The 57,671-nt window shown below is 38.2% G+C and carries 58 protein-coding genes, 2 tRNA genes and 2 pseudogenes (2 of these 62 only partly in view); 26 read left to right on the top strand and 36 right to left on the bottom strand.

All coding sequences use genetic code 11. From position 1 onward, the window contains the following. Window positions 1-422: the 3' portion of a ribonuclease H-like domain-containing protein gene (locus tag HVN35_07070; GenBank protein ID NYB52298.1), read on the top strand. Its footprint begins 532 nt before the window's first position; 422 of the gene's 954 nt are visible here — the last part of the coding sequence; the start codon falls outside the window, past its left edge; its stop codon occupies window positions 420-422. A 114-nt stretch (window positions 423-536) separates the two neighbouring features. On the opposite strand, the gene polX is transcribed toward HVN35_07070, so the two are convergent. Both polX and HVN35_07060 read right to left on the bottom strand, forming a co-directional pair. Then, window positions 537-2,237 (bottom strand): DNA polymerase/3'-5' exonuclease PolX, encoded by a 1,701-nt coding sequence (polX, locus tag HVN35_07065; protein ID NYB52297.1) that lies wholly within the window; start codon window positions 2,235-2,237, stop codon window positions 537-539. 46 nt (window positions 2,238-2,283) lie between these two features. After that, a complete protein-coding gene (locus tag HVN35_07060; protein NYB52296.1) occupies window positions 2,284-3,654 on the bottom strand; it encodes an MFS transporter in 1,371 nt (456 codons plus the stop codon). 244 nt (window positions 3,655-3,898) lie between these two features. Between HVN35_07060 and msrA the strand changes: the two genes are divergently transcribed. After that, on the top strand, window positions 3,899-4,384 hold the full coding sequence (gene msrA, locus HVN35_07055; GenBank protein NYB52295.1) for a peptide-methionine (S)-S-oxide reductase MsrA: 486 nt from the start codon (window positions 3,899-3,901) through the stop codon (window positions 4,382-4,384). A gap of 87 nt (window positions 4,385-4,471) precedes the next feature. Here msrA and HVN35_07050 read toward each other — a convergent pair whose 3' ends face one another. Beyond that, window positions 4,472-5,227 (bottom strand): hypothetical protein, encoded by a 756-nt coding sequence (locus HVN35_07050; GenBank protein NYB52294.1) that lies wholly within the window; start codon window positions 5,225-5,227, stop codon window positions 4,472-4,474. A 378-nt stretch (window positions 5,228-5,605) separates the two neighbouring features. On the opposite strand from HVN35_07050, the gene HVN35_07045 reads away from it, so the two are divergent. The 4 genes from HVN35_07045 to HVN35_07030 all read left to right on the top strand — a co-directional run bounded on the left by HVN35_07045 (window position 5,606) and on the right by HVN35_07030 (window position 11,296). Further along, window positions 5,606-9,259, top strand: a complete 3,654-nt coding sequence (locus HVN35_07045) for a DUF11 domain-containing protein (GenBank protein ID NYB52293.1) — start codon at window positions 5,606-5,608, stop codon at window positions 9,257-9,259. A 311-nt stretch (window positions 9,260-9,570) separates the two neighbouring features. Beyond that, window positions 9,571-9,996, top strand: coding sequence for a PaaI family thioesterase (locus HVN35_07040; protein NYB52292.1), 426 nt, complete (start codon window positions 9,571-9,573; stop codon window positions 9,994-9,996). Between the two features lie 130 nt (window positions 9,997-10,126). Continuing rightward, complete coding sequence (locus HVN35_07035; protein ID NYB52291.1) at window positions 10,127-10,540, top strand: ferritin-like domain-containing protein; 414 nt, start codon at window positions 10,127-10,129, stop codon at window positions 10,538-10,540. A 393-nt stretch (window positions 10,541-10,933) separates the two neighbouring features. Then, window positions 10,934-11,296, top strand: a complete 363-nt coding sequence (locus HVN35_07030) for a hypothetical protein (GenBank protein ID NYB52290.1) — start codon at window positions 10,934-10,936, stop codon at window positions 11,294-11,296. A gap of 38 nt (window positions 11,297-11,334) precedes the next feature. Here the strand turns inward: HVN35_07030 and HVN35_07025 are convergent, their stop codons facing one another. Then, window positions 11,335-11,973 (bottom strand): 5-formyltetrahydrofolate cyclo-ligase, encoded by a 639-nt coding sequence (locus tag HVN35_07025; protein NYB52289.1) that lies wholly within the window; start codon window positions 11,971-11,973, stop codon window positions 11,335-11,337. 292 nt (window positions 11,974-12,265) lie between these two features. On the opposite strand from HVN35_07025, the gene HVN35_07020 reads away from it, so the two are divergent. Beyond that, window positions 12,266-13,321, top strand: coding sequence for a hydroxymethylglutaryl-CoA synthase (locus HVN35_07020; GenBank protein NYB52288.1), 1,056 nt, complete (start codon window positions 12,266-12,268; stop codon window positions 13,319-13,321). Window positions 13,322-13,357: 36 nt separating this feature from the next. Continuing rightward, entirely contained in the window at window positions 13,358-14,509 is a 1,152-nt protein-coding gene (locus HVN35_07015; GenBank protein ID NYB52287.1) for a thiolase domain-containing protein, read from the top strand. Window positions 14,510-14,571: 62 nt separating this feature from the next. Here HVN35_07015 and HVN35_07010 read toward each other — a convergent pair whose 3' ends face one another. The 3 genes from HVN35_07010 to HVN35_07000 form a co-directional block, all read right to left on the bottom strand. Continuing rightward, on the bottom strand, window positions 14,572-14,925 hold the full coding sequence (locus tag HVN35_07010) for a rhodanese-like domain-containing protein (GenBank protein ID NYB52286.1): 354 nt from the start codon (window positions 14,923-14,925) through the stop codon (window positions 14,572-14,574). Window positions 14,926-15,138: 213 nt separating this feature from the next. Next, the gene (locus tag HVN35_07005; GenBank protein ID NYB52285.1) at window positions 15,139-16,767 is read right to left on the bottom strand and encodes a TCP-1/cpn60 chaperonin family protein; all 1,629 of its coding nucleotides are present in this window, start codon (window positions 16,765-16,767) and stop codon (window positions 15,139-15,141) included. A gap of 214 nt (window positions 16,768-16,981) precedes the next feature. Then, window positions 16,982-17,491 carry a hypothetical protein gene (locus HVN35_07000; protein ID NYB52284.1) on the bottom strand — a complete coding sequence of 170 codons (510 nt, stop codon included), beginning with the start codon at window positions 17,489-17,491 and terminating at the stop codon, window positions 16,982-16,984. 501 nt (window positions 17,492-17,992) lie between these two features. Here HVN35_07000 and HVN35_06995 point away from each other — a divergent pair. After that, window positions 17,993-18,331, top strand: coding sequence for a hypothetical protein (locus tag HVN35_06995; protein NYB52283.1), 339 nt, complete (start codon window positions 17,993-17,995; stop codon window positions 18,329-18,331). Window positions 18,332-18,545: 214 nt separating this feature from the next. Here HVN35_06995 and asd read toward each other — a convergent pair whose 3' ends face one another. The 7 genes from asd to HVN35_06960 form a co-directional block, all read right to left on the bottom strand. Continuing rightward, on the bottom strand, window positions 18,546-19,592 hold the full coding sequence (gene asd, locus HVN35_06990; GenBank protein ID NYB52282.1) for an aspartate-semialdehyde dehydrogenase: 1,047 nt from the start codon (window positions 19,590-19,592) through the stop codon (window positions 18,546-18,548). A 275-nt stretch (window positions 19,593-19,867) separates the two neighbouring features. After that, window positions 19,868-20,686: a 4-hydroxy-tetrahydrodipicolinate reductase gene (gene dapB / locus HVN35_06985; protein ID NYB52281.1), complete on the bottom strand. Its 819-nt coding sequence runs from the start codon at window positions 20,684-20,686 to the stop codon at window positions 19,868-19,870. A 197-nt stretch (window positions 20,687-20,883) separates the two neighbouring features. Continuing rightward, complete coding sequence (locus tag HVN35_06980) at window positions 20,884-21,774, bottom strand: 4-hydroxy-tetrahydrodipicolinate synthase (GenBank protein ID NYB52280.1); 891 nt, start codon at window positions 21,772-21,774, stop codon at window positions 20,884-20,886. Next, window positions 21,771-22,991: an aspartate kinase gene (locus HVN35_06975; protein ID NYB52279.1), complete on the bottom strand. Its 1,221-nt coding sequence runs from the start codon at window positions 22,989-22,991 to the stop codon at window positions 21,771-21,773. Before HVN35_06975 ends, HVN35_06980 begins: the two co-directional genes overlap by 4 nt. Window positions 22,992-23,002: 11 nt before the next feature. Next, window positions 23,003-23,194 (bottom strand): 30S ribosomal protein S17e, encoded by a 192-nt coding sequence (locus HVN35_06970; protein ID NYB52278.1) that lies wholly within the window; start codon window positions 23,192-23,194, stop codon window positions 23,003-23,005. Window positions 23,195-23,198: 4 nt separating this feature from the next. After that, window positions 23,199-23,492, bottom strand: a complete 294-nt coding sequence (locus HVN35_06965) for a chorismate mutase (GenBank protein NYB52277.1) — start codon at window positions 23,490-23,492, stop codon at window positions 23,199-23,201. Next, complete coding sequence (locus HVN35_06960; GenBank protein ID NYB52276.1) at window positions 23,485-24,357, bottom strand: shikimate kinase; 873 nt, start codon at window positions 24,355-24,357, stop codon at window positions 23,485-23,487. The genes HVN35_06965 and HVN35_06960 overlap by 8 nt, the downstream gene beginning before the upstream one ends. Window positions 24,358-24,810: 453 nt before the next feature. Between HVN35_06960 and HVN35_06955 the strand changes: the two genes are divergently transcribed. The 7 genes from HVN35_06955 (at window position 24,811) to HVN35_06925 (ending at window position 33,091) form a co-directional block, all read left to right on the top strand. Further along, window positions 24,811-25,068, top strand: a complete 258-nt coding sequence (locus tag HVN35_06955) for an MJ0307 family thioredoxin (GenBank protein NYB52275.1) — start codon at window positions 24,811-24,813, stop codon at window positions 25,066-25,068. 37 nt (window positions 25,069-25,105) lie between these two features. Continuing rightward, window positions 25,106-26,278 carry a cobalamin biosynthesis protein CbiD gene (cbiD, locus tag HVN35_06950; protein NYB52274.1) on the top strand — a complete coding sequence of 391 codons (1,173 nt, stop codon included), beginning with the start codon at window positions 25,106-25,108 and terminating at the stop codon, window positions 26,276-26,278. 268 nt (window positions 26,279-26,546) lie between these two features. Then, window positions 26,547-27,026, top strand: a complete 480-nt coding sequence (gene moaC / locus HVN35_06945; protein ID NYB52273.1) for a cyclic pyranopterin monophosphate synthase MoaC — start codon at window positions 26,547-26,549, stop codon at window positions 27,024-27,026. Between the two features lie 68 nt (window positions 27,027-27,094). Beyond that, window positions 27,095-29,179: a DEAD/DEAH box helicase gene (locus HVN35_06940; protein ID NYB52272.1), complete on the top strand. Its 2,085-nt coding sequence runs from the start codon at window positions 27,095-27,097 to the stop codon at window positions 29,177-29,179. A gap of 202 nt (window positions 29,180-29,381) precedes the next feature. Next, a complete protein-coding gene (locus HVN35_06935) occupies window positions 29,382-29,912 on the top strand; it encodes a DUF2115 domain-containing protein (protein NYB52271.1) in 531 nt (176 codons plus the stop codon). A 210-nt stretch (window positions 29,913-30,122) separates the two neighbouring features. Then, window positions 30,123-30,653, top strand: a complete 531-nt coding sequence (locus HVN35_06930) for a DUF2115 domain-containing protein (protein NYB52270.1) — start codon at window positions 30,123-30,125, stop codon at window positions 30,651-30,653. Between the two features lie 278 nt (window positions 30,654-30,931). After that, window positions 30,932-33,091: a glycosyltransferase gene (locus HVN35_06925; GenBank protein ID NYB52269.1), complete on the top strand. Its 2,160-nt coding sequence runs from the start codon at window positions 30,932-30,934 to the stop codon at window positions 33,089-33,091. A 66-nt stretch (window positions 33,092-33,157) separates the two neighbouring features. On the opposite strand, the gene HVN35_06920 is transcribed toward HVN35_06925, so the two are convergent. The 6 genes and pseudogenes from HVN35_06920 to HVN35_06895 all read right to left on the bottom strand — a co-directional run bounded on the left by HVN35_06920 (window position 33,158) and on the right by HVN35_06895 (window position 37,587). Further along, a complete protein-coding gene (locus HVN35_06920) occupies window positions 33,158-34,030 on the bottom strand; it encodes a 4Fe-4S binding protein (GenBank protein NYB52268.1) in 873 nt (290 codons plus the stop codon). A gap of 569 nt (window positions 34,031-34,599) precedes the next feature. Continuing rightward, window positions 34,600-34,887 carry a hypothetical protein gene (locus tag HVN35_06915; protein NYB52267.1) on the bottom strand — a complete coding sequence of 96 codons (288 nt, stop codon included), beginning with the start codon at window positions 34,885-34,887 and terminating at the stop codon, window positions 34,600-34,602. A gap of 359 nt (window positions 34,888-35,246) precedes the next feature. Beyond that, window positions 35,247-35,629: pseudogene (locus tag HVN35_06910) on the bottom strand (cupin domain-containing protein). A 54-nt stretch (window positions 35,630-35,683) separates the two neighbouring features. Further along, window positions 35,684-36,475, bottom strand: coding sequence for a 4Fe-4S ferredoxin (locus tag HVN35_06905; protein NYB52266.1), 792 nt, complete (start codon window positions 36,473-36,475; stop codon window positions 35,684-35,686). A gap of 118 nt (window positions 36,476-36,593) precedes the next feature. Further along, window positions 36,594-37,181 (bottom strand): TetR/AcrR family transcriptional regulator, encoded by a 588-nt coding sequence (locus HVN35_06900; protein NYB52265.1) that lies wholly within the window; start codon window positions 37,179-37,181, stop codon window positions 36,594-36,596. Window positions 37,182-37,344: 163 nt separating this feature from the next. Further along, on the bottom strand, window positions 37,345-37,587 hold the full coding sequence (locus HVN35_06895; protein ID NYB52264.1) for a hypothetical protein: 243 nt from the start codon (window positions 37,585-37,587) through the stop codon (window positions 37,345-37,347). A 154-nt stretch (window positions 37,588-37,741) separates the two neighbouring features. On the opposite strand from HVN35_06895, the gene HVN35_06890 reads away from it, so the two are divergent. Continuing rightward, window positions 37,742-39,400: a cobalamin B12-binding domain-containing protein gene (locus tag HVN35_06890; protein NYB52263.1), complete on the top strand. Its 1,659-nt coding sequence runs from the start codon at window positions 37,742-37,744 to the stop codon at window positions 39,398-39,400. 435 nt (window positions 39,401-39,835) lie between these two features. Further along, entirely contained in the window at window positions 39,836-40,018 is a 183-nt protein-coding gene (locus tag HVN35_06885) for a hypothetical protein (protein NYB52262.1), read from the top strand. A 149-nt stretch (window positions 40,019-40,167) separates the two neighbouring features. Here the strand turns inward: HVN35_06885 and HVN35_06880 are convergent, their stop codons facing one another. Beyond that, a complete protein-coding gene (locus tag HVN35_06880) occupies window positions 40,168-40,521 on the bottom strand; it encodes a DUF2098 domain-containing protein (protein ID NYB52261.1) in 354 nt (117 codons plus the stop codon). Between the two features lie 19 nt (window positions 40,522-40,540). Further along, window positions 40,541-40,822, bottom strand: a complete 282-nt coding sequence (locus tag HVN35_06875; protein ID NYB52260.1) for a PRC-barrel domain-containing protein — start codon at window positions 40,820-40,822, stop codon at window positions 40,541-40,543. A gap of 483 nt (window positions 40,823-41,305) precedes the next feature. Here HVN35_06875 and HVN35_06870 point away from each other — a divergent pair, with 483 nt between their 5' ends. The 4 genes from HVN35_06870 (at window position 41,306) to HVN35_06855 (ending at window position 44,834) form a co-directional block, all read left to right on the top strand. After that, window positions 41,306-43,090 (top strand): tRNA uridine(34) 5-carboxymethylaminomethyl modification radical SAM/GNAT enzyme Elp3, encoded by a 1,785-nt coding sequence (locus tag HVN35_06870; protein NYB52259.1) that lies wholly within the window; start codon window positions 41,306-41,308, stop codon window positions 43,088-43,090. Window positions 43,091-43,219: 129 nt separating this feature from the next. Next, window positions 43,220-43,891 (top strand): deoxyribose-phosphate aldolase, encoded by a 672-nt coding sequence (gene deoC, locus HVN35_06865; protein NYB52258.1) that lies wholly within the window; start codon window positions 43,220-43,222, stop codon window positions 43,889-43,891. 45 nt (window positions 43,892-43,936) lie between these two features. After that, window positions 43,937-44,293 (top strand): hypothetical protein, encoded by a 357-nt coding sequence (locus tag HVN35_06860; protein ID NYB52257.1) that lies wholly within the window; start codon window positions 43,937-43,939, stop codon window positions 44,291-44,293. A 271-nt stretch (window positions 44,294-44,564) separates the two neighbouring features. Then, window positions 44,565-44,834: a hypothetical protein gene (locus HVN35_06855; protein ID NYB52256.1), complete on the top strand. Its 270-nt coding sequence runs from the start codon at window positions 44,565-44,567 to the stop codon at window positions 44,832-44,834. 225 nt (window positions 44,835-45,059) lie between these two features. On the opposite strand, the gene HVN35_06850 is transcribed toward HVN35_06855, so the two are convergent. The 4 genes and pseudogenes from HVN35_06850 to cofH all read right to left on the bottom strand — a co-directional run bounded on the left by HVN35_06850 (window position 45,060) and on the right by cofH (window position 47,157). Beyond that, window positions 45,060-45,335, bottom strand: a complete 276-nt coding sequence (locus HVN35_06850; GenBank protein NYB52255.1) for a nucleotidyltransferase domain-containing protein — start codon at window positions 45,333-45,335, stop codon at window positions 45,060-45,062. A 67-nt stretch (window positions 45,336-45,402) separates the two neighbouring features. Then, window positions 45,403-45,627 carry a HEPN domain-containing protein gene (locus HVN35_06845; protein NYB52254.1) on the bottom strand — a complete coding sequence of 75 codons (225 nt, stop codon included), beginning with the start codon at window positions 45,625-45,627 and terminating at the stop codon, window positions 45,403-45,405. Next, window positions 45,612-45,740 carry a HEPN domain-containing protein gene (locus HVN35_06840; protein ID NYB52253.1) on the bottom strand — a complete coding sequence of 43 codons (129 nt, stop codon included), beginning with the start codon at window positions 45,738-45,740 and terminating at the stop codon, window positions 45,612-45,614. The genes HVN35_06845 and HVN35_06840 overlap by 16 nt, the downstream gene beginning before the upstream one ends. 303 nt (window positions 45,741-46,043) lie before the next feature. Next, a pseudogene (gene cofH, locus HVN35_06835) lies at window positions 46,044-47,157 on the bottom strand (5-amino-6-(D-ribitylamino)uracil--L-tyrosine 4-hydroxyphenyl transferase CofH). A 153-nt stretch (window positions 47,158-47,310) separates the two neighbouring features. On the opposite strand from cofH, the gene HVN35_06830 reads away from it, so the two are divergent. Together HVN35_06830 and HVN35_06825 are read left to right on the top strand one after the other, a co-directional pair. Next, window positions 47,311-47,517 (top strand): histone family protein, encoded by a 207-nt coding sequence (locus tag HVN35_06830; protein ID NYB52252.1) that lies wholly within the window; start codon window positions 47,311-47,313, stop codon window positions 47,515-47,517. A 404-nt stretch (window positions 47,518-47,921) separates the two neighbouring features. Further along, entirely contained in the window at window positions 47,922-48,413 is a 492-nt protein-coding gene (locus HVN35_06825; protein ID NYB52251.1) for a rubrerythrin family protein, read from the top strand. 63 nt (window positions 48,414-48,476) lie between these two features. Here the strand turns inward: HVN35_06825 and HVN35_06820 are convergent, their stop codons facing one another. The 4 genes from HVN35_06820 to HVN35_06805 form a co-directional block, all read right to left on the bottom strand. After that, on the bottom strand, window positions 48,477-50,954 hold the full coding sequence (locus HVN35_06820) for a PAS domain S-box protein (protein ID NYB52250.1): 2,478 nt from the start codon (window positions 50,952-50,954) through the stop codon (window positions 48,477-48,479). Window positions 50,955-51,078: 124 nt separating this feature from the next. Next, on the bottom strand, window positions 51,079-51,288 hold the full coding sequence (locus HVN35_06815) for a hypothetical protein (GenBank protein NYB52249.1): 210 nt from the start codon (window positions 51,286-51,288) through the stop codon (window positions 51,079-51,081). A gap of 16 nt (window positions 51,289-51,304) precedes the next feature. Further along, window positions 51,305-51,913: a DUF2953 domain-containing protein gene (locus HVN35_06810; protein NYB52248.1), complete on the bottom strand. Its 609-nt coding sequence runs from the start codon at window positions 51,911-51,913 to the stop codon at window positions 51,305-51,307. Between the two features lie 62 nt (window positions 51,914-51,975). Further along, window positions 51,976-52,410 carry a sporulation protein gene (locus HVN35_06805; protein NYB52247.1) on the bottom strand — a complete coding sequence of 145 codons (435 nt, stop codon included), beginning with the start codon at window positions 52,408-52,410 and terminating at the stop codon, window positions 51,976-51,978. A 151-nt stretch (window positions 52,411-52,561) separates the two neighbouring features. On the opposite strand from HVN35_06805, the gene HVN35_06800 reads away from it, so the two are divergent. Both HVN35_06800 and HVN35_06795 read left to right on the top strand, forming a co-directional pair. Next, window positions 52,562-52,633: transfer RNA gene (locus HVN35_06800), tRNA-Val, on the top strand. 4 nt (window positions 52,634-52,637) lie between these two features. Then, window positions 52,638-52,710: transfer RNA gene (locus tag HVN35_06795), tRNA-Phe, on the top strand. 232 nt (window positions 52,711-52,942) lie between these two features. Here HVN35_06795 and HVN35_06790 read toward each other — a convergent pair. The 6 genes from HVN35_06790 to HVN35_06765 form a co-directional block, all read right to left on the bottom strand. After that, on the bottom strand, window positions 52,943-53,353 hold the full coding sequence (locus HVN35_06790) for a hypothetical protein (GenBank protein NYB52246.1): 411 nt from the start codon (window positions 53,351-53,353) through the stop codon (window positions 52,943-52,945). 261 nt (window positions 53,354-53,614) lie between these two features. Continuing rightward, entirely contained in the window at window positions 53,615-54,892 is a 1,278-nt protein-coding gene (locus HVN35_06785) for a tRNA (N(6)-L-threonylcarbamoyladenosine(37)-C(2))-methylthiotransferase (GenBank protein NYB52245.1), read from the bottom strand. 153 nt (window positions 54,893-55,045) lie between these two features. Further along, window positions 55,046-55,702, bottom strand: a complete 657-nt coding sequence (locus HVN35_06780; protein ID NYB52244.1) for a protein-L-isoaspartate O-methyltransferase — start codon at window positions 55,700-55,702, stop codon at window positions 55,046-55,048. Window positions 55,703-55,792: 90 nt separating this feature from the next. After that, window positions 55,793-56,410, bottom strand: a complete 618-nt coding sequence (locus HVN35_06775; protein NYB52243.1) for a hypothetical protein — start codon at window positions 56,408-56,410, stop codon at window positions 55,793-55,795. Between the two features lie 268 nt (window positions 56,411-56,678). Then, on the bottom strand, window positions 56,679-57,182 hold the full coding sequence (locus HVN35_06770; protein NYB52242.1) for a 3-isopropylmalate dehydratase small subunit: 504 nt from the start codon (window positions 57,180-57,182) through the stop codon (window positions 56,679-56,681). A gap of 30 nt (window positions 57,183-57,212) precedes the next feature. Next, window positions 57,213-57,671, bottom strand: the 3' end of a protein-coding gene (locus HVN35_06765) for a hypothetical protein (protein NYB52241.1). 528 nt of this gene lie beyond the right edge of the window; the window shows 459 of its 987 coding nt (coding positions 529-987); its start codon lies off the right edge, out of view; the stop codon is at window positions 57,213-57,215.

Here is a 57,671-nt window from a genome sequence, read left to right as displayed (position 1 = left end):
ATCTTTTAAGGGATTTAAAAGAGGAAAAAGCAGTTTTGGATGGCTTCCTATCCCATCAGGATGATAGAAAAATTTATGTTACCTTTAACGGTCGAAGCTTTGATGTGCCCTTTATAAGAAGTAGAATACGTTATCATGGACTTAATAATACAATAAACAGTCAGCACCTGGATCTTCTTCACTATTCCCGTCGCCAGTGGAGAAACCAGCTTCCCAATTGCAGATTACAAACACTTGAAAAACACCTTTTTGGCGTGGAAAGATGTGATGATGTTCCCAGTAGTCAGGTTCCTGAATTTTATCTCACCTATCGAGAAACCGGAAATATTGGACCCTTAATACCAATTATAGAACACAACAGAGAAGATGTTATCACCCTGGCACGGATACTCTCCTTACTCCACCAAAGTTCAGATTTTTAAACCCCTAATTTGGATTATACTCCCACTTTTGATATAAATTTGATTTTAATGAGATTTACATCCTTTAATGTTACTATAACACTGTATAAATACCATTTAACGTGACACTTAACTTTATTTTAGTGCTTTTAACATTTTTTTCAGAGGCATAGTGTTTATGATGTCCTTTTTCTCAGCCCATCCGCGTCTTGCCGTGGCCACACCCAGTTCCATGTAACTTAAATCACCAGCACTGTGGGCATCAGTATTCACTGCAAGATAAACTCCATGTTCAACTGCCATTTTAATATGAATATCCTTTAAATCCAGTCTTTTTGGTTGCGAATTGACTTCAAGTACTGTTCCGGTTTCTGCAGCTTTCTGGAATAATTGTTCCAAGTCTAATTCATAGGCTTGCCTCTCTTTGAGTTTCCGTCCTGTGGGATGGGCCAGGATATCGATATGTTCATTTTCTAGGGCTTTTATGATCCTCATATTCATTTTTTCTGCTTCCTGACGGAGATCGTAGTGCACTGAAGCTATAACAATGTCGAGTTCTTCCAGAAGATCTTGAGGTATGTCTGGATTACCATATGAATCCAGATTGACCTCAGCACCCTTTAAGATGGTTATGTTAGTTATTTCATCATTGATTGCATCGATTTTCTTCATTTGGTTTTTTAATCTTTTCTCATCCATTCCTCGAGCCACTGGAAGGTGGGTGTGGTCAGTTATGGCCATGTATTCGTATCCCTTAATTGCTGCTTCCCATGCCATTTCCATAATAGTTGCCTTCCCGTCACTCCAGTCAGTGTGCAGGTGAAGATCACCCTTTATATCCCTATCATCAACTATTTGCGGTAGTTTTCCTTCCCGGGCTGCTTCTATCTCGCCAGTGTTCTCCCTGAGTTCTGGTGGAATGTAATCTAATCCTAATACTTGGAATACCTCTTTTTCTGTTCTTCCAGCTAATCGTTCATCACCCCTAAACACCCCATACTCATTGAGTTTCATTTTACGAGATATGGCTATTTTGCGCAGTTGGATATTGACTTCACGTGAACCTGTGAAATAGACTAGGGCAGAACCAAAATCTTCCTCTTTGAAAACACGTATATCTGCATCCATACCATTAAATAATCTTACTGTTGATTTGGAATGTCCTTTTGCTATTATTTCATCAACAAGGTCCATGTGAGTGAAAAAGTCCATCACTTCATCTGGATGTTCAGTTACCGTTAAAATATCAATATCCCCTACAGTTTCTTTACGGCGTCTGATGGAACCAGCAATTTCTGCTTTTTTCACCACCTCAAGTGATCTGATTCTTTTTCTGATTTCAGTTGCTAGTGGTAGAACTTCTCCCAGTAACTGTCTCCCAGTGCTTTTACGGGCAAATTCAAGGTTATGAAGTATTTTTGCCTCAGTCTTTGCTCCCATACCCTTTAATCTGCGGATGTGATGTCTTCTTCCCTCTCTTTCCAAGTCATCTAAATTTTTTATACCCAGTTCCTGGTAGAGAATTTTAATTTTCTTGGGACCCAAACCTTCCACTGACATTAATGCATCAAGATCCAGAGGAAACTCCTCTTTAAGATTTTCCAGGTACTCTAGTTTTCCTGTGTCTAAGATTTCCTCAATTTTCTCCCCAATATGTTTGCCAACTCCTGGAAGGTCTTCTAACTTCCCCTGATCCCTTATCTGTTTGATATCAACACTGAGGGTTTCTATAGTGTGAGCTGCCCTACGGTAGGCCTTGGTTCGAAAATCAACACCATCCATTTCCAGATAATCCGCGACCCTGTGAAGTATGGATGCAACCTTCTTATTGTACATATATCTGTTTCTGTGGATGCTTCCTAAAATTTTTATTTATTGTTATTTATTCCTTTTTTAAATCTTTACCACCAGCCAAAGAGGCTAGAACTCCCAGGAAACTTAATACAGCAAATAATGTAAAGGATATTCTGGTGCTGGTTATAAATTCTGAGTAGTTTTCAGGGTTGATGGTAGAGCTTCCCATTATTAAAACCAGCACCACCAGGACAACACCCATACCTGACATCTGCCCTAAAACTCGCATGGTGGTTACAGTGGTAGAAGCCACACCATAAAGTCGGGATTCCACACTGCTCATTATGGCATTGGTGTTGGGGGAAGAAAAATTTGCAAATCCCAGTCCCAGTAATCCCAGTCCTAAAATTATGATTATTATGCTGGTATTCTCCCCCAGGAATGCGAATAAACCACATCCTATGGTATTCAGAACCATTCCAAATGCTGCCACCTTTCGAGGTTGGGTATTGTCAGATAACTTCCCTGCCAGAGGTGAGAAAATAGTCATCATAACCGGTTGCACTGATAGGATTATCCCCGCCCACTGAGGGTCCAATCCCTTAATATACTGCAAGTAAAGACTTAAAATGAATATTATGGGTGCTGCAGAACAGTAACTGATAAAGGCTGCCAAATTGTATAAAGTGAAACTCAAATTATCAAAGACTTTAACATCAATAACCGGACTTTGGATTCTACTTTCAACTATATAAAAGAGAATTAAACCCAATAAACCACTAAATACAAAATAAAAACCCCATGTTTCGGGTAACATAGATAAACCATACATTAAAGTCACCAGAGAGAACCCTAACATTATAGATCCAATTATATCAAATTTTTCTCCCGCAGCTTCCGTCCATTCACCTTTTAATTTACTTACGGCTACTGTTGCCAGAAATCCCAGAGGTACATTGAAGAAAAATATACTCCTCCATCCAAAGTATTCAGTTAAAAAACCTCCTAAAACAGGGCCTAGAAACAGTCCCAGGAATGCTCCGGTGATGGTTATTCCCAGTGCTTGGCCACGGTCACTGGCAGGGAATATGGAGGCTATGATGGCAAATAAGTTTCCGAAGATCATGGCACTGCCCGCACCCTGCAAGACCCGGAATACAAGGAGCATTTCCACAGAGAAGGATAATGTGGCTAATAAAGAGGATATGGTGAAGATTATTATGCCATAAGTGAAAATACGTTTCCTACCATAAATATCTGCTATTCTACCAAATGGGACGAGGCAAACAGCCAGTGAAAGCAAATATGCTGTGGGTATCCACCCTATTACTATGGCTGAGGCTGCAAACTCGTTGGCAATAGAGGGCAATGCTATGTTAATAGATGATCCTACAAACGGAGTTAAAAATGAAGTTAAAATTGCCACAACCAATGCATAGTTTTTAGATGAAAAGGACATGAAAAAGATACCTCATAAAAATTATTTCTCCATAAAAACATAATAATATTTGCAGAAATTTATTTGCCTCAAGTGATATAACTTATAAAACATACAAAAAATGGTTTAAAAAAATTATAAAAAAATGGATTAAAGATTTATAAAATGTAAAGAAGAATTTTAAAGAAACTATCTACTTAAAGACCATTCATTTTGAACCCTTAAAACCTAAAAATTTTTAACCATGAAAACAAGAGGTCTTTAGATGAGTGAAAAAAAATTAAAAAAAGCTACTTTTGGTGCTGGATGTTTCTGGGGAGTTGAAGATGCCTTCAGGAAACTGGAAGGAGTCACTCATACTCAAGTAGGGTATTCTGGAGGCAATTTTGACCATCCTTCCTATCAGGATGTTTGTTCCGGAGTTACCGGTCATGCGGAAGTGGTGGAAGTGACATATGACCCTGAAATCATTTCTTACTCTGAGCTATTGGATCTTTTCTGGAATATTCATGACCCCACTACCTTAAACAGGCAGGGACCTGATATTGGAGCCCAGTACAGGTCTGTTATTTTTTTCCACGACTCTGAGCAGGAAAAATTAGCTCGGGAAAGTAAAAAAAGACTTGAAGAATCCAAACGTTACCCTCGAAAGATTGTAACAGAAATCCTCCCATCCACTAAATTTTGGAGAGCTGAAGAGTACCATCAACAGTACCTGGAAAAAACTGGACAGAAAAGTTGCCGTTTTTAAACAAGCCCTCAAATATATCTTAAAAACCCCAAAAACTTTAAAAACACCTACTTAAGGTTCTTAAATCGTTTATATCATAAAATCAATTTATAAATTCAATAATTTTCTAAGATTTTCAAGTTTCTTCTCATCAAAAATATAACGAGGCGGGATACTGCGCTGAATAGAACCTTTAATTCCAAGTAATTTTTCCATTTTAGGGGAGACTGCATGGTATGTTCTTCCAATCTTATTAAACTTCTTTTCACTGATTAAAATAGCTTTTTCAAGTATTTTACTTCTATCAGGGTCTCCCACTATCAGGACCATGTCCTGATTATGCCCACGCTTAAGGTGTGAATTAAGGGGAAATTTTTTGCGTAAACTATGGATATATGTTTTATGAATATAGGTTTCGCTTAGGGTGTTAAAGGTTTTTTCAGGTTTATCTTTCAAGTCCATGATTTGCAAAACAGTGAAGTAGCCTATTATGTAAAGTGCTTCTTGGTATTTGTCCCCTTTAAAGTAATCATCCCCCTTATGAGGTGACAAACCTGCGTAAAATACAAGAATGTCCCTTGGTTTTAGTTTCAATAGATAGGTGGCTTTTCTCCCCTCATCACCATAAGTGAATGTCTCAAACTCGGGGTCAAAGTGCACCCTACGATTTGCGATTTTTGGTGGGAGGTAAACTGAAAGCAACTTACCATTACGACCCATTATGTCGTGGAATGTGCGGTTTTCCATTGATTTATTGTCTTTTTCAGATAAAGGGATGTATTCAAAACTTCCATCAGGAAATATTGGTGCCAGGACTCCATCGCTGGATTTATCAATACCCACCCTTAGTAACATGGCCTTCACTCTTATCACATCTTAGGATCTGGAATTGCAATCTGGTATAAAGTTTTATTTACTCAATTAAACGTCTAAATATAGATTTTTATCATATCTATTATCTCCCATTAAAGTTCAATGATATGATCAGATTTACAAAAAAATAAGAGAATAAATTGTTGATTGATCACAATAATCTTTATATTAATAAATGAACATATAATTAGTTAATTGTTTCCTAAAAGAAGAAAAAAAGGCAAATATCACGATTTCTAATAAAACAATTTTTTATTTAGGGAAATACTCGACTTCATTGATTCAATTCTTCTTCTTAACTTAATCACTCATAAAAGAGGTGGAAAAGTGCCAAGAAAATTGATTTTAATAAGTTTTTTAACGGTTTTTATGATACTTTTTATGGCCGGTTCTGTGTGTGCTCAGGAACAGGCTATAGAAGCAAATAAAACCGCACAAGTAACTGATATTGATACGGCCACGGTTTATATAGAAGTGAATGGATCGAGTAGTTCAACCCGACTTCCTGCTGACGTGGTTTTTGCTATAGATGCTTCTGGAAGTATGACTACCAGTGACCCCACCGGTCTTAGAAAAACTGGAGCCATCAGTTTCATAAATAAAATGAACAACACCACCGATAAAGTTGGTGTGGTTAATTGGGCTAACATAATAAAACAGCAGCAAGGTTTAACCAGTAACTTCAACCAAGCCATTAATGTGGTGAACCAGAACACTCCTGGAGGAACCACTAACGGTGCTCTGGCAATGGAAACATCCATCAATATACTCAGTTTATCCTCACTTCCCGCTAACCAAAGAAATATAATCTTACTAACAGACGGAATCTTTAATGCAGGAGGTAATGCTACACACACTCCTAACCAGAGGGCCATATACTTTGCTAACCTGGCTAAAAGTATGGGATACAATGTCTACACCATAGGTTTGGGACCGGATGTTGATCCTGTTGTATTAACCCAGATGGCATCAGTTATCAATGGCGTGCCGCAATATTATTTTGCCAACAACGCTTCTGTCATTGAAAGTGTCTATAACCAGATATTCCAAAGTATAACCACTAAAGCCAAAGATATCACAGTTACCGATGTTATACCGAACTATATGACCTATATGGGTGCTACTATAACTCCAACCACCAATGTTTTAAACCCGGATGGTAGCAGAACATTAACCTGGTTTATCCCAACTCTGGGACATGGGCAAACATGGAACGTGAGTTACCAATTAATGTCCACCATTAATGGATTCAACATTCCCACCAACGTAGTAGCAAACATCACTTACACAGACCCCAATAACATTAAAGGAAACTTAACCTTACCCATACCCCAAGTAGACTTCCCAGCATGCCTTAATGTGACCAAAGAAGGGAACCCTGAGCCTGTTTGGCCTGGAAGTTTATTGACTTATGAAATGAGCATACGAAACAATGGCCCCCACACTGCCTGGATTGTGAGCTTTTCTGATGTTCTACCAACTGAAGTTCAAAATGCACAATACTCCCTGGATTATATTAACTGGAGTCCTTACACTTCAGGGCAGAATGTAGTTCTTGGAAGCTATTCTGTTGGTCAGATTGTAAATTTCTGGGTTAGAGGAGTAGTAGATACCGCCGCAACACCCCCAGCAACTCTCACTAACACAGTGAATGCATATGTTAATGGAACCTTATGTAAAAATGCAACATTTATCAGCAATTTAATCCCGGCCGCAGACCTGGCCATATCAAAAACAGCAAATCAAACACATGACCTGACCTCTGGACAAAACGTAACCTTCACCCTAACAGTTACAAACCTCGGACCCAACACCGCAAATGACGTGAAGGCATACGACCCTATACCAAATGGAATAGCATCATTTGGTGCTGCCAATCCCAGTCAGGGAACTTGGGATCATCTCACCGGAATATGGAACATTGGAACTTTAACTTCTGGTCAAACAGTGACCCTTGAATTCAACGCCACCATAAGTAACACTTTCATAGGAAATACAACCAACATAGTCAGGGTCAACGGAACTGAATTCGACCCCAATCCCCTAAACAACCATGATTCAATAACAATTTTTGTAGAAAACCCTTATGTACCCACAGCAGATCTCTCAATCTGCAAAAAAGTAGACAGTTCAACACCAGATTTTGGTGATACCATTCACTTCACCATTGGTGTGTGCAATGCAGGACCGGATGATGCTGAAAATGTTGTGGTCACAGATGTATGGCCAACTGGCCTGATTTTCGTGTCCTCCACACCAGTACCATCCTCAGTCGTGGGAAACATATACACCTGGAACTTAGGAACCATTGGAAATAATCAAAATGCAACCATAAATATAACTGCAATAGTAAATGCCACTGGATTGATAACCAATTTCGTTAATGTAACCACAACAACCTTCGATCCACACCCTGATAACAATGCAACCGTCACCATAACTGTAAGCGAAGCTGCACATGTAGTGCTAGACAAAACAGTTGATAATCCAACACCGAATTATTGGAGTTTAGTAACATTTACCATCACAGCATTTAACACTGGACCCAACGATGCCCAGGGTGTGGAAGTAACAGATATTCTACCAGCTGGATTAACCTACTTTTCATCAGTATTTACACCAGGAACAACATATAACCCGAATACTGGAATATGGAATATAGGAACAATATTAAATGGCACGAGTGTATTCCTGAACATAACAGCCAACGTGACTGGAATAGGAAAAATAACCAACTGGGCTTTTGTGAGTAACCAAACCACCTTTGACAAAGAGGAATGGAGCAAAGATAACGAAACCATCAATGTGCCAGACGCATCTATATTTAAACTTAATAAAGAGTGGAGGGCAACCCAGGACGGAACACCTATAACCACAGCCCAGTACCTAGATAATGTTTGGATAGTATTCAGTGCTACCAATATCGGTCCGAGTAATGCTACAATTACTCTAAGTGATATTCTACCAGCAGGATTCACACCAGACAGTTACTGGCAATATAAATTTGATTCTGGAATCTGGAATAATATACCTGCAATATGGCCTGGATTTGTAAGTACAACGGTTAATGTAGGCCAAACATTTTGGATATCAATACCTGGACAGATTACAGTAGCTAACACCACACTCAACAACACTGTAAATCAAACTACACAAAACACTTATAACCCAGAATACCCCAAGGGACCACCATTTGGTAACGCTAGTGCACAATTGGACATACCACCTCATGCCCATATCACAATTACCAAAACAGTGAACAACTCCACACCAAACTATGGAAGTACGATTATATTCACGGTAACAGTACATAACGACGGACCAAACGATGCCTCAGACGTGCAAGTTATAGATGAATTACCAAACGGACTGGTATTCGTTTCATACTGGTCCTCCAAAGGAATATATGACTCGATGACCGGATTATGGGATGTGGGAACGTTATTAAACGGCACCACCGCAACTCTAAACATCACCGCACTGGTAAATGCAACTGGGGAAATGACCAACTGGGCAAATGAAGTCAATGCAACGATAAACGTACCACCAGCAGCAGATCTGGAAATTACTAAAACAGTCAGTAATCCTCGTCCTTACATCCATGAACTAATCTACTTCACCCTAATCGTGCAGAACAAAGGGCCGGATACTGCTACCAATGTCTATGTCACAGATAAACTGCCGGAAGGTGCTGTATACATCAGCTCCAGTGCCAACTATGGATCATACGATCCTAATACAGGCATATGGACCATAGGAAACCTGCCAAGAGGTGCAGTTGCCCAACTGGTAATAACTGTTGGAGTAGAAAAGGTTGGACCGTTAGAAAACCATGCACACGTTTATTCCGACACTTACGATCCAATCTTAGACAACCAGAATGCCACGGCCACACTTGATGTGCAAGCCATTCCAGTTAATGGGAAAACTGTGCCCATGCAAAAGACAGGTGCACCATTAGGGGCTCTTTTATTAGCCCTGTTAATGCTACTATCTGGTGTGTTTAGTGCAAAAAGAAAATAAGCAAATCTCTTAACCCGCGGGGAATTTTATTTTTTTACCCCTATTTTCATTATTTTCCACCAAAAACAATTTATTTAAAAACAACGACAGCTACTAAAGACTATTATCATATAGACTATTATCGGACTATAAACATTATCACCAATCTCTTCACAAAGGAGTGATGATGTCGAATCCCATTTTAGAGTTTTATACTTTCAATGTTCTACTATAAATGACAATTATTTTATTAATCAGTAATTGCAGAATGTACACCTAGAGGTTATAGAAGACTGATGGAATATTATAAAAAGATTAGATAGGTTTTTTAAATGGATAAAATCCTGGAATTCTTTGAAAATGACCGTTTTGCTGCGGTAAGCGGTATTGAAGTGGTTGACATCTCCCCTGGAAAAGCCACTACTAGGATGGAAGTGTCTGATATGCACCTTAACGGTGTTGGAACTGTGCATGGAGGTGCTCTATTCACATTAGCAGATTTTACTTTTGCCCTTGCTGCTAATTCACACGGCACCGTTACTGTGGCCATTAACGCCAATATATCCTATTTGAAAGCTGTTAAAAGTGGAGTTTTAACTGCAGAGGCCCGTGAATTATCCAGCGGAGGTAGAATTGCCAGCTACACTGTAGAAATTTATGATGAGGTTCGGGACCTGGTTAGTGTATTTCAGGGCATGGCTTACCGAAAAAGGGAAAAAATTGATGATTTATTAAATTCCGTTGTTGAACAGGACTAATAGGGGGACAACAAATTAAATGGAATTTAATATAGTATCTAATCAGCATTGTATGGTTTATAGAATTTAATGTTTAGAACTGTGTAATTGATAAAGTAATTGATAAATATAAATAACAGGAGGTATTTATTTGGACAAGAAAGATATAATTGCCATGTTAAATGAGGATTTCGTTGCGGAACTGGAAACAACCATGACCTATGTGTTTAATTCATTCATGATGGACGAATGCGACCCCAGCAGAGTTACAGAAGCCATATCAGTTGATGAAATGAGACATATGTGGTGGTTAGCCGATCTGATAACCAAAAGAGGGGGAAAACCAATCATGAATCACAAAGAACTGGATTATGGTGGAGATAACCTGCAAGAAATGCTTCAAAGGCAGATAGAGATGGAATCTGAAGGTATTGATAGATACACCCACCAGATTGAAGTTATTGACGATGAAGAAGTGGTGGGAGTTCTTAAACATATCAGAGATGAAGAAAGACGACACCGTAAAGAGTTCCGTGACCGTTTGGATAATTTAAAACAGGATTAAACCATTAAAAGGGTAATTTTTTTATATTTACTTTCAAATATTATTTAAAAATTTAAAAAATTTTCCAATTCACGATAAATTTTAAAAATTCTTTTGATATACACTCTCGTTACACATATTTAAATTCATTTAGTACATCATGAGATTATAAAAGTTTCGAAGAGTTATTAGAACGACCTCTTCCCTTTTCTGGATTTTCTGAAGCTTTTTTATTGTTTTCAGTCCCCCATTTCCTATGTTAGAGTCTAATTGAACTAGAAATTATCTGGAATATTAGGAATATTATATATCCCGGTACTATGTCACAATGAGAAGAATATATTACCCTCTTATAATTATCCAGATAATTATAATAAAATTTGAAATATATATTTGAAAAAGAAGGTGGTTTGTTTGGATTTGACCCCCCATGAATTAGAAGAACTTCAGGAGAAATTAATACTTGTTTACAGGTTTTTGTCTCAGAATAAAACCTTCAAAAAATTTTACTACAAGGGAATAGAAGTTAATGAACCCATTAAGGATGATAAGGGTTTTTTGAAAAAACTCATGGAATTAGATGACTCTGAAGAACTTTTAAAAAGTTGTATAATAGAACTGGAGGATATGAAATCTGGCAGTGCGTCAATGACTCCAGTGGGTTTTCAGGAGTTTATGCTTCAACAGGATTGGAATGCCCTCTATAAAAAGTATGATATGAAAACCTTGGAGGATGTGGGTAAGCTGGATTTGGAAATGCTGTTGGATATATTTTAATAAATTAAGCTAATATAAATGTTAGTTCAAATTAAATGTTATTTCAAATAATTTTTTATTGTTATAGAATCTGTTCTTATCACCATTTCCGGTGTTACAATCAGGTTAATTTTTTCATCATGATCCTCGACTGGAATTTTTTCTTTAATTTGCAGGGAATGAACTAGCGTGCACAGGGTTGTATTTTCATTTATAACCCCTTCATTAAATAAATGAGAAATTTCACGATCAGCATACCCTCCACCTTTACCCAAACGGTTTCCAATTAGATCAACACCCAGAGAACCCTCCACCACCAAGTCTATCTGGGGGAAACTAGTTATTTTCTCACCAAATCTAAAGGCGCCCTTAATGGTAGATGCTATTTTTTCATGACCCCTAACTTTTTTGGGATTGATGAGAAGGTATCCTTCCTTAATTTTGGGAGTGGCCATTATCAGATTTTTACCATAGCGAAGGGCATATTCACGTACTTCCTTTAAAGCAGAATCCGGACTGGTGAACACTGTTTGTGAATATTGCCAGTCAAGTGTATTTGTAAGTCGGATAGCTGCAAGAGGAGCCTCCTTAAAGTTAGGAATTTTCCCTACGCATGATTGGGAAGATCTGATAAGATTATCCTCATCTAGAATACTCCATATTTCTTCCCTAAGTTTCTTCTTATTCTTAACAGTCATTAAATTTACTTTTATGACTTATATCTAATAAATAATTGACAGAAATCGGTTCTCATTAAAATGCTGACACCTCAGCCCATCACATACATAAGTATATAAACTGGTTTTAGTCTATAATTTAATAATTGTATTTTTTTTAATATACACCGCTTACACGAACATTAATGGAAAACTTTAACGTAAAACCCAAATTAAACAAGCCAAAAAATTTTGATATACTTTAAAAATACTTAACAAAAAAATAATTGGCTTAACAACAAATTTGAATAATATTAAACGGTTGTGAGTTAATATGGCAGGAATAGTGGGATATGGAGTTTACATACCTTCATACCGTATAAAAGTTGAAGAGATTGCAAAGGTCTGGGGTGATAATCCTCAGGCAGTTTCCAGAGGACTGGTAGTTAACGAAAAATCAGTGCCCGCCCCAGATGAAGACACCGCCACCATATCAGTGGAAGCTGCTCGTAATTCCTTAAAAAGAGCGCGTATAAATCCTCAAAAAATTGGAGCAGTTTATGTTGGTTCAGAATCACACCCTTACGCAGTTAAACCAACTGCCACCATAGTGGCAGAAGCTGTGGAAGCCAGCCCGGATCTCACAGCAGCGGACATGGAATTCGCATGTAAAGCTGGAACTGCAGGAATACAAGCCTGTATTGGACTGGTTGATTCTAATAGTGTTGAATATGGTCTTGCAGTCGGAGCAGACACTGCTCAGGGTGCTCCTAGTGATGCACTGGAGTACACTGCATCTGCTGGCGGAGCTGCCTATCTAATTGGATCCGAAAATACCATTGCTGATTTTGAAGGCACCTACAGTTTCACCACTGACACTCCTGACTTTTACCGAAGGGAAGGACAACCCTATCCTCGTCATGGAGGACGATTTACTGGTGAACCCGCTTACTTTAAACACGTGCTCTCGGGAGCCAAGGGAATGATGGAAAAATTGGGCACTGAAGCATCTGATTATGATCATGCCGTTTTCCACCAGCCCAATGGTAAATTTTACATCAGGGCTGCCAAAAAACTTGGATTTAAAGAAGAACAGTACAAAACCGGACTCTTAACACCCATGATTGGTAACACCTATTCTGGAGCAACACCACTGGGACTGGCAGCTATCTTGGATATTGCACAACCAGGTGAACGTATTTTCGCAGTTTCTTATGGTTCAGGTGCTGGTAGTGATGCATTCAGCATCACGGTTAATGATCTAATAAATGAAAAACGTGACTTGGCCCCCAAGGTTCAGGATATGATCCAGAAGAAAGAATACGTAAACTACGCCATATACACCAAGTTCAAAGGAAAATTGAGGATGGCAGGCCTCACTCCACGTTAAAACATAATACTTATTATTAAATGGAGGAATGTTATATTGAGAGATGTTGCAATTATTGGAGTTTCACAAACCAAATTTGGTGAATTGTGGGACATATCATTCAGGGATCTGATCACTGAAGCTGGAATGAAAGCTGTTGCCGATGCAGGTATTGAAGGAGCAGAACTGGAAGCCATGTATGTGGGGAACATGACTGCAGGTCTATTCATAAAACAGGAGCATATCGCCTCCCTCATTGCTGATCATGCCGGTCTGACACCCATACCTTGCACCAGGGTGGAAGCTGCCTGTGCATCAGGGGGTTTAGCCCTCAGAAGTGGAATAATGGCTGTGGCCTCTGGTTATCATGATGTGGTTATTTCCGCGGGAGTGGAGAAGATGACTGATGTTGTGGATCCCACCCCTGCCATTGCCACTGCATCAGATCAGGAATGGGAAGCCCAACAGGGAGTGACTTTCCCCTCACTCTATGCCATGATAGCTCGCCGACACATGCATGAATACGGAACCAGCAGGGAACAACTGGCCATGTTCAGTGTTAATAACCATCATAATGGTGCTTTGAACCCTTTAGCCCAGTACCCCTTCGAAATTGGGGTGGATCAGGTTTTAAACTCAACCATGGTGGCTGACCCCCTGAGATTGCTGGATTGTTCCCCGGTAACTGATGGTGCAGCAGCAGTTATACTGTGCCCTGCTGAGGATGCCCGTAAATACACAGACACCCCAGTCTATGTGAAGGCTTCAGCCCAGGCCTCAGGTACCATTGCACTCCATGACCGTAGGGACATCACCACCATTGACTCCACAGTACATGCCTCCAGAACTGCATATAAAATGGCAGGTGTGGGACCCAAAGACATTCAGGCAGTTGAAGTGCATGATTGTTTTAGTATAAATGGTATTTTAGCCATTGAAGACTTGGGATTCGTGGAAAAAGGACAGGGCGGTCAGGCTGTAGAAGATGGTATGATTGCAATTGATGGTCAAATACCGGTGAACCCCTCTGGAGGTCTTAAAGCACGTGGACACCCATTAGGAGCAACAGGTATTGCCCAGGCTGCTGAAATAGTATGGCAGCTGAGGGGAGATGCGGGTAAAAGACAAGTTGAGGGCATTGAATTGGGTATGACCCATAATATTGGCGGTACTGGTGGTACTGCTGCAGTGCATATCTTTGGTCGTTAAACCCAGAACTTAGAAATAATTAAGGAAGGAATAAATCAACAGATTCCTTCTATTATTATATTTCAAGGCTTTTTTAGAGGTAATCCACAGTTTTCCCACCCCATTATTCCACCAGCCATATTATACAAATTTTTAAACCCCATTTTGGCCATTATATCGATACTGGCACCGCTTCTCATACCAGAACGACAGTAAACCAGATATATTTTATTTTTATCAAAATCAAGCAATTTTTTCTCGAAATCCCTTGACTGGTAGTCTAATTGTACAGAACCCTCAATATGTGACTGATTAAATTCTCCAGGGGTTCTAACATCAAGTATAATAAAATTAGGGTTATCTTTATTCTCCTGAATCAGTTTAAAAGCAGAGTTTGGATCCAGATCACTTTGAGATGACGGTTTTCGTGCGAACATATTTAACCTCTATCAGTTAATCATCTATCCTTAAAAATAGATCTCATTTTTCTTATAGTAATCTTATGGTAAATTAATTGAATAAATTTATCGGTTCTGTAAGAATACTATAAGCAGTTTATATCTTGAATGAAAGAATTTAAGAAAAATTAATTGGAAAATAATCAGTTAAATTAAAAAAAAATAGATAGAAATGAGTAAAGTCAAGAGACTTTACATCATTGGTGGCATTCCACCAGGCATTCCGCCCATGTCATCCATGTCAGGTTCTTTACCTGCGCCAGAGGATGCAATGACATCATCGATCCTTAGGATCATTTCAGCAGCTTCTGCAGCAGATTGGATTGCCTGTTTTTTAACCCGGTGAGGTTCGATAACTCCAGCACGGTACATATCGGTGACTTCACCTTTGAATACGTCCAGTCCCATGTATAATGATTTTTCATGAGCTGCTCGTAGGTCTACCAAAGCATCGATGCTGTCCAGTCCTGCGTTTTCTGCCAGGGTTTTGGGTACAACTTCCAGTGCTTCAGCAAAGGCAGATACTGCTAGCTGTTCACGGCCACTGATACTGTCAGCGTATTCTTTTAATCCTTTGGCTATGGAGATTTCTGCAGCTCCTCCACCAGCAACCACTTTTCCGTCTTCTACTGTGGCAGCAACTACGCCAATGGCATCTTCAACTGCTCTTTCGATTTCATCCACCACGTGCTCAGTAGAACCGCGGATAAGTAGGGTGACTGATTTGGGGTCTTTGCATTCTTCCACGAAGATCATTTCTTCGCCAGAGATTCTTTTCTCAGCAACAGATCCGGCTAGTCCCAGGTCATCGAAGGAGAGATCTTCTATGTTGGTGACCACGGTGGCTCCGGTTGCTCGGGCTAGTTTTTCCATGTCTGATTTTTTGACTCTGCGCACTGCCATGATTCCTGCTTTAGCCAGGTAGTGCTGGGCCAGGTCATCTATTCCTTTCTGACAGAAGAGTACAGATGCACCTGCATCTGCTATTTTGTCCACCATGTCACGGATCATCTGTTCTTCCTGTTCAATGAAGGCCTGCATCTGGGCGGGGTCAGTGATACGGATTTCAGCATCTACTTCTGTTTCTTTAACTTCTATAGCACTGTTTAAGAGTGCGATTCGTGCGTCTTCCACCTTTTTAGGCATGCCGGGGTGTACTGGTTCTTTGTCTATAATTACACCATTTACCAGTTGGGAGTCGTCGATAGTTGCTCCGTCTTTTTTCTCGATTTTGATGTGGTCGGTGTCGATTTCCCCATCTTCTTCAACCTGTTTGACTGCTCCTACCACCAGTTCTGCTAGTGGTTCCCGTGCTTTTTCAGTTCCTTTTCCGGTCATGGCTGTCATGGCTACTTTCATGAGGGTATCCCTGTCATCGGCATCTATGGCTATTACACTCAGGATTTCCTGTGCCTTTTCAGCTGCTTGCCGGTACCCCATGGCTACTATGGTTGGGTGTATTTCCTGATCCAGGAGGTTTTCTGCTTTTTTGAGTAGCTCACCAGCAATAATAACTGCAGTGGTGGTTCCATCTCCCACTTCGTCTTCTTGGGTTTTTGCTACTTCCACTAACATTTTAGCTGCAGGGTGCTCGATGTCCATTTCTTTGAGGATGGTTACTCCATCGTTGGTTACAACGATGTCCCCTAAACTGTCCACGAGCATTTTATCCATTCCCTTAGGACCTAAAGTAGTCCTTACGGTTTCTGCTAAGACTTTTCCTGCTAATATGTTCATTCTCTGAGCATCTCTTCCTAAAAATCTGTTAGTACCTTCCGGTAATATTAAAACTGGTTGGCCTTGTCCACTTAATTGTGCCACATTATCACCTCAAATTGTTTTATGCAAATGATCAGTGGGTTAGAGGTTATATAAATAGTTTACTATTCAGTGATTGCCTGATTTAAAATAAAAAAATGGATGGTTTTCATGATATTTCATACGATCAAATGAATTATACGGAATTATAGATAAATAGAATAGATAAATTAGAAAAATAAACACATTTGAAAAGCTAAATAAATATTGCTTGTTTTTAGTCTTTTTCGATCTTTTTCCAAAGAATTTTACCATTTTCTTCCCTGGAACTGAAGTATCCCTTTCTTTCTAGGTTCCTTAGGGCGTGCTCAAAGTTCTGGAGGGTGAGTTCCTTGAAACCAAGGTCAATTATAGATTCATAGAGGTTTTCCATTTCATCCTCTTTATCAGGGAGTAAAAGGTAGATGTTGGACTGGAAATAGGTTAGATCATTTTTGGGTTTCTGGGTAAGGAGTTTGAACTGATCCTTTACTTTCTCTAATTCTTTTATTTTCAAATCTTTTTCCTCTATAAGATTGAGTAATTTTTTGATTTCATCTTCTTTTTTACTTAATTCCTTCTCTTGTTCAGTCTGTAACTTTTGAAGTTTGCTGTGTTCTTGAAGTATATTTTTCGAAGATTCTTTCTGGCACTTTTTAAGGTCGATTTTTAACTTGCTAATTTCCAAGAGGCACGCCTTCACCAGTTGCCTCAACTGTTCTCTCTCGGTATCCTTTAAAATTGCCATGTTATCACGATTACTACTCTAATCTAAAACTTGTTCTTAATTTAATTATTCTCCCATCACTTTTAAAAGTTAAGACATCATTCCTTCCATATCATTAGACCCTTAAAATGAAATCTTCTTATTATCATATATTATTCTATTGGATGATTTATTTAACGTTGTTTTTTGTGTTTTTTGTAATTTTTGTGTTTTTTGGTGATAATTCAAAAGAAAAACTTTAATATTTATTAGAATGTGAACGCTTGTATTTTATTTGGGATTAAAATGTGCTAGATGATTAAAAAAGGTCAGGGTGCAACAGAGTATTTGCTTCTATAGGGAGCAGTGACTATTATTGATATTATTGATAATATTAGGTTTCTGATATGCACTAATTATTCCAATGTCAGTCTTCAAATGAACCTGTTGATGTTAAACTAGAAATAATAGTATCAAGACTCCCTACGCTTTGAAGGCAGGATACTAAGTGGAAAAATTACAAATGGAACTACGAAAAGGTAAGTGGTGTGCCAGAACCACTTTTTACTAAACAAAGGACAAACAAAAACCATCAACTTGGGCAAATTTTCACCTGGTGAAAGTTTTACAGTTTTAGTGGGAGTTGGCAGACCTGATGTAGAACCTCAGGATCTGCCAGGTTCTGATTGGACTGGTAAAAACCGTTGGGTTCTGGTTACATTAACCATTAAAAATCAAACAACTTCTTGGACAGTAGCAGGACCCTATGACTGGAATGCAAACCCATCAGGAGCTGTGATAAAAACGTTTACCATTCCCAGCTCGATAGGAATAAACAGTACTACTGACATCTCCCATGTTAGAAGCTCTACATCAGCCTGATCCTACACCTATCATAAGTTGTAAAAATCTTAAAACTTTTATAAGCTGTTAAAACCTTTAAAATTATTTAGACCTTTAAAATTAGTTATAAACTGTTTGGTTCTTTAATAACATAAACCATTACCATTCAAAGCCTAAAAGATTTATTTTTTAAATTGAAAAATTCGATTAAAAAAAAGAGGGAGTTAATGTTGGGATTTGAATAATATAACTCCTACATTATCTCTGCAATCAGTTCTGCATTTAGTATAGATGCTCCAGCAGCTCCACGGATAGTATTATGGCCTAAAAGTACATATTTAAGACTGTGGGCTATGTTAGCATCCCTTCGTAACCTTCCCACAGTCACTGCCATTCCTTTTTCTCTCATACGATCCATTCGGGGTTGTGGTCGGTTGTCTTCTTCACGTACTATTACTGGTTTTTCAGGTGCAGAGAAAAGATCCAGCTTCTGTGGTAGCCCTTTAAAGTTTTTTAAGGATTTTTTGATGTCTTCCAAGTCAAATTCCTGATCCATCTCCATGAATACTGCTTCAGTATGACCATCCACTACTGGAACCCGGTGACAGGATGTGCTGAGGCCAAAGGAGGCTGATTCAACATTTTCACCATCGAAATCTCCCAGGATGTAGAGGGTCTCTTCCTCCATCTTCTCTTCCTCTTCTCCTATGAAGGGTACAAGATTGTCCAGGATGGCCATGGAGGGCACTCCATTGTAACCTGCTCCGGATACTGCCTGCATGGTTGATACGTACACCCGGTTAATGTCATACTGGTCGTATATGGGTTTAAGGGTTAGGACCAGAGCTATGGTGGAACAGTTGGGGTTGGTTACTATGAATCCATCCCATCCTCTACGTTTCTGCTGCACTTCTATTAAGTCCAAGTGTTCCGGATTGACTTCCGGTATGACCAGGGGAACATCCGGTTCCATACGCATGGCACTGGCATTTGAGGCAACTTTCATACCGGCTTCTGCGAATTTAGGCTCAACAACTGCTGCATTACTGGCTGGTAAAGCTGAAAAAACTATTTCCACATCCTTCACCTGTCTGGGATCAGTATCCACTACCACTGTGTTTTCCACTGCCTCGGGTATGGGGGTGTCCATGTGCCAGGTTACAGCATCCTGATATTTTTTCCCTGCTGACCGCTGCGATGCTGTTAGAGCCGTTATCTCGAATTTGGGATGATTATCAAGAAGTTGTATGAACCTTTGACCCACCATTCCAGTTGCACCTAATATGCCTACATTTACCATATAACCACCTTTCATATTCTTATTATCTTATTCTATTCAATTTATCCCCTTATTAATTTGTTTATATTTTTTAATTGCGTTAAATCAGTTTTTAATTAAATTTCTCTTTATATTGACCCTTTCATCCATTCTTCCCTTTAATCATGCCTTAATAATAGCCTCTTTGAATTGACTATTTAATCCTCTATCAATATTCATAATAGTTTTTTATAATCCATTAATATCTTCAATCCATTGATATTCTGTGGTCATTGGAAGCCATGGTCACAGGAAATTTATAATCCCAATACATCATTCATGCTGCTTATTTTACCCTTTTCAGCAGTTATAACGTATCTAATAGCTTTAATCACCCCGTTTACAAAGGCCTGTCTGCTGTTGGCCCGGTGCACGATTTCCAGTCTTTCACCATCACCTGCAAAAAGAACGGTGTGATCTCCCACTATATCTCCTCCACGCACGGCGTGTATTCCAATTTCTTCTGGTTTTCGCTCTCCCACCATACCCTGCCTTCCATAGACGCCAACTTCATCCATTTTCCTGTTCAAAGCCGTTGCTATTAGTTCTGCAGCTTTTACTGCCGTACCAGATGGTGCGTCTTTCTTCTGGTTATGATGAGCTTCTATTATTTCTACATCAAAATCTGTGAGTATCCCGGCCAGTTCCTCCACCACTTTAAAGAATACATTTACTCCCACTGCCATGTTGGGAGAGATTACTGCTCTCACTTGGTTTTTTCTTATGGCATTTTCATTGTTTGCCATCTGCTCCTCAGTAAAACCTGTGGTTCCCACCACCAGATTAACACCTGATTCTGCGGTCGTTTTTATAGTATCAACTGCTGCGTTTGCAATGGTGAAATCCACCAAAACATCGGGTTTTTTAGTATCCAGAGTTTCTCTGAGTTTTTCTGCTCCCACTATGTCCACGTGGATGGGTCCGATTCCCATGACCTCACCCACATCCCTTCCTTCTAGGGGGGTGTTAGGGGCCTCAATTGCTGCCACTAGTTGCATGTCATCCTGCTTTAGGATGGTGTTGATGATCATGGAGCCCATTCTTCCACCAGCACCGGTTACTGCCACATCTATCATTATATATCATCTCCTCAACTAATTATTTCTTAAAAATTTCTAAACACATTTTTTGGACAATAAAAAAAAAGAAAAAATTAGTGATTCTAAAAAATCCTTTGCACCTGGACAAGACAGCTATTATCTACCTAAAAAAACAATAAACCTTCAATTCCAATTTAATGATATTAAATCTTTATTAAGGTTTAATTTAGGGTTTAAATAAGCTGCAAATCCAGGAGCACCTTCCTGAGCTTTTCCTGGCTTTCTTGCTTGAGTGGTGCCAGTGGCATGCGCACATGCCCGGCTGGTCTGCCCATCATGTTGAGTGCTGTTTTGGCTGGCACAGGATTGGACTCAACAAAAAGAACCTTCATTAAGTCGTATAATTCATAATGTAGATCTCTAGCTCCCTGAAAGTCCCCTTCAAGGGCTTTTTTAACCATTTCACTCATGCGAGCCGGGTCAACATTACCCACCACACTGATAACTCCCTTACATCCCTGGGATATCATGGGAAGGGTTAAGTTATCATTGCCAGATAAGACCAGGAAATCATCTATTCCTAACTGGTCTATTTTCTGGATGGTCTGGGATACTTTGTCCAGATCAGGGCTGGCTTCTTTGATGGCCACAATGTTATCCAGTTGGGCTACGCGTCCTATGGTTTCAACATCAATGTCAGTCCCGGTACGTGAAGGGACGTTATAGACTATGATGGGAATGTCAGTGGATTCTGTTAACATTTTATAGTGTTCATAAAGCCCGTGTGGTTGGGGTTTGTTGTAGTAAGGAGTTATTACCAGTGCATAATCTGCACCAACATCCTCTGCATATTTAACCAAGTCCAGTGCTTCTTTGGAAGAGTTACTACCTGCTCCGGCCACTGCAGCTGCCTTACCCTTCACCTCATCCACCAGTATTTCCATCATCTTCTTCTGTTCCTGGTGGGTTATGGTGGCAGACTCACCGGTGGTTCCGGCGGCCAGTAAGCCATTTACACCTCGCTCTAGGAGATAATTCATGTTCTCCCGCATCCCCTCTTCATCCACCGTGTCTTCACGGGTGAAGGGGGTTACCATAGCAACTGTTGTACCTTCCAATTTCATTCCAAGACTCTCCTTACCAGTTCATAAGCTCTCTTACCATCATTCCAGTCCACAAATATGACAACTGAGGTTTGACTTGATGAGATTTCCACTATATTAATTTTATTTTGCCGCAACGGGTCGGTGATTTTGCTGATTATTCCCGGGGTGTCAATGAAGTCCTGGCTGTTGACACTTATCATTGCGATTTCTCGGCCCAGTGAAAGGGAACTCATATCCGGGTTTTTTACCACCACATCATGAAGTATTTCATGAGCTGCATCAGCCATTGATTTATCAATGAATAGTGTTATTGAATTTTGGCCTGTGGATATACCATAAATGTTAATATTATTATCTTTCAGGGTTTTGGTTAGTTCAGCCAGTATCCCTACCTTGGTCAGGAGTTCCTCGCCCACCACTGCAATGACCGAAATTGGTTCATTATTCAGGGTGGTTGAACGTAACATTTTATCCTTAGAGGGACCCATAATCTCTGTTCCTGGTGCGGATAAGTCTCCGTGTTCAAATCCTATAATCTTGGCATTTATTTTAGGGTCCTTGTAGCGCAGTGCATGGGGGTGTAGTACCTGGGCTCCGTGGGTGGCCAGGTCTCTCATTTCCTCTACACTGATTTTGTCCAGTTTCTTGGCAGATTCTAATTTATTGGGATCTGTGGACATCACTCCCCCCACATCGGTGACAATGATCACCTCTTCTGCCTGGAGGCAGTGGCCCATCAGGAAGGCTGTAATATCACTTCCACCCCTTCCCAGGGTGGTTATATTGCCTTCGGAGTCTTTTCCCAGGAAACCACAGATAACAGGGATCACTCCCTGATCCAGGAGTTTTAATATTTCCCGGGATCTGATTTCTGTCTCTGCAAAGTCGATTTTAGCATTTAAATAGTTGCTGTCAGTTATAACTGGCCAAATTTCCATATGAGGATCTATATATTCAGATTTCACACCTAAAGATTCTATGGTGGATGAGAACACGCGAACACTGGTTATTTCTCCCATAGAGAGTATGTCAGCCATTTGTTTCTCGGTTATGGATTCTCCGATAGATTTGTCCACGATTTCCAGTATGTCATCAGTGGTCTTGTTTATGGCTGAAACCACCACTACTACCTTCTTGCCCTTCATGTACTCCTTAACCACTGCTCGGGCTGCTTTTTTGATCCTTTTCCCATCTCCGATGGATGTTCCTCCAAACTTGGCCACTATAATTTCCATAGCAACCAACCTTAGAAGTAGTTATTTTTAACCAATCGGGTTACGTAACCTGCGATTTTGTTGCGCAGATGTTTGGTACTTACTGTGGAGAATTCCTGCACTAACTTCTTATTTTCATCGAAATCTGTGGTGAATTTACCTGGATAAGTTTCAATCAGCTCTTTTGCTGTTCTTTTAACGAATGATGTTCTAATGTTTCCCATGAGGCTACCTCCTTAAGATTTTTTCTTGTTCTTTTTTGCTCAAATCCACTAGTATCATTATGATCTGGGTGAGACTATCTTTATTTATTTCCTGCTCCTTAGCAATTTCTCGAATCTTGTGTTGAATATCTTCTTCCCTTTCCGGGTCATGAATTTCCATATTAAGAACCATCTTAGCCTGGGCAATATCCCTTGCCAGGGATGTTCGTTCTTTGATGAGTCTTATTATTTCCTCATCCAGTTCATCTATCCTCTTTCGAGAGCTTTGGAGCTTTTTTAATGCTTCTGCCCTATTCATGGTTAACCACCTTGGTTCCCATGTTATCTACTACAGTTGATATGACTCTGCCAGGGTATGAACTCCATGTCTGTTTCACCTCATCCAGAGATTCATCTGGGACAATAGCCACAAATGAAGGCCCAGTACCGGAAAGTCCGGCAGCTAATGCACCTGATTCCAGGGCATCCAGGGCTATTTCTGCATTAAATTTGAGTGCAGCACTGTATAAAATCCCATTAAGGGTCAGGGCCTGGTAAATGTTACCCCGCAGTGCTTCCTGAAATGCAATTTTAACCCAGGGAGCTAAAAGTTTCATCCTGGCCACATCAGATTGGGCAGTAAGTGACTTTCTATTGGGCATATATATTAATATATTTTGCTCCTCCATCTGGCTACGGTGCAGGATCTCCCGGCGAGGATTGTGAGTAATGGTCAGACCCCCAAAAAAAGAGGCAGTTGCATCATCATATGCACCGGTAATTGTGACCCCGGCCTCCAGAGAAGCATCTATTGCCAGGTTGAGCAAATCGTAATCATTCAAACTATTTTCAGGCACCAGACCCTCTTTAATTAGTGCATGATAAGTGGCCATTGTCACTGCATTGGAGGTGGCGCTGCTACTGGATAGTCCAGAAGCAACAGGGAGTGTGGAGCTGGTCTTAACCTGTATTCCAGTGTCAAGATCAAATTTATCAAGAACTTTTCCCACACAGATCTCCATAAGGGTGGTGTCAACATCCTCCTGTGTCTTGTATATTTTCTTTGAGGATCTTAAACACACATCTACATCTACATGAAGTCCTATGCCAAAGGCTGAACCACAACCAGTGGAGATGGCATTTATCACTGTGGCAGACCCTGGAGATCTAACAGTTACATTCAAATTATCACCTAATGATTTGATTCTATGTGTTTTCGTGCTATTTTATAATACATTAATTGAAAAGCACTAATAAATACATCGATAGACACAGGTGGAATAATAGACCTAGTTAGAAGAAAATAGGTAAAAGATAATCATTGATTAGTACATCAAATAATATCCAATAGGATTTTTGGTAGATAACTTTGATATAAATTTCTCCTCTATTCTTTGAGAGATATAAGAGTTTCAAGACAATAAACCAAAAAAATAATTTTTGGTTAAATAAATCTCAATAAAATCTCTGTAGATGTTAAATTATTTTTTTAAATTTATTATTACTCTTAAAAAAGCGATGCTCATCTAAAGTTTTAATTAGGTTTATTAATAAAATTCAATACAATTAGAATCTAATATAATAATTAAATCTAGAAGAAAAGTAAATAGATAAGATCATAACTCAGAGGTGAAACAATGGTTGTTAAAGTAGAAGTTTTTACATCTCCTTCCTGTCCATACTGTCCAATGGCTGTAGAAGTTGTAAATGAAGTTGAAAAAGAGATGCCCGGAGCTTTAGAAGTTGAAAAAATTGACATAATGGTTGATCGGGAAAAAGCTATGGAATACGGGCTAATGGCAGTTCCAGCAATTGCTCTAAACGGAGTAGTGAAATTTGTAGGTGCTCCAGGCAAAGAAGAACTACTGAGAGCCATTGAAGAAGAAGTTAAATAAAAAGATTTAATTAAAAAGATTTAGAATAAAATAAACCATGGAATACCATAATTCCCGTCCTAAAAACCAGAATTCTGTTATTTTAAATTCTAACCCTGGCCAGGGAAAAAATAATTCACCCCCCTCTAATGTTTCTTTTTCCCAGGAAAGTGATGATTTCGGAATCACCACTGGAAGTGCTGCTACTGCTGCAGCTTTAGCCGCTCTTTTATCAATAAAAAAGCAAGTATCCTCCGTGAAAATAAAAACTCCCCTGGGATGCCTGGATATTTCAGTTGAAAGCTCTATTAAGTTGGCAGATAACTCAGGCAAGGCATCAGTGATTAAAATGCCCTATCACGACCCTGACGTGACAATTAATCTGGAAGTTCAGGCGGAAGTACATGTTCTTCCAGAACCCGGAATAATAATCAGGGGTGGAGAAGGTGTGGGAAGGATTACCAAACCTGGATTACAGTTGCCAGTGGGCGAGGTGGCTATAAATCCGGTTCCCAGGGATATGATCCGTTCAAACTTGGAAGATGCACTTCCACCTGGCAAAGGTGCAGAGGTTATAATTACAATACCTCGTGGTCGTGAGATTGCTCACAGAACTATGAATCCACGTCTGGGTATAGTGGATGGGATATCCATACTGGGAACAACTGGTATTGCACGTTCTATGAACACCGACAGTTTTCAAAAGGCAAAAAAGTGTCAACTGGATGTGGCGGTGGCCGAAGGGTACCATGAAGTGGTTTTCGTACCTGGAAATATTGGGGAAAAAATGGCCCGCAGTTTGCTGGATGTGAATGACGACCAGATCATTCAAATGGGTAATTTAGTGGGTTACATGTTAAAAGAAGCTCAGAAGTGTGATTTATCTAAGTTGATTATTTTAGGTCATGCGGGTAAACTGGTAAAAATTGCGGGTGGTATCTTTCAAACTGAACATAAACTGGCTGATGCTCGTAGGGAAATAATAGCCACACACACAGGGCTGGTTGGTGGTGGAAAGAGGTTAATGGAGAAGATCTATAACTCCAACACTACCGAGGACATGATAGAGATTCTGGAAAAAGAGAATATGACAGAGGCAGTTTTCAACTCCATAGCCCAGGCAATCAGGGAACGTTGCCAGGAAAGTTTTAATATATATCCCGAAGTATTGATTCTTAAAATGGATGGAACTGTCTTAAATAGTAATCATAAAGTTAAAATCTCCGTTTAACATGCCTTCCAGTTAAATTTATTTATTTGGGTAGGTTTAAGGAAGGTATTATAATTTTTATGTAATTTATATAATTACTACAGAACCATCATCCATTAAGTGCATTAATTAAGTGCATTAACAATACAAAAGGAAAATTCATAGAATTAATACCCCATTTAATAATATTTAAGCTAAATATTATATTAAAGAAATTTCAACTTCATCAGGTTTATCTTAAGAGGATGACTTATTCATCTTTAATCAAACAATAACAGGAAGAAGTGCAATGAATGGAAAAAAACTCACACATCTTACTAAAAGTGGGGTGCACATGGTAGAAGTGGGTGATAAACCTATTATCAGGCGAACGGCTCTGGCATCAGGTAAAATAGAATTAAATTCAGATACTATTAGAGTTATTAAAGAGGGGGAAGTTAAAAAGGGAAATGTAATTACCACTGCTCAGATCGCAGCTATTCAGGCCGTTAAATCAACTGCTAATTTAATTCCCTTATGTCATCCCCTACCCATCAGTGGGGTGGAAGTAGAATTTGAAGTGGAACCAGAGCATATTAAGGTCACAGTTGAAGTAAAGAGCACTGGAAAAACAGGGGTGGAAATGGAAGCAATTACCGGAGTAAGTGTGGCTTTACTTACCATCTGGGATATGGTTAAAAGTGCTGAAAAAGATGAAAACGGACAGTATCCCACCACTCGCATATCTGATATTGAAGTTATTAGAAAGGAAAAACAGGAAATATGCTAAAATAACATATCGAATGTCAGAATTACAAATTTTGAATTGTTAAATACTGAACCAAGGTGATCCAACAAATGAATCTTGAATCCATGGATCCTGAGATAAAAAAAATAATAAAAGATTCCTATCCCCAGATCCATGAGCTAAACCCTGCCCAAGTTGCTGTTTTAGATGCGGGGTTACTGGATGAATCTGAAAACTACATCATCGCCATTCCCACCGCCAGTGGAAAAACACTGCTGGGAGTTCTGGCTGCCTTACGCACCATCCTAGATGGAGGTAAAGTGGTTTATGCAGTCCCACTTTTATCCATCCAGAATGAAAAAATTAAGGAATTTAAAAAATTTGAAGATCACGGGATAAAGGTGGGTAAACATCCCTCTTCATCTGACCTGGCAGTGATGGTCTTTGAATCCTACGATGCTTTGACTCGTTTCAGCTGGAACACACTTTCTGATATTGACTTGGTAATTGTGGATGAATTTCACATGATCGGGGAGTACAGTCGGGGTCCCACCATTGAATGTGCCATCACTCGTTCCCGTATGTTAAACGAAGGCATAAGGATCATTGCATTATCCGCCACACTACAGAATATGGAGGAACTTTCCACCTGGCTGGGTGCACGGGTGGTGGAACATGACTACCGTCCGGTGCCTCTCTTTAAAGAAGTACTCAATGCTGAAGAGTACGGTACCAAAAACAAGAATGATGTTATTCTGCAGATCTTAAAGGATTCCATGGATGAATCCAGCCAGGCGCTGGTTTTTGTTTCCACCCGTCGTTTCACTGAATCTCTGGCCAACTATCTGGCAGGTAAAATAAAAAGGAATTTGCCTCAGGAAAAAAAGAAGGACTTTAAAAAGGTAGCAGAGAAGATTCTGGATGTCCCTAGGAGGAGAGGATCCCTACCCACTGAAGTGTGCTTAAAACTGGCAGAATGTGCTGAAAATGGCATGGCCTTCCACCATGCCGGGTTGTTCGACCGGCAGAAAGAAATTATTGAAGAAGAATTCCGTGAAGGTAACCTGCTAATGATTACTGCCACCCCCAGCCTGATGTATGGAGTTAACCTACCCTCCAAGAATGTGATTATCAGAGATTACACTCGCTGGACCAGCCAGGGCCCCCAACCCATACCAGTATTTGATTACCTGCAGATGTCAGGTCGTGCTGGGCGTCCCGGATTTGATAAGAAGGGTTACTCCTATCTTATAGGTAAAACTCTACCTGAAGCTGAACAATTACAGTATCAATATATCTACGGGGAGATTGAAACAACCAACTCCCGCTTATTAGAAAATCGTGACGCGGTCTACCGGCAGATCATATCTCAAGTTGCAGCAGGAATGGCTAAAAACCCAGAAAAACTCCTGGAATTTTTCAAAGATACCTTTTCAGGTTTTCAGATGACTAATTCTGAATATTCATCCCTGTTTGCCTCAGATACTCTGGAATATCAGATTAAAGAAGCACTAGATTTTTTGATGGAACACGGTATGATCCAGGCAGTTCCCGATGGTCTTCGTGCCACTGCACTGGGCATGTTAATTGCAGGGAGCAACTATGCAGTGCAGACTGCGGTTCGTCTTAAGGAATTTGCCCGTTCGAGTGGAGAATTCGATGCATCTCGCTTGATTTATGAGATATGTCGTACACCAGACCTTATACCCATCTCTTTCAAAGGCCGGAAGAGCAGAGATCCGGTGCGTGACCGTTTGAATCAGGCTGGTTTATTTGTGGTGGATGTGGGTAATGAAGAAGCCACTGCTGCTACTCTTATGGAGTGGATGGATGAACGGAGTGAATACGAAATAGAAAATGCGTTTAATGTTTACGCTGCATCCACCCGCAGAGCTGCCTATGAGGCATCGCAACTGGTGAAATTCCATCGGGAGATCTGTCAGGTTCTGGGAATCTACAATGGCCTTGATGCTATGGAAACCTTAAGTGCCCGCCTATACTACGGTGTGAGAGAAGAACTCATACCCTTGGTTGTGGGAATTAAACGTTTGGGGCGGAGACGTGCCCGGGCACTGGTTGATGCTTTTGGAACTGATCTTCGATATGTTTCAAGGGAAGAGCTCCTGCGGATTGAAGGTATTGGCCCCAAAACAGCTGAAAATATTCTTAAAAAATATCATAACAGGAGTAACTAACAGTTCTAAATAAGTTCCTACCATCAATCATCAGAATTAATATTCAATTCCTAATCATTAAAAATTGCCACTTCACACCTATCTCCACATTTTAACACTTCTTTTGAAAAATTAACCTTATCAAATATATAAATTTGCTAAATAACTAAAATAGTCTCTTAAAATCTAGCTCAAAACTAATTTAAAAAAGTGAGACATTCAAATGATGATTAAAGACCTTAATTTGGGATTTGAAATAGATAGAAATGATTTACTGCAGGCTCTCAAAGGCGAAGCAAAGAAACTTCATATTCACGATTTCATGAAAACTTGCACCTTTCTTAGGAAGAGTATGCAACATGTTCATCCCAAATACCAGGAGATATATATCAAATTATACATAGAAGGCTATTTAATGAGCTACAGAGATGTTAAAGATGATAAAACTCATTATGAAGGCATGGTAGATGGTAAGAAATTTAAAGAGGCTATTGATCTTTTAAATAAACAGGAAAAATTAATGGTAGAAGAATTGGGAGATGATCATCCTTCTTTCAAACCTTTCATGATAATGTCCCTTTACACAACTTTTGTAAGGGAAGAACCAGTGCACCCAGTAGGCACACTATTTCCAGGAGGTTTAAAGGTCCGTGAAGAGAAAGGGATTTATTACTGCCCGGTTAAAGAAAATAATAAAAATAATCCTCTTGCTGTTTGTGGTTTCTGTATTGCTAAGCAGGAACCCGATATGTAACTCGAATAATACAATAAACACTTAAATAAACTTATGAAAAAAGTTTACGCGAACCTCCAATTTATACAAGCACTTCATGGCCATTTTAGCCATATTGATAATGATTCTTAAATTTAGATAATTGGACTTAAAGTAATTGAACATCAAGTGGACCATAGTTCAGGCCAATTGATGTTTAAATAAAGAAAAACAAACTGATGAAGGGATCTGATGAAAGTAAAACTTGATGATTTGGATTTTAAGCAGGGAATAAGTAAAAAAGATTTATTGAATGTCTTGAAAACAGAAGCCAGATCTATTCACATCCAGAATATTATGAAGGCATCTAATTTCCTTAGAGAGGATGCCAAATTCATGCCCCTCGGGGAAAGAGACGACTACATTGCCCGCTTCACCAAAGCATTTTTCAGTCGCATCAAGGATATAAAAGATGATAAAACTGAATATAAAGGTCAAGTGAAAACCCATAAGCTTAAAGAATTTCTAGAAGTTCAGAAAAAAATGTCAAAAAATTCCAGTAGTGATGATGAGGCCTGTTTCCACCATATAGCCAAAATTGTTTCTACTTATACCACTTTTGTAAAAGAAGAACCCATACACCCCGTGGGAACACGATTTCCCGGTGGTTTCACCCTTAAACTGGTTGATGGTAATTATTTATGCCCAGTTAAGGATAAACAAAAAGATACCCCCAGTGCACTTTGCAGGTTCTGTGTTTCAGTTCAGGACCCCAATGTTTAGGAATTCAATGAATCTATTAAAAAGATAAAAAACGAAATAATCACCTAAATAACCTCAATAAAAAATTTATCATAAAGCAGATTCATTCACATCTGGCAACATCTGGCAAATAGGAAGCGTGCGAATGCTGCCTATATTTTATGCAATAAATCTTTTTTTCTTTTGGAAAGGTAAAAAAGTTGGCTTTTATGAAAAATCAAGAGCTCAAAGTGTGAAAGATATTATTCAGACAAAATTCCAAACAAAATACAATTATTAAACATATAAAGGGAGAAGTTATGAAAAAACCCCCATCAGTGGTCATTGTTGAAGATGAAATGATTACCGCCATCGACCTCAAGGATAAATTACTTAGGGCTGGTTTCACCGTGCCAGCCATAGTCCACAGTGGAGAAGAAGCCATCAATACCGTGGCAGAACTAAGACCAGATGTTGTTCTTATGGATATTGTTCTCCAGGGCGATATAGATGGAATAAAAGCTGCAGAGAAGATAAGCTCCCTGGAAATCCCTGTAGTTTTTCTAACTGCTTATTCTGATAATGATACACTTCAAAGAGCCCAATCTGCATCTCCTTACGGTTACATTATTAAACCTTACCCTGATAAGGAACTTCAGTTAACTCTGGAAACAGCTCTGGAAAAGCATAGAGAATACCGTAACAGGCTAGAAACTATAATTCATGAAGGATTAGGAAAAAAAGTACCATTAAACACTTCAGAAGAAGAGGAATCATGGGAGGAACGCCCCAGAATACTTATTGTGGAAGATGAGATCATAACTGCCATGGATCTGGCCAGAGAACTGGATAAAAAGGGTTACCTTGTGGTGGATACAGTGACCACCGGCCATGAGGCCATAGAAAAGGCAGAATTGTTCCGTCCAGATCTGGTGCTGATGGATATTGTTTTAACTGGTGACCTGGATGGGATTGAAGTTGCAGAAAAAATTCATGATTTGGATATTCCTGTTGTATATCTGAGCGCCTATACTGATGAGGAAACTGTGAGAAGAGCTAAGAAAACTTTTCCATATGGTTATCTTCCCAAACCATACCAGATAGATGAACTATACAGCACTCTTGAAACTGCTCTGCAGCAGCATAAAACTGAAAAAGACAAAATAGAACAAATGGATCATAAAATAACAGTCAAAGACGAAGAACTGAAAATAGAAAAAACTGCAGTGTTCTTCATTTCAGCCATCATTGCTTCAATGGTTACATACGGAGTAGCCACCAAAAGCATGACCTGGCTGATGTATCTCCTGTTTATTCCGGCTATTTACAACCTGTTCATAGTCACAGTAAGCCTGAAAAAACAATCCCCACCTGGAAGTGAGGAGCAGCCTTTTATAAGCATACTTATCCCCGCACACAATGAAGAATTCACTATTGAGCGCTGTATCAGCTCCCTGGCAGAAATTGATTATTATAAAAATAACCAGCGCAACTATGAGATAATTGTAATTAACGATGGTTCTACTGATAGGACAGGACAGGTTCTCAGGGAATTGAAAGAGAAGTTTAGTTTTTTGAGGATTGTGACCCGTAAGCCACCCCGGGCAGGTAGAGGTAAAGGGTATGTCTTAAATGATGGTATGCGAATTTGTGAGGGGGAAGTGATAGCTGTTTTTGATGCAGATGCCCGTATAAAACCAGATTTTCTCAATAAAATTGTTCCTTATCTTGATGAGGATGATGTGGCTGGAGTGCAGGCCAGGGTGCGCATGTACAATGCAGAACGGAACCTTCTGACCATGATGCAAGAAGTTGAATTCTCTATTTTTGGAAATGTAATCCTTAGAGCACGGGATATTATGGGTAAATCCGGATTCTTAGGAGGTAATGGTCAGTTAACCCGGAAAAAGTTTGTGGAAAATATTGAAGGATGGGATGGATTTGCAGTTACCGAAGACCTGAATATGAGTATTAAACTGATCCTGGAAGGTAAGAAAATACGTTACTGTCCTGAAGCTGTGGTATGGCAGGAAGCAGTTCCGTACTGGAAACCTTTCTTCAGACAGAGAGTGCGATGGGCAACTGGAAACCTGGAAACCCTTTTTGTCTATCTTGCACCCATAATTGATTCAAAAATACCTCTTTATAAAAAGATTGACTCCATTCAGTACCTGGTTTTCCTTCTATTTACTGCCTTTGTAATGCTGGGATATGTGGTGTTGATATTGAATCTGGGAAACATTTACAGGTTTGCCATGGAAGCTCCGGTGATTATTGGATTGATTTCTACAGTAGCCTTCTTCCCAGGGGTTCTGCTTGGAATACGACGGGATAAAATCGGCATTTTAAGGTCAATAGTTCGTGCTGTTGAATACTGGGCTTACTGCCTGTACCTTATTCCACTATTCTTTGCTGCATTCATTCACATGATAACCCGTAAAGAAAGAAGATGGGCTAAAACCCAGCACACAGGAAATTAGTAGATAATATTATATTTATTTTCATTAGGAGACAGATGTACTAAAAATTAAATTTATTTTAATTCTTCAGGAGGATTCAACATCCACCAGGGGTTCAATTCTCTTCAAAGCACGTTTTAAAGAGTTTACATTCATTATAATGCTAACAGCATTTTTTGGACATATTTCCACACATCTACCACATATTCTACATTTCTGGGAATCTCTGCTGGCTTTACCATCAACCAGAGCTATTGCATCCACAAAACACACTTCTTGCACACATAGACCGCAACCAGTGCATTTATCCTCATTGAATCTTATTTCAACACCTTCCATGGTTGTAAAACTCTTTGAGAGATCCTCAGGGAGGTTTGGAGTCATTTTCCATAAACAGCAGCACTGACAACAGTGACAGATTGATAAAAGCTCTTCTTTAGGCCCGGTATTTAACCATACACTATCAATCTTATTTCTACCAATAATGGGAACCAACCCTTCCTTCTGGCATTTATTAACATGTTCCAGGGCTTGTTTTGCTGATACTGATTTTCCCAGTTTGGTGGATATTTTCTGTGATCCCCTACCTAGAAAGAGACAACCCATATCCTGGGGGAAATTCTTGCAATCATTTGAAGTTCTGCATATGCAATTGTCCATAATGAAATGGTACCTTGACCTTTTAATCATCTCCTCTAAAACTTGACTGGGAAGTACTGTATTTTCATTGGAAATGGGAACATTTGCATTTAATTCAAGTTCTCTGACATATCTTCCCTCGCTAACTCTGATGGCATCATCGCGGGGAAGTACCTGTATATCATCCCCATCAAAGAACAATTTACCCACAAACCAGGCCAGAGGAGGTAATTTTTTGCATAGGCTGGCCAGAACAAATCGAGTGTTAAATGTGGACCTGATAACCCTTACACTGATGTCTGAAAAGTTGAACTTCATCACTATAATTATCCAAATGGGTTTAAAAATCTTTTATCTTTTATCTAATTCAATCAAAATCACCCTCTGGAGGAAAACAATTGAGATGCAATAGACATCAATAGAGATATAATTAAAGAAAAATCGCATATCAGTAAAGAATTTAATTGTAATGAATTGTATCTATATACATGATAAAAAAGGTTTTTCAAATTTTTTTAAATCCACAAAAAGAAACGAACACAAATTAGATTTAAGTGGATTAAAAAAAAGAGAAATTTTTCTTTTAATTAACTCACTTTGATACACACCAAATAATAAGTATTACTATTTAATATTTTTTTATTAAAAATAAGGAAATGTATAATTTACAGAGTAATCAACTCAATGGTTTATAAATCCAAATAAAAATAAATCCCAAAAAACATCGAATAATCCATTCTAGTTATGATATTCCAATAATTAGTTTGGATAGTCCAATAAAATTTCAAAAAACGGTAAATATCGCAAATATTCTAGAAATGGTATTGAAATCTTCAAAGATACATTCTTCAAAGATTATAGTATGTAATAAGGAAAAGGATCTTTTGCCGCTAATTGACCCAATAATTTTTTTCATATTCTATCTTTTTATCCCTGATCTCATCCATGAGTTTGATTTTTTTGTTAAATTCTTCATGGTATTCTTCCAGGAAACGTTCCCATCGTCTGGGGTCTTTGAAAATCCATTTGGCTGTTCTAGTGCTTTGTGCAGAATGTTTCAGCCAGAGAATTTGCTCCGACTTTTTACTGGGTACAACGCGGGATCTCACCTTATCCATCATTTTTTTAAATTGATTTTTCCGCTGTGGGAATCTGACAGATGGTATATTCTTAACCATAATACCCCTTATCTAATCTGGGGCTTCCTAGTATATTAATTTATGGTTTACCAACTGTCCAAAAAAACATTGGCCCATGTTCCGTGTCTTGGGACTTCTACTTTCAAGATGAGTTCAACTAATTCTCCAATTTTTTTTCACCATCAGAATCAAGGTAGATTTTCATTATTGCCTCAAATGCATTATACTTGATAAGTTCATTGTGCTTTTCCTGTGGACTAAATCTACATTCACTAACCTTTCTATAATATAGATTTAATTTCATCTGAATCATATTCTGACAATTAATTCCCTTCTTTTGACATTTTCCTATGGCATTCTTTCCTAAAATCTGGTATTAATGATTATAAAAGAGATAATTATAAAAGAGCTGGAGTGAATTTTGCCAACAGGTAAAGATCTTCATTACCAGCCGCCACACTGTGCTTAATATCTGGAGGTATAACTACAGAAACCCCTGGTTCGTATTTAATCTCCTTTCCCTTAAGGAGTGCTTTACCTTGACCCTCTAAAACTTCATGTAGCTCTAATTTTCCTTCATGGATATGTTCACCAATTTGAAATCCTGCTTTAATTTTAACCAGATGAAACTTAATTTTTTATCGGTTAAATCCCCCTTTACCAGATGTTTTAGGAAAATACCATCAAAAGAAGCTTCATTCCAAGTTAAATCCTTTACATTAACTTCATTTATTAAATGAATAATTTTTCCATTATCCACCTTATTGAAATCCAGACTCATTTTCAAACTCCTAAATCATTTTTTTAAAATCAATATGTTAAACTTAAACATGTTTTAAATTAAAAATTCTTTTGCTTTAACTGCCCGATATGTTTTACCCTGGTAATTGAGGGGACAGCTAATGGCACTCCTCGGACACAGGGATGTGCATCTTAAACAGTACGCACAGTTAAAACCATGCTGAGGATATTCTCCTTCATTCATTTTAATGTTATCCACCGGGCAGAGTTTGACACATATTCCACATTTACGGCATTCTTTATTCCGGGTCTCCAAGTGCAGGAGTTTCTGATTGAGATTGGACTGGGTTAGTTTCAAACCGGCAAGTGAAGCATAGTAAACTGCATCAGAAATCACTGGCACCCTTCCCCATTCTGATTTTCCATTTAAGATTTCCAGGGCGTATTCTCCAGCTTCATGAAGTCCTTTTTGAATTTTATCCTGGCAGGTTTTCTCATCCTGAATGTAAAATATGTTAGGAGGCATTACTATTTCCTTTGCACCTAAAGGGTTGTACCCCTTATTTTGCACTATTGCACGTACCGGCCCTACAATTCCCCCTGAAAATCCGGCAAGGGTGTCCACCATGAATATCTCTGTGGATAAGTTAGTATCTGGCAGTGCTCTGATGAACTTCCATACAAAGTGATAGGTAGAAAGCTCGGCTATGGGAAATCCCAGACCTATTGTATGGTTTAAATTAAGATCAGCAGGGTTAGATTCTTCAATTTTATACAGATTTACAGTGATCCCCTTCTCCTGGAATGTTTCCTGCATTTTCTTAACCACCAGTAAGGTGTTTCCAGTTCCTGAGAAATAATAAAAATCAATTATATCATTTACCATATTTACCATCCTCCCCTAAATTTTTAAGAGATTTTAGACTAAATTTTATGTTTAAATTAATTTTTAAGTTTAGATAAATAAGTTTAAATAAATAATTACAATTACTTGGCCAGAATATCTATCTTTCAATGGATTTGATGAATTTCTCCTCAAAACACTCTAGAATTTCTTCCAATTTTAGTTTATCATCAAATATCATATAACCCAAAACTCCATCCAGAGCGGACATTAAAGTTAGGGCGCTTACACTAACATTGTGAGGCTTGAATTCTCCCCTCTGAATCCCCTTAGTAAATGCACCTTGAAAAAATTCCAGGTAATCTGCAGTGTACTGCTTGTAATATTTTAATAGCTCGGGATTCTCCATTATTTTTGCTATAGACATGAATAAAAAAGCAGTTTCTTTGGGATGTTCCAGCCAGTAACGGATATAATTTTCAATGTAATACAGTATTCCCTCACTGGCTGATGTAAATTTCATAGAGTTTTCCATAAATTCCTGAACTTTTGAACTGATTTTCTCATTGGCCATGATCATGATCATATCCTTGCTCTTGAAATGGTGGTAAAGGCCTCCTTTGCTAACTCCTGCTTTCTGGGCTATGGCCTCCATTGTAGTATTTTCAAATCCTTTTTCCAGGAATACCTCAATAGCCGCTTGAGTTATTTCATCTATTCTTTCTTCTCTTGATTTTCTCAGAGCCATAACTTACCTCCAAAGACTTTGATCATCCATCATATTTAGATAGAAAACAACAATACATATTAAAAACCGACCGTCGGTATGTATTATGCCTTTGCAAAAACTTTGCAAAAAATAGTATTTAAATTTACCTTTAACCAACTTGTAAAAAAAATATAAAAGCAGATTAAACCTTAATAATCCCTAAAATACCTAATATTCCCAGTATTAGTCCCAGTGCAACACCTAGAAGTGCAATTGCCATTATAGCTTTGTTCTGGTATTTGAAGTTGAAAAAGCCAAAAAGTCCAAACTGACAGAATAGGAAAAACTGCCAGGGATCATGGGAGGTGAACCCATTTAGTCCCAAAAATCCTAGAAATCCTAAAAATCCCAGCATCCAGTATTGTTCTTGATTATTTTCAACCATCTTTCAACCCCCATTAATGTTATAAATACATATTTCTATTGATATTATTATTAGATAATACAATTACATATAGATTACAATAAGTAAATATTGATTTTAAAATTTATCTGAATATGTATCTGAATAAATTTCACCCACATTTTTCTGGTTAAACATGAAAAAATATGGAAAAGTTCTGCTGATAGGATCAGAAAATGAAGAAAACTTGGCCATCAGATATCTTGGAGCAGAACTTCAAAGTAAAGGACATTCCGTGAAAATCGTTCCCTGCTCAGATTATAAAGATTTTCCGAATGTTTTAAAGCAATTGAAATCCTTCAAACCTAACTTGGTGGCTGTTTCCATGGCATTTCAGTCCAAAGCTACCATGTTCCTGGATTTAATTGAGAAAATTAAAGAAAAAAAACCCTCAGTGCACGTAACTGTGGGAGGACACTTTCCAACATTTGAATACGCAAAAATTCTGGAAGATGAAAACATCAGCTCAGTCATCCGTTTTGAAGGAGAAACTCCCATCTTAAAACTGATTAATGCTTTAATCCGCAATGAAAGTTTACAGGATGTGCCAAATTTAGTTTATACATCTTCAAAGAGCAATAATTCTGAAAAAGATATCTTTTTAATAGAAAACCCCATAATAAATGAGTTCCAGAACCTAGACCAGTTATCTTTTCCATTGCGGGATGAAAAACCCCATATCCGTTTAGGTGAACGTTTTGGTACTCTGGTAAGTAGCAGGGGATGTTTTCATTCCCATTGCATATACTGCTGCATTGGTGCCTTCCATAAGATGAAAAATGGATTACCCTTCGCACTGAGAACTCCAGAAAATGTGGCCAGGGAAATGGCAGGACTCTACCATAAAAAGAAGGTGAAATTATTCCAGTTCCACGATGATAATTTCCTTTTACCGAGGAAAAAAGACTCTTTAAAACGCTTGAAATCCCTCAAAAAATCCCTGGTGAAACATGGAGTGGAACTAGACGAAATAGCCATGCTAATAAAAACACGACCTGATGGTGTTAACAGAGAGATCCTCACAATCATGGAGGAGATGGGTTGTGTTGGAGTTTTTTTAGGGGTTGAAAATGCCAGTGCCAGTGGTTTGAAAGCTTTAGCCCGCGGTTCAACAATTGAAGAAGTCAACACTTCCCTGGAACTTTTGGAAGATTTTGATATGGCAGTAACCTTTAATTTGCTGATGTTCCATCCCCGTGCAAATTTAAATGAAATTAACCAGAACCTTTACTTCATGAATAAAAATATAGATAAGGCCTTTGATTTTGGAAGAGCAGAAATAGTGGCTGGCTCACCCCTGGAAAAAATGGTGAAAAATAGAGGGCTTTTAAGAGGTAATTGGCCTAAATGGGATTATCAGATAGAAGATGATGCTGTGGAGAAAATGTTCCGCATGACCACCCTAACATTTTACCGGGAAGATTCACCCTACAGCGAACTATCACACCAACTCATTGCCCTTTCTTATCGTGCGAATTTAATACAGCGTTTTTATCCTGGGAAAAAAACTAAAAAACTGAAAAAGGAAACTATTAGTCTTATTAAAACTTGTAATACATTCACATTAAATTCATTGCTCCAGATTTACGGTTTAGTGGCTGAATCCAACATTGAAAATAGAATAAACACTTTAGCTCATGATATGACCCTTTTTTACAGAGATCATGCCAAAAAAGCAGATAGGCTGGCAGGGAAGATGTGGAGATTTCAAATGATGGAGAAAAAATTTATTAAAAAAGGTGTGGGGGATTATCTTCAAAATTCAGATACTCTGGGGAGACTTTTAAGAATTTAAACATGTTTTAAGGAAGTTTTAGAATTTTAATTAATTCTATTTAATTTTTGAATCAGCACCTATTATCTCACTTTAAAAATTAAATATTAAAATAGATAAAATAATGTTATGGTAGATATGCGATTAATATTTTATCCAAATAAATTTAAAATAATTTTGTTTCTCCTATTTATAATCCCATTTAGCGCTTTAATTATTATAATTCTTGAAAGCAGCAATCTTTTTCACATCTTCAAATATTTTTCATCCTATTTCTTTTCAGCAAATCCTCTGCGGTTTATTTTCAGCATTTCAATTCCTCTTGTTTTAGGCCTTATACTCAGTTATTTTATTGCATGTTTCATTGACTATTTCATCCAGAACGAAAAAATAAAGATTACAATCGCTATTATATCCGGATTGGTCACACTTTTTGCTGTTTATTTCATTTATAAAATGGTTTCTGAACCAATTATCTGCGACCCAGTGCATTTGCCTGCCAACAACCAGACCATTTGCGATCCTGTGCACAAGCCCAGTCAGGGAACTAACAGTGTCAATGCATTGGAAGAGCTTAATGTTGACAAATCAGCAGTGAAACTATCATTAAAAGAATGTATCAGTAATATAAAAAATTAGAAAGGAAATAAATAACAGAGAGATTTAAAACTTCATAATTCGTGCAAATATGCATTTAGTTTTGAATTATGAAAAATAGTGAATTATTAAAAAAAACGGATTAATGAAAATAAGAATGAGAAATAAGGAAATTAGAGGAGTTTATATATTCAACCTCCTCCATCACAAAGTTCACCACTCATATCAACATCTTCTAAGTTCTGTTTGATACGTTCAACTTTTTTCCTGGTGACTTCTTTCTCATCTTCTTCTTCATTGAGTTTTCTGGCTTTCTTGAGAGAGTTTCTGGATTCGAGTTTCCGGTATTCATCTTCATCCATAAGCTCCAGGTATCGGCTGTTGTACCATAATTGGGTGGTGTCGACCTTAGCCCAAACCCCCTCCTCATCACTGCGAATATCTAAAACTTCACCTGCACTGCCAGTACCACTGTATCTTACATGAGCACCTATAGAAATCTCTTTACCTTTCGAAATTACTGTTTCCAATTTTTTCACCCCCATTTATTCTTTTCTTATTCTATTATTTTTTTATATCCAACCGTCTTTTCTCTTTTACCTCATCAGGCTTCGTCCGAACCTCTAATTCTTCCTTATCAACATTTAATAAAATATAATCCCCCACTTCTTCAATATCTGCAGTTTCAATCTCCAGATCTTTTCTGGTAAGGCCAAAATCACTGGTTGATATGATCATAGTTAATATAACACCCTCTTTTGGTTTTATGACCATATCCACAACTTTACCTATTTCATTCGCTTTTTTATCCAAAACTCTTCGCCCGAAAAAGTCGCTCACTTTCATTTAAACACCATTCTATTCTCTGTTTTTTAGTGTATATAATTTTTTTCCATTTAAAAAGCCTTCATATCCACTAAATTTAAAGATATGATTTAATACAGCAAATTAATTCTTAAATTGTAACCTATCATATTATGTGGCTGTATCGAACTATCCCCTGTCATTTAATACCCTTAAAAGCAATTAATAATTAATTAACCTAATCTGTGTCAAAATATGACATACTCCTTTAAGATCTCCAGGATGTTTGACATTCCCATGGCAATACTATCTCTTTTATAGTCTAATAATATGATGAACTGATATTATGAGAACTATGGAAGTACTTAAAGGAAAAACTAAATAATTAACACATATATTTTCAAGCGAATCTAATTTTAAAGTGAAGAAACTTGAAAAAAAGAATTTTAAAAGAAAACCTTAAAGAGTGAAATATGAATTTTTATTAACTTAAATGGTTGATTAACTGTTTTTGGAGAAGAACAAATGGAAGATGCTGCTAGATCCATAATTAAAGATATATTAAATGGTAAAATTAAAAACCGGAAGGACTTGGAAAAGGCTAAATTCAAGGTTTGCCGTGACTATGGACTTAAAAAGTTTCCCAAAAATTCAGAAATTCTCCAACAAGCCAGGGCGGATGAAAAAGAACATATTATTCCGATTTTGAAGAAAAAACCAACCAGAACCATTTCCGGCGTGGCAGTGGTGGCTGTGATGTGCCCTCCTCATAAATGCCCCCATGGTAGGTGCCTTTACTGTCCTGAAAGTACACTAGCACCCCCCAGTTATACGGGAGAAGAACCAGCAGCACTGAGAGCAAGAATGTATGATTTTAATCCTTACAGACAAGTTTATAATCGGCTGCAACAGTTAGAGAGCATTGGCCACCCACTGGATAAAGTTGAGCTCATAATAATGGGAGGTACTTTCCCCTCCAGGTATTTGTGCTTCCAGGAGTGGTTCATCACCCAGTGCCTTCAGGCAATGACTGATTTTGGATTAAAACAATCAGCCATGGTTTCAGATGATAGAAAAGAGATATCAGACAATGGAATGTTCGCAGGTGATGAAAAACAAATACCAGACAATGGAATGTTCTCATGTGATGAAAAACAAATATCAGATAATGGGATGAATTCTGGTGATGGAAATAAAATTTCCCATGCAGGGGAACTAATTCCAAATATATCTAAAGACAAAAATGCGCTTTATGGATTCCGGTACTTGGAGGATGTTCAAAAAGCCAATGAAACCTCCAGTATCCGTTGTGTGGGAATGACTTTTGAAACAAGGCCTGATTACTCTAAAAAAGAGGATGTAAATCGCATGCTTAACATGGGCGTTACCCGTGTGGAGTTGGGTGTGCAGACAATCTACAACTACATTTATCACCGTGTAGAACGAGGCCACCGTGTGCAGGATGTTATAGACGCAACCCGCATTTTAAAGGATTCCGGGATTAAAGTGGCTATGCATCTCATGCCGGGTCTTTTCTCTGACCCTGAAAGGGACCTGAGGATGTTTAGGAGACTCTTTTCTGAGGAAAATTTCAGACCAGACATGTTGAAGATCTATCCCTGCCTGGTGACTAAAGGATCCCAACTCTACGAATTATGGAAGAAAGGAAAATACCATCCTTATTCCACAGAAGAGGCAGTTGAACTCATAGTCGAAGTGAAAAAGATTCTGCCTAAATGGGTGCGTACCATGCGCATTCAGAGAGATATTCCCTCTCAACTCATAGAAGCAGGAGTTTTAAAGTCTAATCTGGGTGAACTGGTATATAAACAACTTAAAGAAGAAGAAATTCAGTGCCAGTGCATCCGTTGCCGAGAAGTAGGACATCAGGCTGCAAAGGGAACACATACCCATGAAGAGAATGTTAAACTCATGAGAGAGGATTATTTAGCCAGTAAAGGGGATGAGATATTCCTTTCCATGGAAGATACAAAATCAGATGTCCTCCTTGGATTTTTAAGGCTACGCATGCCGTCTGAACATGCACACCGACCTGAAGTGACTGAAAACACTGCATTAATCAGAGAATTGCATGTTTACGGACCCATGATGCCCCTGGGGGAAAGATCCGAGGAATTATGGCAGCACAAAGGCTACGGTGAAGAACTGATCAAAAAAGCAGAACTTATCAGTGCCGAGGAGTATGATAAAAAAGAAATACTCATCACCAGTGGTATAGGAGTTCGTAACTATTACCGTAAGTTTGGATATGAAAGAAAAGGACCTTATATGGCTAAAAAATTAGTTTAAATATTTATTTATGCCTATGCGAGTTAAAATGATTCAATATGTAAAAAAATACATCTTAACATCAAAATACTAAATAGTACTTGAATGTAGCTAGATACTTAAAATACCATAAACGGAGGGATTGATTGTATGATATCCATAGAGGAACTGGCAGGAATGATTGACCATACCAATGTACAGAGGGATGCTACAGATAAAGATATAGAGGTTCTCTGCCAGGAGGCAGATTACTATGACTTTAGCTGTGTCTGTGTAACACCAACCCAGGCTTCACTGGCAAGTGAACTGCTGGAAAACTCCAACACCCAAGTCTGTGTGGTTATAGGATTCCCTTTCGGAGTGCAAACACCACAAGCCAAAGCCTTTGAAGCGGAAGAGGCTGTAGCCAACGGTGCATCAGAGCTGGATATGGTTATGAACGTAGGAGCCATGAAATCCGGACACCACTCTCTGGTACAGGCCGATATCGCTGGGGTGGTGGGTGCAGCACGGGGATGTGTGGTGAAGGTCATACTGGAAACCGCCCTATTAACACATGATGAGAAGATAACCGCCTGCCAGCTGGCCCGTGAAGCAGGAGCCCATTACGTGAAAACATCCACAGGATTTGGAGTTACTGGGGCTACAGTAGAGGATGTTCAGCTTATGCGGGATACTGTGGGTATGGAAATGGGAGTGAAAGCAGCAGGTGGAATAAGGGACCTGAAAACTGCCATGGCCATGATTGATGCAGGGGCCAGTAAAATTGGCACCTCCACTGGGGTGCAGATAATGGAGGATCTTCTAAACCAGACAGAATAGATTCAAAGCAAATGGATTAAAAGAAGGGGGAATAGATTAATGGCGATGAAATTAGAGATAGAGATTGAAATATTAGAAAAAGGGAAACTAAGAGGAGTTCTAGATGACCGGAACCCTAAAACTGCAGATTTATTCTATGAAAACTTGCCCATGGAAGGAGAAATCCAGCTTTGGCAGGATGAAATCTATTTTCCTATACCCTTGGAAGCAGATTATGAAAACCCCTCACCATCCTCAGAAAAGGGGGACATATCCTACTGGCCACCTGGAAAAGCATTCTGTATTTTTTTCGGAGATTCTCAGCCTGCTTCTGATGTTAATCATATTGGACTGGTAATTGAGGGTTTGGATGTATTGAAGAGTGTTGAAGAGGGGGATTGGGCGGTTATAAAGAAATTGTAACCCATAAGTTTGAATCCATTAAAGTGTAGTTGCAATTTTATTAATTTACACTCTATTAAAGACTATTTAGAGATACTTAAAAAGTGATGAAACTATTACAGACATCAAATGATGATCAAATTAAACTTCATCGATGGAATTTACCATAATTACCTGATCCTGAGCATCAAAAATCTCTTATCAAGGTATTACTCTAAATAAGTTTTTCATATCTTCCAATAAAGGAAATACCATCAGAGATTGTTGAATTATATAAAAAGAGAATATAAAAATGTCAATTGAAATTATAGGTCTAATGGCCAGCATATTCGCAGTGGTGACCTTTATCAGTCCATTGGCCCAGATACAGAAAATTCGAGAAATAAAAAAATCTGATGAAGTGTCACCTGTTATTTACATGGCCCTGGCAGTGAACTGCTCACTATGGACTATTTACGGGGCCGGGATCAACAACTGGTATATATTCACACCTAACGCTATTGGAATTGTAGTATCCATAGTTACTCTTATTTTCATTTATCATTACCGGAGAAAAAGCTAAAAAATCTAAAGAAATACTTAAATTAACCATAAAACTGAATGACATATGAATTACGCTATTATTACTCTATTATCAATCCTAAAAGCAATGGGTAGTGTTGGAGAGTATTCTAAATATTCTCTTATTTCTTCTTACCCACTAATCAATTTTTATTTTTACAATCCTTCTTGGCAACTTTGATTAAAAATCAGGCTTCCTCACATCCCCTAATTTAAAATTTCACACCTAAACTTCCACACCCTCTTTAACCGCCTGATTAACAATTCCTATCTGTTTTCTTTTTTCTTCAAATTCCTGGGGGGTGTAACATAGTGGTTCTAAGAGTACCAGTCCTTCCCATAGGTCAGATACTTCCCTTATCCTTTTAATCCAATCTATTCCCTGAAATTTGGAACTGACTATGATGATATCCATGTCACTTTCCAGGAGGTGGTCGCCACGGGCGCGGCTGCCAAATATCAATATCTTTTCAGGCTGGTATTTTTCTTTGATAATTTTCAGGAATCTGTCTAACCATTTTCCTACCTGTTCATCTGTGATTTTATCCACTCCATCACCTCTTTACTTTTCATAAGAGTTTCAGTGGCGATTTCTTCATCATAGATTTCAAAAGGTGTCCCATAACCTGCATCAGGATATATCTGGTAGTTACAAATTCCGGTGCAAGCCTACGGAGGAAGCTGTGAAATTTCAAAGGAGTATCAGTTTCTGTGGCCAAGTAAATTAGGGAATGAGTTTTTCCTGAGCTGGTACGATTTTTTAGAATAAACAAGGCTTTTAAACCTTTTTCCACAGATTGTTGACAAAAAAGGCACAAGCATAATAATCTTCAGAGTTTTTACAATTTTCGGCGGTAATCAAATCTCTTTCTGCCTGCCTCCACCAATTCTCAACATCTTTTCGCATAATATCAGTTCTGTGGACACTTATAATAATATTTTTCTAAAAGAATATTCAGGTATTTTATTCGTTAATTCTAAAACTTTTCATTGATAAAATGGATTGAGGGTTTAAAATAATAATTCCTATTTTAACCTAAATTCAATGGGCATAAAACCTGTGATTATATACAGTATTTGACAAAAGGAAGCCCAAAAAAACATTTTATTTACATTACAAAAACTCTGAGTTATGATAAATTAATTTAAAAGTAATATGAAAATATTATAACGTTAATAAGATTAATCATCCAAAATAATGCTAAAGATGTTATATTGGTTTTATATTATTATAAAGAGTATCCCTCTCAGCAGGAATCCTTCCCAGATCCCTGATAATATACTGTAAGTGTTCAGGTGGTGTGTAAACACCGTGCTGTGCACCGGCAGATCTAGAAATATTCTCTTCCCCCAGTGTTCCACCCATATCATTACATCCAGCGGTGAGGCATACCTGGGCGAATTTGAATCCCAGTTTCACCCATGAAACTTGGATGTTTTTAAGTAAATCTCCAAACATTAACCTGCTCACTGCATAAAGTTTCAGGTCTTCAGTTCCAGTGGTTCCCGGGCTGGAGATTCCCTGCCGGTAAATGGGAGCATTCTGATGCATGAAGGTAAGTGGAACAAACTCGGTGAACCCCTTAGTTTTTTTCTGAATGTTCCTAAGGATTTCTAAATGTTCCACCCTGTGTTCTATACTTTCCACATGCCCGTACATCATGGTACAAGTGGTGGGCACCCCAGTTTGGTGTGCGGTTTCAATTACATCCACCCATTCCCGGGTTTTGAGTTTACCAGGGCATATAACCCTGCGAACATCATCGTTAAGTATTTCAGCAGCGGTTCCTGGCATGGAACCCAATCCTGCATCTTTCAACATCTTCAATGTTTCTTTAATGGTTAACTCAGACTTTGATGCTCATAGTGATTTCCATTGGGGAAAAAGCATGAATATGAATGTCTGGAATTTCCTCTTTAACTGCTAGAAGTATTTTTTCATAAAGGTAAGCATCCGCCTCAGGGTGCAGACCTCCCTGTATGCATACTTCAATGGCCCCCTCATCCCATGCATTCTTAGCCCTTCTGACAATTTCATCTACATCCAGAAAGTATGCTCCTTCTTCCCCCGGGTCCTTGCGGAAGGCACAGAAACCACATTTTCCTGTGCATATGTCAGTGAAGTTGATGTTCCAGTTTTGAATATAGGTAACCTCATCACCAACCAATTCCTGTCTTAGTTGGTCTGCAACCTGAATCAAAGCCTGGAACTCAGATCCCGTGGTGTCCATTAACTTTAATGCATCCTCTGATGAAATAGTGCCTTCTATTGCCTTATTTAGTATCTCTTCTATGGTGGGTTCAATGTCCGGAGTCTTATTCATGAGAATTCCTATTGGACTATGTAACCTTTAAAGTTTTGGTTGCTTGATGATCACAGTTGGTGAGTGTGCATGGTAAATGTCATGGCCCAACATGTCATGAAAACCGATATATTTAAATATTATAGAGTCCTAGCTAGATTAGGAGGTGAAAATATGGCTGAATTACCAATTGCTCCAGTTGGAAGGATCATAAAAAATGCTGGTGCACAAAGAATTAGCGATGATGCAAAGGAGGCTTTAGCCAAAGCTCTGGAAGAAAATGGCGAAGAGCTAGCTAAAAAAGCTGTCGAACTTGCAAAACACGCTGGTAGAAAGACTGTCAAAGCCGAAGATATTGAAATGGCCGTCAAATCATTATAAAATATTTTATTTTCTATTTTTCTTATTTTTTAGGGTGTAAATAGTTTTTTCTCTAGTTAACATAAACTGTATCTTCCAATATCATACAAGTTTATAATGATTCTCACCATAACCAAAAATTCAACTATTTTCCAAATGTAGATTCTGGTTTTGTTTTAAAAATTTTATAAAATAGCTTAATTTTTATAATCAACAGACTTCCAATAATCAATTTTGTTAAATAAAATTTTTCTTATTTCACGATTTGAGACCTTATAATCCTTATTTTTTTGATTTAGAATTATTGGATAACATCTCACTGCATAAAAGATAAAAAATATTAAGTTTAAAAACAAAAAGTTCTTTAAACTTGAAAAAATGAAATGTATTCAGAATATCTAAAAAAAATAAGAGGTTGATTTTTTATGAGTACCATAGATAATTTGAAAGAAGCATTTGCAGGTGAATCGCAGGCTAATCGTAAATATTTAGCTTTTGCTAGGAAAGCTGATGAAGAAGGATATCCTCAAGTTGCCAAACTATTTCGGGCTGCTGCTGAGGCTGAAACAGTTCACGCCCATAACCATCTAATGGTAATGGAAGGTATTAAAAGTACGGCTGAGAATCTGCAAGAAGCTATTTCCGGTGAAATAGAAGAATTTGAAGCCATGTACCCGGACTTCATAAAGGAAGCTCAACAGGAAGGTAATAAAAATGCAGTGTGGACTTTTGATGTTGCCAACCAGGTTGAGAAGATTCATGCTGTGCTCTACCAAAAAGCACTGGATGCTCTGGGGAACAACGAAGAAGTGGATTATTACGTTTGTGGGCACTGCGGTAACACGGTGGAGAATGAAGCACCAGATATCTGCCCTATATGCGGAGCATTGAAGAAAGATTTCATGAAAATTGATTGAAATTGATTAAATAATAATACCAGAGATTATAAAGAACTGAATCCTTTATTTTTTTCTAATTTTTTATTTACTAACTCTTTTTTCTTTGAATCTTATACGGAATGTTGTACCAGGAGTTCTTTCTAGTTCCAGTTCTCCGTTAATCTGTCGGGTTAGATTATTTACTAACTGAAGGCCCAAGGATTCTGTTTTATCGAGTTCAAGGTCTTTTGGGAAGCCCACACCCGTGTCACTGACTTCCAAAATACAGGATTCATCATCCTTTTTATAGAATTTGACTTTAATCACCCCGCTTTTATCTCGGGGGAAGGCGTGTTTCATGGAGTTTGATAGCAATTCATTGACAATGAGTCCCAAGGGTATGGCAGTGTTAATGTCTATCAGTATGTCTTCCACTTCCATCTCCAATTTTATCCTGGAAGGATCTGAAACATATGTTCTGAATAGATCCATAGCTAGAGAGCGAATGTAATCCCCGAAGTCCATGTGTTTTAAGTCTTTTGATCGATACAATCTTTCGTGTATAAGAGCCATGGAATGAGCGCGGTCCTGACTCTCCTTGAATATTCCCTTGGCTTCTTCATCTTTAATATAACTTGATTGAAGGTTTAAAAGGCTGGAAATAACCATTAGGTTGTTTTTCACCCTATGGTATATCTCCTTCATCAACATATCCTTATCATGAAGTGCCTGTTCTAGCTGCATCTGTGTTTGTTTAATATCTGTGATGTCTCTGGCAATTACTTGTACCGTTTGAACTGTGTTTTCTGGGCCAAATATAGGCTGTGCACTTACACTGTAATACCGATCATGTTGGTCATATTTGACAGGCATTTCCACTTCCAAACCTTCGCCAGTGTCAAAAACTTTTCTAATAACTTTCAACTGTTTATCTGCTGTTTCTGGGAAGAGTTCTCTTAATGACTTACCCAACATCTCAGGAGGTTCCATGTTAAAACGCTGTGCGCTTGCCCTATTGGTGAGGAGAAAAACACCATTTCGATCTAATATAGAAATGGGATCCTGGGCAGATTCAATTAGGGATCGGTACTTCTCCTCACTTTCACGGAGAGCATCCTCCGCATATTTCTGTTGAGTGATGTCCCTACTGTTGCAAACAAAACCACTTAGATCCCCCCTCTCATTAAACAGTGGTTTTCCGGTTGTTCCTATCCAGATATAATTACCATCCGCTTTACGCAAACGATAAGTTGCAGATTGAGATATGCATTTACCAGCAGCATCCTGCATACAAGAGGTGACTGCCTTTAGATCATCCGGGTGAACGAAGTCAAACATGGATCTTCCCATCATCTCATCTGGTTCATAACCAAGAACTGATTTTACTGAGGGACTTACATAGATGTAATTGCCTTCTGAATCTGCCTGGCAGATTATGTCGGCCATATTAGAAGTTAAGAGAGTTAACTGAGCTTCACTTTTCTCAAGTGCCCTTTCAGCCTCCATCTGACTGGTTATATCCCTAGAGATAGAAGAAACCCCTACAATATTACCAAAAGAATCCTTAATTGGTGAACTGGTCAGAGAGATATCAATTACATCCCCTGTTTTTGTGACACGATGAGTTCGGTAGTGGTCAATTGTTTCACCACGAGATATTTTATCCAGTATCTGCTCCAATTCATCTGAACCAGGAGGGAATATACGAGAAATTGATTTTCCTATCATTTCATCCTCCTTGTAGCCATATATTTTCTCTGCACCCTGATTCCAGCTTAATACTATCCCGTCTAAATCTTTACCTATAATGGCATCATTGGAGTTTTCCACTATAGCAGTTAATGTGGAACTTATTTCATCGGCCTTGATTTTATCCGTGATATCTTTAACTAGTACTGTGTAGTAGCGTTCTCCCTCTGATTCCCACACGGATCCTTTATATTCAAAGGGAAATTCATCATCGTTTTTTCTTAGCGCCCTCATTTTCGGACTACTCATGCTAAACTTCGTTCGGTTAGAACTTACCATGTCCATCATTCCCTCTTTAAAAGCCTTCCTGAACCTTCTGGGCATGATAAGGGTGATTGACTGGCCAATGATCTCTTCCTTACTGTATCCAAATATATTCTGAGCTTCTTTATTCCAGTATACAACATTGCCTTTAGAATCAATAGTAATTATGGCCTCTGCAGCGGATTCAAAAACCGAACGGAATTTTTCCTCACTTTCAGCAAGTTTGATCAGGGATTTTTCAATTCTTTCACTTAAAATAACCGTGATTACACTCACTGAAATGAAAACCAAAGAACGGGAAAAATCATCAAACCAAGGGTCTGATTTTATGGGATTTACAAAGTCCGAGAAAAACAGAACCCCAATCAAGAATAAAGGAACCCAGAAACCCTTCCTTTTCCACCAGATAGCAGCAAGTATAATGGGTATGTAATAAAAATGGGTGAAAATTATACCGGTTCTTAAAATAAAATGGAAATAATAAGTTAGAATGCAAGCTAAGGCAATTAGAGTCAGAATAATTATTATTTTGTATATGGACTTGGATTCATCCCCCTCCAACTTCAATTAGGATCCTCCGATTACTAAATTAACATGTAACAATTTGTAAAAATAACCATATAATATTTACCTTAAAAAGAGCCATAAGCTTCGAAAACAATGATTCAAAATAGGTTAATATGCCTAGATTTCATACCATATTCATTAGCTCTTCAGGGTTTTCAACTTCATCCAGGGGGAACAGATATCGCATATCTCCTTCAACCACCACAATAGCAATTGGAGATACCGAATAGGATTCACTTTGATTGTGCTTCCAGTGAAAAATCTTTAATATGGGATAAAAAATCCTCCCTTCCATCTTTTTTGGTTTGCCCACCTTGATTTCATGGTTTATCATATTATTACACCATTTATCAGCTGCGTAGTTCATTTATAAGCTTTCTCACTGGTTTTTTCGTCAAAGCCCTGATGGCTTCAACCACTATTCCTATGAGTTTAAACTTCACATCCACCTGAAGATCACCATCCAGGACTCTCTTATTAAATTCTGGTACAACCAGCACATGAATAGGTGTCAAAGCTGCGAGTGGATTGGTAAAAGCCCAGATGTAACCTGTAAACAGGGCGGTATCAGCAGGGCTTTCCAAGCCCATGGTCAGGTTAAGTGAGAAATTTTCCAGAGTGAATGAATGATAGATAGCAAAGATTAACCTTTCCATATGTGGCCATGATTCTAAAAATAAGTTGAGGATTTTTATTATACGTTCCAGATCAAATTCTTTTTTATCCTTTTTCTCTGAGTCCTTTTTCTTTTCTTTTTTCTTTTTTTTATCCTTTTCCTTTTCTTCTTCAGGTATTTTCCTGGAAAAAATCCTGATTCCCAACCAATGTAAGCTGAATCTTCCTTTAAAATCAGAACCGTGCTTATTCACAATTAAGGATAACTTTAGTGGAATGAAAAGAAAAGACAGTAAAATAAGCACCAAAATAATTATTATGATGCCTATTATAATGTATATCAAATCTAACCCGCTCTTAGGTTATTGTTCGCAATTATGTTTAGGATTATTTTTGTTTAAGGTTTTTATTCCTTGGTTTCGCCTTCTGTTTTTTCACCCTTCTCTTCTTTAGATTTTTTACCTTTTTTACCCAGACCCATTTTTCCTGCTTCAGACATTACATTAACTATGGCTGATCCTGCTTCCCCTATTGCTCTGGATAAGGGATCAGCTGATTTTAGGGACATTACTTTAACTCCTTCAGGACCAGTCATGCCTTTGAAGACCACAACTACAGCTACTGGTTCTATACCTGCACCTCCACCAGCACCCGCTCCAGATCCTCCTTGGCTGTTAGGTCCTTTTCCTTCACCCATACCTGCCCCAAATGCCATTCCCATCCTGGTAACCGGTATCATGACTTTATCTTCGCTTTCTATTACTTCACCAATCACGTTTTCAATATTTAAGACTTTCCGTATCTCTTCCACAGTGGTTTTAATGGGATCATTTATATCCATGGTTTTCACCCCTACGTTTTAGCGACTTTATTTATAGTAGATAAAGCATATACATTTTTCCAAAGTATTAAATTTAGATTTTTCAGATTCTTTATTTCCTTCTGCCCATAGAAAAGGTTTATATAGTAACAAAACAATAATCTTTGAATGCGGGCCCGTGGTCTAGGGGTATGATACCTCCCTGACACGGAGGTGATCACGAGTTCGAATCTCGTCGGGCCCACTATGCCGTGGTAGTTCAGTTGGGAGAACGCCAGACTGAAGATCTGGATGTCGCTGGTTCAAGTCCGGCCCACGGCACTTTATACCCTTATTTTACAGATTTTTTAATTTAAATTAATTTTTATTTTTAATTTTCAGAGATGAATTCGTTTTTAATGGTCTAATCGTATTTAAAAGATTATATCTAAGATTTTTAAAAGATTTCAAAATCTGAATTAACAAAAAATAATAAATAAATAATAAAAAATACCCTCTTTAGATTAAAATAAAAATAAGAAGATGTGAATTTTTCAATTTTTAAACTAACTAGTTAAAATAAAAATCCTAATAAGACCAAAAATAACGCAATGAAAGTGAATCCAACAACTAGACTGAGTTTAGGTTTCATTGTGGAACTATTATCTGTGCCACTTAAATCTCTGGCATTTACTAAAATCTGACCGCAACTTGTGCAAAATGCCGTATTAATGTTGTTCTGATTACCGCATTCTTTGCAGATAACTTCTGAAAATTCATTGTCAACTTCCACGGTCTCATATATTAAATTATCAAATTCTAAATTTTTGTTTTCAGATGTTTCAATTTTAAGATCGGCACTTTCCTCATCCATTTCCAATTGATAAAATTTGCCACCGCATTGGCATGAATCAAAGTCGTCAAGGGACTCTCCTTCCAGGAGACGGTAGTAACCGCCACAAATTTCACATACTATATATTTCATTTTATCTATTTTTTATGTTCTTAAAAATCTATATATGATTTACTATTGAATTAGAAAGCGTATTTATTATATCTAAAGAGAATATAAAAACAAAATCCAATTTAAAACTGAAATAATCATTTTAACAGCATTAAACATTGCTGATGATGATAATTAGAAGCAAGAATAAAAATTAAAAGGATTAGTAATAGTGGGTGTGGATGTAAATATTATTACTTCCAGCATTTATGAGCAAAGGCAAATCCTATTAAATTATTTGTATCAAGTAATTAATTTTCCAGTTAAGTAAGTGCTGTGTGTTTGGGTGATCTGCACATTTATGAAAGTTCCCAACTGGGCTTCATCCACTACTACTGTTTTATAAGAGTTGGTTCGGCCGATATATCCACCTTTACTTCCTTTATCAGTTACAAGGATCTGTTGGGTGGTTCCCAATAGATTATTATTTTTAGCTGAGGCAATATCAACTTTAAGCCTATTTAAACGTTTAGAACGATCCTTCATGATTTCGTGGTGAATTTCATCCATTGATGATGCTCTGGTGCCAGGACGGTGATGGTATTTAGAGATATGGAGAAAATCTGGTTGAGTTTCACCAATGACCTTAAGAGTATCCTGGAAAGCTGCTTCATCCTCTGTGGGATATCCTACAATAATATCAGTTGCCAGAGAGAGTTGGGGTATTTGGGATCTAAACTGATTTACTATCTCCAAGTATTCACCTACAGTGTAACCACGATTCATATCTGAAAGCACCTCATCATTCCCACTCTGCAAGGGCAAATGCAGGAAATTGTAGACTTTTTCATGTTTAAATGAGGTTATAATAGATTCGAAGTCTTTTTTGATGTTTTGAGGATGCATCATACCTACCCTTACCTTGAAATCACCTTGAATACTGGTTATCTCATTTATAAGATTTGAAAGGGTTTCTCCAGTGTCTTTACCATAGGCTGCTGTGTCCTGAGCAGTTATTTGTATTTCAACACAACCTTCAGCCACTGCCTGTTCTGCTTCTTTTTTTAACAAAGGGGTGGGGTAGCTTTGCAGGTTTCCTCTGGCAAATCTGGTGCAGCAGTAACTGCATTTTCCCAGGCATCCTTCACAAATTTGCATAATATGAATTAAGGGGTTGGAACGTTTACGGGGGAGATTGGTCTTTATTTCAGTGCCCGGACCAGTTTCCCTTTTAACATACCCCTTCATGGCCGACTCAATGATTTGGGGGGCAGATGTGATTCTGCGAGCTCCTATCCATCCAGCTTGTGGTGCCAGTTTTTCCAGTTTCTGAGGATCAATATCCACCATACAACCGGCAATGAGAAGTTTCTTATCTGGATATTGGCTCTGTATTTTCTGGATATGATTGGTTATTTTATGTTCAGTTGGTTGTTTAACATAACAGGTGTTTATAATAATCACATCTGAGTCTTCCATGGAATTGGCGATTTTAGCACCCTTTTCTTCCATTAAACCTGCTATTATCTGAGAATCAGCTTGGTTGAAGGTGCAACCAAATGTTTCCAAGTATATCTTCATTTTTATCATGTTTTAAGTTTTAATTATGGTAATTTGATAATAAATCATAATAAATCAATTTTTTTCAGGTTAAAGAATGAATGAATGAAATATGAATTGATTTTTGTAAGATTTTTCTAAAATTAGACTTAAATATGTACCTTGTAGTTTTTTTTAATCCTCAGGCCAACCATATTCCCCTATCATGGGTACAAAAGCAACCCCACCCAGATTTTTAGTCTGGTAACTATCTTCTGAAATTCGTTTAACTGAAACCAGTTCCTGGAAGTAGCTGTGAGATCCCATGGGCAATATCAGCTTTCCACCTATTTTTAACTGTTTTTTGAGGGGTTTGGGAATTTTAGGTGGGCTAGCAGTGGCGTAGATTCTGTCATAAGGGGCTTCAGGTGGATATCCTAATGTTCCATCCCCTAATATTACAGTTACCTTATCTTTATAACCGGTTCTTTCTAAATTCTCCATGGCTTTTTCTGCTAGTGAAGGGATTCTTTCCACAGTGTATACATGACCACTGCTTCCAACTATTTCCGCTACTACAGCAGCATTGTATCCAAACCCAGTTCCTATTTCCAGGATGTTCATCCCCTCGGTTAAGTCTAATTTTTCAGCGATTATAGCCACCATGTGGGGAGCGGATATGGTCTGTCCTTTTCCAATAGGCAATGGACGGTCTAAATAAGCATAGGAACGTGTTTCAGGAGACATGAACTCTTCTCGAGGAACTTTAAGCATTGCTTTTTTAACTTTTTCCGTTTTTATATAACCCTGGTTTAAGAGTTTCTCCACCAGATCTGCTCTTTGATTCTCCATCCAATCACTTGATAGGTTATTTTAATCAGACTAGAGTTTTTTTCATTCTCATGGGAACTTCAGGAATAATATTTTCAATTGATTAATTTATTATTCACTGAATTCGATTTCTACAATTTTCGAGGTTAAGTCATACTTTGGCCTATCATTTGGACTTGCCGGCCGGCCATAAACTCTTTTAGTCTCTTCTGCAAGGGCGCTACCTTTTCTCTTCTTTGCAGTGACAGTTTTCATGGATTTAATACGGAAAACTGCTCTTCCCATTTTCACCACATCCCCTACAGTGAATGAGAAGTCTCTGTCAACTTCGACCTTCTTGGAATATATCTGGCCACCATAATCAATTGATATTCCTACTCTGGCTGGTCCTTTCAGTGATGATGCCCAGATGGTTTCCAGTTCTGATACCAAACTTTTTGAAACTCTCCCTCCCCTGTTGTTTTCAAGAGACGTGATTTCCACTTCTTCTCCATCGACAACCAGAACTTCACCAATCTCCAAAACCTCATCAGGATACAGTTTAATAATTTTTTTTTCAGATACTTCGAATTTGCTGATTATTATTCTGCACTCCACCATTTTGGGGATTTTAATGATTTCTCGGAAGGTGTTCCCACATTCATTACATTTTAATAAGACTTCTTTGGTGTTTTTACCCTTAGTTTTTAGTATTTTGTAAGATTCAGAACTACAAACAGGACATTTCATTGTTTTTCCTCGCATAGATTGAAAATTAGGGAAATATAATAATATTGGGTATGAATATTTCATTTGAAATTTTTGATGAAACAAATTGTAAATCTGATGGATAGTTTTATCTAGTTCCACCTATAGGCGAAACTAAATTTCAATTAACGGATTAAAAATTTGATTGTAATAATATGTAATTGTAAGGATATGTATTAATTGTAATTATAATTCAATGATGAAGTTTTGATTTATGTGAGATGAATGATGAATTCATCAATATAAATAGTCAAGATTGATTTTTATCTTTCTTTTTGGCTAAATAATGTTTAACCAAGCCCCCATCCCGAAGTATTTCCAGCATGAAGTGGTTAAATGGCTGAATATCCACACTTTTTCCAGTGCTGATATTTTTTATTAAACCTAATTTAAGGTCGATCATTAATTCATCGCCTTCATCAGCCTCTATGTCTGCTACTACCACTGGAAGGCCCACGTTGATAGCGTTCCTGTAAAATATGCGGGCGAATGATTTGGCAACTATTGCATCCACCCCTGCATGTTTCAAAGCTACTGCTGCCTGTTCCCGGGAAGATCCGCAGCCAAAATTCCAACCTGCTACTATAATATCGCCTTTTTGGACCTTTTTAGCGAAATCAGGATCTTCAGCTTCCATAACATGGCTGGCGAGTTCATCCAGACTGAATGTCCTCAGATAACGTCCTGCAATTATGACATCAGTATCAATGCTGTCACGGAATTTCCAAACTTTACCCTTTATTTTTTCTTTCATATAAATCATGGAATGATTGATTTAAAGTAACTACCTTTTAATAGCACCCTTATTTTGAGCAGTTGTTTCAATGATACTGCCACCTACATTGGTAATGGCATCTTTTGCTGCACTTACTATTTCTCGAGGGCTGTCAGTGATGGAATAAATCGTCGGTCCGAAAGAACTCATACCAACACCAGGAGCACCTGCATCGCGAAGTGATTCCATTATTTTCCCTATTAAAGGATTTTGTAATTGATTTTCGATTTTTTTAAATCCTATATTCTGGATGCTGTTAACACTTTCCCCAAATGCATCAAGGTCCATTTCAATAATTGCCGGCATCATCTTCATTAATATAATATGGGACAGCTTCTGTACTTCACTTAAAGGTATGGGGCAGTATTCCTGGAAAATATTAACTTCTCTTTTTCCTGAAACATTCTTCCTGATGTCTGGTATTACCAGGACCACTTTCCACTCTTCAGGAAAGTTGTATCTGGCAAT

Source organism: Methanobacteriaceae archaeon (assembly GCA_013403005.1).
Classification (GTDB): domain Archaea; phylum Methanobacteriota; class Methanobacteria; order Methanobacteriales; family Methanobacteriaceae; genus Methanobacterium.
Note: the sequence above shows the minus strand (reverse complement) of the source record. Positions and strands in the feature narration are given on the sequence as shown.

Coding starts and splice junctions, on each gene's coding strand:
- HVN35_06770 (NYB52242.1), bottom strand. CDS start 57,182: ATGAAAGAAAAAATAAAGGGTAAAGTTTGGAAATTCCGTGACAGCATT.
- HVN35_06860 (NYB52257.1), top strand. CDS start 43,937: ATGAAATTAGAGATAGAGATTGAAATATTAGAAAAAGGGAAACTAAGA.
- dapB (NYB52281.1), bottom strand. CDS start 20,686: ATGATAGATGTGGCAGTAACCGGTGCTGGTGGAAGAATGGGCTCCATG.
- HVN35_06980 (NYB52280.1), bottom strand. CDS start 21,774: ATGAAATTGGAAGGTACAACAGTTGCTATGGTAACCCCCTTCACCCGT.
- msrA (NYB52295.1), top strand. CDS start 3,899: ATGAGTGAAAAAAAATTAAAAAAAGCTACTTTTGGTGCTGGATGTTTC.
- HVN35_06895 (NYB52264.1), bottom strand. CDS start 37,587: ATGGTTGAAAATAATCAAGAACAATACTGGATGCTGGGATTTTTAGGA.
- HVN35_07045 (NYB52293.1), top strand. CDS start 5,606: ATGATACTTTTTATGGCCGGTTCTGTGTGTGCTCAGGAACAGGCTATA.
- HVN35_06825 (NYB52251.1), top strand. CDS start 47,922: ATGAGTACCATAGATAATTTGAAAGAAGCATTTGCAGGTGAATCGCAG.
- HVN35_06805 (NYB52247.1), bottom strand. CDS start 52,410: ATGGATATAAATGATCCCATTAAAACCACTGTGGAAGAGATACGGAAA.
- deoC (NYB52258.1), top strand. CDS start 43,220: ATGATATCCATAGAGGAACTGGCAGGAATGATTGACCATACCAATGTA.
- polX (NYB52297.1), bottom strand. CDS start 2,237: ATGTACAATAAGAAGGTTGCATCCATACTTCACAGGGTCGCGGATTAT.
- HVN35_06830 (NYB52252.1), top strand. CDS start 47,311: ATGGCTGAATTACCAATTGCTCCAGTTGGAAGGATCATAAAAAATGCT.
- HVN35_06955 (NYB52275.1), top strand. CDS start 24,811: ATGGTTGTTAAAGTAGAAGTTTTTACATCTCCTTCCTGTCCATACTGT.
- HVN35_06915 (NYB52267.1), bottom strand. CDS start 34,887: ATGGTTAAGAATATACCATCTGTCAGATTCCCACAGCGGAAAAATCAA.
- HVN35_06935 (NYB52271.1), top strand. CDS start 29,382: ATGATGATTAAAGACCTTAATTTGGGATTTGAAATAGATAGAAATGAT.
- HVN35_06780 (NYB52244.1), bottom strand. CDS start 55,702: ATGGAGAATCAAAGAGCAGATCTGGTGGAGAAACTCTTAAACCAGGGT.
- HVN35_06785 (NYB52245.1), bottom strand. CDS start 54,892: ATGAAGATATACTTGGAAACATTTGGTTGCACCTTCAACCAAGCTGAT.
- HVN35_07040 (NYB52292.1), top strand. CDS start 9,571: ATGGATAAAATCCTGGAATTCTTTGAAAATGACCGTTTTGCTGCGGTA.
- HVN35_06890 (NYB52263.1), top strand. CDS start 37,742: ATGAAAAAATATGGAAAAGTTCTGCTGATAGGATCAGAAAATGAAGAA.
- HVN35_06870 (NYB52259.1), top strand. CDS start 41,306: ATGGAAGATGCTGCTAGATCCATAATTAAAGATATATTAAATGGTAAA.
- HVN35_06885 (NYB52262.1), top strand. CDS start 39,836: ATGGTTTCTGAACCAATTATCTGCGACCCAGTGCATTTGCCTGCCAAC.
- HVN35_06875 (NYB52260.1), bottom strand. CDS start 40,822: ATGAAAGTGAGCGACTTTTTCGGGCGAAGAGTTTTGGATAAAAAAGCG.
- HVN35_06840 (NYB52253.1), bottom strand. CDS start 45,740: ATGCGAAAAGATGTTGAGAATTGGTGGAGGCAGGCAGAAAGAGATTTG.
- moaC (NYB52273.1), top strand. CDS start 26,547: ATGAATGGAAAAAAACTCACACATCTTACTAAAAGTGGGGTGCACATG.
- asd (NYB52282.1), bottom strand. CDS start 19,592: ATGGTAAATGTAGGCATATTAGGTGCAACTGGAATGGTGGGTCAAAGG.
- HVN35_07060 (NYB52296.1), bottom strand. CDS start 3,654: ATGTCCTTTTCATCTAAAAACTATGCATTGGTTGTGGCAATTTTAACT.
- HVN35_06905 (NYB52266.1), bottom strand. CDS start 36,475: ATGGTAAATGATATAATTGATTTTTATTATTTCTCAGGAACTGGAAAC.
- HVN35_07025 (NYB52289.1), bottom strand. CDS start 11,973: ATGACTGTTAAGAATAAGAAGAAACTTAGGGAAGAAATATGGAGTATT.
- HVN35_06855 (NYB52256.1), top strand. CDS start 44,565: ATGTCAATTGAAATTATAGGTCTAATGGCCAGCATATTCGCAGTGGTG.
- HVN35_06900 (NYB52265.1), bottom strand. CDS start 37,181: ATGGCTCTGAGAAAATCAAGAGAAGAAAGAATAGATGAAATAACTCAA.
- HVN35_06940 (NYB52272.1), top strand. CDS start 27,095: ATGAATCTTGAATCCATGGATCCTGAGATAAAAAAAATAATAAAAGAT.
- cbiD (NYB52274.1), top strand. CDS start 25,106: ATGGAATACCATAATTCCCGTCCTAAAAACCAGAATTCTGTTATTTTA.
- HVN35_07020 (NYB52288.1), top strand. CDS start 12,266: ATGGCAGGAATAGTGGGATATGGAGTTTACATACCTTCATACCGTATA.
- HVN35_06790 (NYB52246.1), bottom strand. CDS start 53,353: ATGAAATATATAGTATGTGAAATTTGTGGCGGTTACTACCGTCTCCTG.
- HVN35_06970 (NYB52278.1), bottom strand. CDS start 23,194: ATGGGAAACATTAGAACATCATTCGTTAAAAGAACAGCAAAAGAGCTG.
- HVN35_06775 (NYB52243.1), bottom strand. CDS start 56,410: ATGAAATGTCCTGTTTGTAGTTCTGAATCTTACAAAATACTAAAAACT.
- HVN35_06880 (NYB52261.1), bottom strand. CDS start 40,521: ATGGGGGTGAAAAAATTGGAAACAGTAATTTCGAAAGGTAAAGAGATT.
- HVN35_06925 (NYB52269.1), top strand. CDS start 30,932: ATGAAAAAACCCCCATCAGTGGTCATTGTTGAAGATGAAATGATTACC.
- HVN35_06815 (NYB52249.1), bottom strand. CDS start 51,288: ATGATAAACCATGAAATCAAGGTGGGCAAACCAAAAAAGATGGAAGGG.
- HVN35_06930 (NYB52270.1), top strand. CDS start 30,123: ATGAAAGTAAAACTTGATGATTTGGATTTTAAGCAGGGAATAAGTAAA.
- HVN35_06965 (NYB52277.1), bottom strand. CDS start 23,492: ATGAATAGGGCAGAAGCATTAAAAAAGCTCCAAAGCTCTCGAAAGAGG.
- HVN35_07010 (NYB52286.1), bottom strand. CDS start 14,925: ATGTTCGCACGAAAACCGTCATCTCAAAGTGATCTGGATCCAAACTCT.
- HVN35_07000 (NYB52284.1), bottom strand. CDS start 17,491: ATGGCAATTTTAAAGGATACCGAGAGAGAACAGTTGAGGCAACTGGTG.
- HVN35_06975 (NYB52279.1), bottom strand. CDS start 22,991: ATGGAAATTATAGTGGCCAAGTTTGGAGGAACATCCATCGGAGATGGG.